A 57,053-nucleotide genomic window follows, 5' to 3' on the forward strand; every position below is an offset into this window, starting at 1 on the left:
TCGCAAGCAGCCCCCGCGAGATCACGGCGCGCGCGTTACGTGCATACAATCCGCTGAAGGGGCGGTTTCCCAGCGTCACCCGGTAGTCCTCCGCTGACAACTGGTCGGTCATTTCCCCAGCCTCCGCGCATAGGTCTTCTGTGCCAGGCGCCATCCGAGGAACGCCAGCACCATCAGGTAGAGCACATGGACCAGAACGAGTCCCAGCGGCTGGGCATACCCATAGGTCAGGGTCCGCCCCAGCTCCGTGCCGTGCCACAGCGGGGAGATCCAGCCGATCCACCGGAGGAATACCGGAAGCGTGTCAAGCGGGAAGAAGGTTCCCGAGAAGAGGAACAGCGGCATCACGATGAACCGCATCACCAGGGCGAACTGCCCCTTGTCCTCCTCGACGCTCGCCGCGTAGGCCATGAGCGGCAGGCCGAAGGACAGCCCGCACAGCACGGCCACCGGAATGGCTACCCAGCCCCAGGGCGACGGCGAGGCGCCGAAGGCCGCGACGATCGCGAAGTAGATGGCGGTGGTCAGCAGCAGCCGCAGGCCGACGGCGAGAATATGTCCGTTGACGATCTGGTGCGTGCCGAGCGGCGAGGCATGCGGCCCGTAGTACACACGGCGCCACTTGAAACCGTCCATGACGGGGTAGGTGAACTCGGTGGCCGCGGTCATGATCGTTGCCGAGGCCAGCAGTGCCGGGGCGAGGAACACGAGATACCCCACGCCGCCGAAGGCCTCCCCGGCCTGTCGGTCGACCAGGGTCGCGAGGCCCACACCCATGGCGAACAGATACATCACCGGAGTGCCGACGCTCGAGGCGAGCAGAGTCCAGCGGTAGCTGTTCATCGACCGCAGCACATGTTCGGCGTAGTACCAGGAGCCGAACTTCCGGGCACGCACGGCGGAAACAGCGGGCGCATGGGCTCGGAGGGCCGGTACGCCCGGGGAAGTTGTCGCCGTCGTCGAACCGGCCGATCCCTCCCGCAGCCGGTTCCTACTCATTGCATTCCTACTCGAAGGCACCCTACTCAACGAGACTCCTGCCCGTCAGCCGGAGGAACACGTCCTCGAGGGAGGAGCGCCGAACCAGGGAGGTCACAGGGTGCAGCCTCCGGGAGGTGACCTCCTCGAGAGCGGCTTCGCCGTCGTGCGCATAGATCAGGATGCGGTCCGGCAGCACCTCGAGCCGCTCCCCGATGCCCTCGAGCTCCGCTGCCATCGTGGTATTGCGCTCGGAGCCGAAGCGCAGTTCGAGCACCTCACGCGTCGAGTGCTCCTTGATGAGCCTCGCCGGGGAGCCCTCAGCCATGATGCGACCCTTGTCCACCACCACGAGGCGGTCACACAGCTGTTCCGCCTCGTCCATGTAGTGGGTGGTCAGGATAAGCGTGACACCTGATTCCTTGAGTCGGAACAGCCGGTCCCACAGGATGTGCCGTGCCTGCGGATCAAGCCCGGTGGTCGGTTCATCGAGCAGCAGGATCTTCGGCTCGTTGATCAGCGAACGGGCGATCGTGAGCCGGCGCTTCATGCCACCGGAGAGCGAATCCACCTTGGCGGAGGCCTTGTCGGTCAGCTGGGCGAATTCGAGGAGCTCGTCCACCTTCGGCTTGAGGTAGCTCAACGGGAGGCCGAAGTAGCGGCCGTAGACGATCAGGTTGTCACGGACCCGCAGTTCCTCGTCGAGGTTGTCCTGCTGCGGCACGACTCCGAGGTGCGCACGCACTTCGGGTCCGTGCTGCTCGGGGTCCAGCCCCAGAATCGCCAGGCTCCCCGAGGTCCGCTGGGAGACGCCGCCGATCATGCGCATCGTGGTGGACTTCCCCGCGCCGTTGGGGCCGAGGAGCCCGAACGACTCCCCCGCGGGAACCTCGAAGGAGATCCCGTCCACCGCCCGGAATTCGCCGTAGTGCTTGCTGAGGTTCCGGGCGGAGATGACCGGTTGTTCGAGGATGTGGTGTGGCACCCGCCCAGCCTAGGCCACTCGTGCGATTGGGACTAGCCAATGGGACCATCCTCCGGTCATGTCGCTGCGCAGCCTGCAGGGATGCTACTGGCGCTCGGCCGCCTCCACCACATTGGCCAGGAGCATCGCCCTCGTCATGGGCCCTACGCCGCCGGGATTCGGGGACAGCCAGGCGGCCACCTCCCCGGCAGCAGGTTCGACGTCACCCGTCAGCGCAGCTTTGCCCGTGGCCGGATCCTCGACCCGGCTGACGCCGACGTCGAGCACGATCGCGCCCGGCTTCAGCTGGGCTGCCTTGATCATGTGCGGAATACCCGCGGCCGCGATCACGACGTCGGCCCGACCGAGATGGTCGGCGAGGTCCGCCGTTCCGGTGTGGGCGAGCGTCACCGTGGCATTGATGGCCTTCCGCGTGAGCAACAGGCCGAGCGGGCGCCCCACCGTCACTCCCCGGCCCACCACGAGGACGTTCAGGCCCTTGACTGCGACGTCGTGGCGCAGCAGCAGTTCAACGATTCCGTGCGGGGTGCAGGGCAACGGCGAATCCATCGGTGCGTTGACATTGAGCACGAGCTTGCCGAGGTTGGTGGGGTGGAGGCCGTCGGCGTCCTTGTCAGGGTCGATGCGCCCCAGGATCGCGTTGGTGTCGAGGTGCGCGGGCAGGGGGAGCTGCACGATGTAGCCGGTGGTGGCGGGGTCGGCGTTCAGCTCGTCGATGACCGCTTCGAGCTCTTCCTGCGAGATGGTGGCGGGCAGGTCCCGCCGTACCGAGGTGATGCCCACCTGGGCACAGTCGCGGTGCTTTCCTGCCACGTACGAGTGGCTTCCGGGATCGTCCCCCACCAGGACCGTTCCGAGTCCCGGCGTGATGCCTCGCGCCTTGAGTGCACCAACCCTCTCGGCAAGCTCTTCCCGGATTCGGCTTGCTGTGGCTTTACCGTCGAGGATGCGTGCGGTGGTGCTCATAGGTGGTCTCCGGTTTCAAGTTGTTCGAGAAGGAAGGCTTTCCCGCGCTCGCAGCAGCCGGTGAAGCAACACTCCGAGGCGGGGATGTCATACGCAGCCGATGCCGCCGCCCGCGAGGCCGACGCGCCTGCCGGAACGTCGTCTACCATTCCTCCTGGCCCGGGTACAGCGGGAAGTCCGCCGTGAGGGCGGTCACCCTTGCGCGGAGTGCTTCGACGTCGGCCGCCGGAGTGAGGGCGCCGGCGATGATGTCGCCGACCTCTGTGAACTCAGCCGCTCCGAAACCGCGGGTCGCCAGTGCCGGCGTTCCGATGCGCAGCCCCGAGGTGACCATCGGCGGTCGTGGATCGAACGGGACGGCGTTGCGGTTGACGGTGATTCCGACCGAGTGGAGGAGATCCTCTGCCTGCTGGCCGTCGAGGACCGAGTTCCGCAGGTCGACAAGCACGAGGTGCACGTCGGTGCCGCCGGTCAGCACCGAGACACCGTGCTCTGCGACGTCGGACGCGGTAAGGCGCTCGGCGATGATTCTGGCGCCCTCGAGGACGCGGTCCTGGCGCTCCTTGAATCCAGCCGAACCGGCGATCTTGAACGCTGTCGCCTTGCCTGCGATCACGTGCATGAGCGGGCCGCCCTGCTGGCCGGGGAACACATTGGAATTGATCTTCCGAGCCCACTCCTTCTTCGCCAGGATGACGCCGGACCGCGGACCGGCGAGGGTCTTGTGCACGGTCGAGGTGACGACATCGGAGTACGGAACCGGGTTGGGGTGCACGCCGGCAGCGACCAGGCCCGCGAAGTGGGCCATGTCGGTCCACAGGAGTGCGCCCACCTCATCGGCGATGGACCGGAATGCAGCGAAGTCCAGCTGACGCGGATAGGCGGACCAGCCGGCGATGAGAACCTGCGGCTTTTCCCTCAGCGCCTGCTCGCGCACGCGCTCCATCTCGAGCCGGTGGGTGTCCTCCTCGACACCGTAAGCAGCAACTTCGTAGAGCTTGCCGGAGAAATTCAGCTTCATGCCGTGCGTCAGGTGGCCGCCGTGAGCCAGCGAGAGGCCCATGATCTTGTCGCCGGGCTGGATCATCGCGGAGAGCGCCGCGGCGTTGGCCTGCGCACCGGAATGGGGCTGGACGTTGGCGAACTCAGCGCCGAAAAGGGACTTCACGCGCTCGATCGCGAGGTTCTCCGCGACATCGACATGCTCGCAGCCGCCGTAGTAGCGGCGTCCCGGGTAGCCCTCCGCGTATTTATTGGTGAGCACCGACCCCTGGGCCTCGAGGACCGCGCGGGGTGCGAAGTTCTCCGAGGCGATCATCTCGAGGGTGTCGCGCTGGCGTGCCAGCTCATCGCGGAGCACTGCCGCGATCTCGGGATCTACCTCGGCCAGTGGCGCGTTGGTCACTGAATCGGTCGCCCGGTTCAGCGCGGGTGTCGATAAGGGCGAAGTGGTCACGTATTGATCCTTCTGTGGGAGTCGCGAGCGTCGGTCGGCCGTCCGCAATACCGAGCACATCCGGCGTCGGCTGTCCGCCTCGAGCCGGATCCGGCGCCTCCCATGCTAGCCGCAGGGCCACCCCTGCCGCCACCGGGAACCCCGGCATTACGGGCGATGGCGCGGTGTGCGTCGGAATAGCGCGGCGACCGAGGGGGTTGAATCGGAAACGGCAGAACGCCGGGCACGGAGCCGGAAGCACACGTCAGGAAATGGAAGAAGAACCGCGGTGGAGGAACAACGAAAGACACGGGTAGTCGTGATCGGCGCAGGCCAGGCCGGCCTGAGCAGCGCCTACTCCCTGCTGCGGAAGAACCTCGTACCGCACCAGGACTTCGTGGTGCTCGACTCCAATGAGGGCCCGGGCGGTGCCTGGCGCCACCGTTGGCCCTCGCTCACTTTCGACGCCGCACACGCCCTGCACGACCTCCCGGGCATGCCGCTCGGCACGCCGGACCCGGAGGAGCCCGCCTCCAGCGTGGTGAGCCGCTACTACGCCCGATTCGAGGAACACTTCGATGTTCCGGTCCTTCGGCCGGCACAGGCCTCGGGCGTGCGGCGGGTGGACGGCGGGCTGGAGGTCACGGTCCGGGACGGCCGTTCCTGGCAGGCGGATGCCGTCATCAATGCAACCGGCACGTGGACGCGCCCCTACTGGCCGTCCTACCCCGGGCGGGAGACGTTCGCCGGGCAACAACTCCATACGGGAGACTTCCGTTCGGCCGGGAACTTCTCGGGGCGTCGAGTCCTCGTGGTGGGCGGTGGCACCTCGGCGGTCCAGTTCCTGCTCCAGTTGGCGGCGGCCGGAGCGGACACCCTGTGGTCGACCAGAACTCCGCCCCGCTTCACGCGGCGCGCGTTCGACCCCGAGTGGGGCCGCACCGTCGAGGCGGAAGTGAATGCGCGCACGAGAGCCGGCCTTCCGCCGTCGAGCGTCGTCTCGGCGACCGGCCTCCCGCTGACGCCCCAGTACCAGGCGGGGATCGACGTCGGCGTCCTCGCCTCGCGCGGCCCACTGCAGCGTCTTACCGAGCGGGGCGTGATGTTTGCGGACGGCAGCGCCGAGGAGGCCGACGTCGTGCTGTGGGCTACCGGATTCCGTGCGGCGCTCGACCACCTTGCCCCACTCCGGCTGCGGGAGTCCGGCGGCGGCATCCGCATGGACGGAGTGAAAGTGCTGCGGGAGCCGCGCCTGTTCCTGGTCGGGTACGGCGCCTCGGCGTCGACCCTCGGGGCCACGCGCGCGGGCCGGGCCGCGGCGCTCGCTGCCGTGGGCGGAATCGCCGGATCCCGGCTGCCGGTCGGCGCGGGTAATCTTGCGCTGTGACATCTCCCGTTGAAACCTGCTCGTATTCGCTCACCCTCTCATGCCCCGACCGGCCGGGAATCGTCCACGGCGTATCAGGGGCCCTCGTGGCGGCCGGCGCCAACATCACCGAATCGCAGCAGTACGGAAGCCCGGATACCGGCACCTTCTTTCTGAGGGTCGCCTTCACGACGAACGCCGACGAAGCGGTGCTGCGCGGCTACCTCACGGCCGTGGCGGAGGAATTCGGAATGGAGTTCTCGCTTGCTGCCGAGGGAGCCCGAACCCGCACCCTGATCCTGGTGTCGAAGGCCGCGCACTGCCTCAATGACCTCCTGTTCCAGCACAGGTCGGGCACCCTGCCGATCGATATCCCCGTCATCGTGTCCAACCATCCGGACCTCGCCGGACTCGCTGCCTTCTACGGAATCGAGTTCCACCACATCCCGGTCACCGCCTCCACCAAGGACGCCGCCGAGGAAGCCCTGAGGGCGCTCATCCGGAAGCACTCCATCGAGCTCGTGGTCCTTGCGCGGTACATGCAGATTCTCAGCGACGAACTGTGCAGCGAGCTCCGGGGCCGTGCCATCAACATCCACCACTCCTTCCTTCCCTCCTTCAAGGGCGCCCGTCCGTACCACCAAGCCCACACCCGGGGGGTCAAGCTGATCGGCGCCACGGCGCACTACGTGACCGGCGCCCTTGACGAGGGGCCCATCATCGAGCAGGAAGTCACCCGCGTGGACCACGGCCGCACGGCCGGCCAGCTCGCGGACATCGGGCGGGAGCTCGAGGGCCGCGCCCTTGTGCAGGCCGTGCAATGGCATGCGGAGCACCGCGTGCTGCTCGACGGGACCAGGACCATCGTTTTCAACTAGGCTGGCGCCATGGCATACGTGATTCCGATCAATGGCAAGACACCGCGCATCTCCGACTCAGCATTCGTGGCTCCCACTGCCTCCATCATTGGCGATGTCGTCCTTGAGCCCGGCTCGAGCGCCTTCTACGGAGTGAGTGTCCGGGCGGACACCTCCCCCATCCGCATCGGCGAAGGCAGCAATCTCCAGGACAACGTGGTGGTGCACGCCGACCCCGGTTTTCCTGCAACGATCGGCCGCGGCGTGAGCGTGGGGCATACGGCGGTGGTGCACGGCTGCACCATCGAGGACGAGTGCCTGATCGGCATGAGTGCCACCGTCATGAACGGGGCCGTGATCGGGAAGAACTCGCTGGTTGCAGCGGGAGCGCTCGTCCTCGAGGGGACGATCGTGCCTCCGCGCTCACTGGTGGCCGGAGTGCCGGCGAAGGTCCGCCGCGAACTCACGGACGACGAGGTCGCCGGGGTGAAGGACAACGCCGCGAGGTACCTCATCACCGGGGGGAAGCACCGGGATGCGTTAACTTCTTGACTACAACGGTGGCTTGGGGCACCCTTTAGTACATGCCCGTAGATGCCACCTCGCCGGCTAGGCACCCCTTTGGCGCCCTGCCGTCAAGGCCGGGTTCGCAACCGGCACTTCGCGAACAGAACCAGCAGCGAATCATCCGGGCACTCGTCAGCAGCGGACCCCAGACCCAGGCGGAACTCGCCCGTCAGACGGGCCTCTCCACCGCAACGGTCTCCAACATCGTGAAGATCATGGCCCTCGGCGGAATGGTCAGTACGATGCCGACCACGAGTTCGGGGCGCCGCGCCCTGTCGGTCATCCTCAACGACAACGGCTCGGTGGCAGCCGGCGTCGACATCGGACGTCGTCACATCCGCGTGGTACTCGCCGGACTGGACTACCGGGTGCTCCAGGAGGAATCGACGCCGCTGCCCCTCGGCCATAGCGCCGCCCAGGGCGTCGAGGCCGCAGCGGATCTGCTGGGAAAACTCCTGGACCGGGGACGGCTCGACCGCGCGGCGCTACTCGGTGCCGGCATCGGGATCCCCGGCCCGATCGACCGTCGGACCGGAACCGTGGTGCAGGGTGCCATTCTGCCCGAGTGGGTGGGCATCAATATCCGGGAAACGTTCGGAGAGCGGCTTCAAGTTCCCGTGTTCGTGGATAACGACGCCAACCTCGGAGCCCTGGCCCAGGTGGCGTGGGGCCCCCACAGCTCGGTGGACAACCTCGTGTTCATGAAAATCGGTTCCGGAATCGGCGCCGGCCTCGTTCTCAACGGAGCGTTGTTCTACGGCAACGTGGGCATCACGGGCGAGCTCGGCCACACCACCATCAGTGAGCACGGCCTCGTGTGCCGCTGCGGGAACCGGGGCTGCCTCGAAACCGTCGCGTCGACGTCCACCATGATCGAGCTGCTCAGCCGCGGCACCACCGACACGGTGAGCACCCAGGACATCGTCACCAGAGCCCTCACCGGCGACACCGCGACCCTGCGTGTGATCGACGACGCCGGCCTCGCCATCGGCCGGGCAGTCGCCCACGTGGCGAACCTCATCAATCCCGAACTGGTGGTGGTGGGCGGGCCGCTGACCGAGCTCGGCGAGATTCTGCTCCAGCCGATCCGCCGCGGGCTCACCCGCCATGCGGTTCCGATTATCGGCGAGACCACAACGGTGCGCATGTCGTCCCTCGGGGACCGCGCGGAGGCGCTCGGAGGTGCCGCCGTCGTGCTCTCCCAACCCGGCCTGACCACGCGGGCTTTCGCTCCCCTGTAACTTTTCCGTCTCGTTTGACGCGCCTTGCGTTCAAGCCTTGACGCCAAGACAATTAGTAGTGTTCAATTCTTTCGGGTCGAAGTTGGCCTGCACCAAGACGATGCTGTCACCGCGGAAGGCTGCCATGGAACACCACACTATCCTTGAGATGCGATCGATCACCAAGGAATTCCCAGGAGTCAAAGCCCTCTCCGAGGTGTCCCTGGAGGTGACCTCCGGCGAGATCCACGCGATCTGCGGCGAGAACGGCGCCGGAAAATCGACCCTCATGAAGGTCCTCTCAGGGCTATACCCCTACGGGGACTACCAGGGGCAGATCGTCTTCCAGGGCAAGGAGATGCAGTTCCGAGACATCCGGTCCAGCGAGGCAGCCGGGATCGTCATCATCCACCAGGAACTCGCGCTGATCCCGGAGCTGTCGATTGCCGAGAACATCTTCCTCGGCAACGAACCCACCCGTTTCGGCGTGATCGACTGGGACAAGGTGAACCGCTCCGCCCTCGAGCTCCTGGCCCGCGTCGGCCTCAGCGAGGACCCCACCACCAAGATCAAGGACATCGGTGTCGGCAAGCAGCAGCTCGTCGAAATCGCCAAGGCGCTCAGCAAGTCAGTGAAGCTGCTCATCCTCGACGAGCCCACGGCCGCGCTCAACGAAGCCGATTCACAGCACCTGCTGGACCTCATGGCGGGCCTCCGCTCCAAGGGAATCTCCTGCATCATGATCTCCCACAAGCTCAACGAGATCGAGCAGATCGCCGATTCGATCACCATCATCCGCGACGGCAGGTCCATCGAAACGCTGCACGTGAAGAACGACGGCGTGGACGAGGACCGCATCATCCGCGGCATGGTGGGCCGGTCCCTGGAATCGCGTTTCCCCGACCACACACCCAAGATCGGGGAAACCTTCTTCGAAGTCCGCAACTGGACGGTGGGCCACCCCACCGTCGCGGACCGGATGGTGTGCAAGAACTCGAGCTTCAAGGTGAGGCGGGGCGAGATCGTCGGTTTCGCCGGCCTGATGGGCGCAGGGCGGACCGAGCTGGCGCGCTCCGTCTTCGGGCGCTCCTACGGCAACTTCAAGTCCGGTCAGATCTTCAAGGACGGTCACGAAGTATCCCTGAAGTCCGTGCCGCAGGCGATCGATGCCGGACTCGCCTATGTCACGGAGGACCGGAAGTCGCTTGGACTCAACCTCCTGGATGACATCAAGTCCACCACTGTCTCGGCGAATCTGCGGAAGATCACCCGCGGCCTGGTGGTGGACAAGGACGAGGAATTCAAGGTGGCCGAGGAATACCGGAAGTCACTGAGGACCAAGACACCCAGCGTGAACGAGGGGGTCTCGAAACTGTCCGGTGGGAACCAGCAGAAGGTAGTGCTGGCGAAATGGATGTTCACCGATCCCGATCTGCTGATCCTCGACGAACCCACCCGTGGAATCGACGTCGGCGCCAAGTACGAGATCTACGGCATCATCCAGAAACTCGCAGACCAGGGTAAGGGCGTCATCGTCATCTCCTCCGAGCTCCCAGAATTGCTTGGTCTCTCGGACCGCATCTACACCATCTTCGAGGGAGCGATCACCGGCGAGCTGACCCGTGGAGAAGCCGACCAGGAATCCCTCATGAAACTTATGACCGCCAGCAGAAAATCCGCCTGACCGAACTCCCCAAGGACAATCGACATGGACTCACTCAAGAAACTGTTCGGCGGTAACACGCGCCAGTTCGGGATGATCTTCGCCCTGATAGCGCTGGTCATCTTCTTCCAATGGCAGACCGGCGGAAAAACGCTGACGTCCGCGAACATGATGAACCTCTTCAACGGCAACTCCTACATCCTCATCCTTGCCATCGGCATGGTCCTGGTCATCATCGCCGGGCATATCGACCTGTCGGTCGGATCCATTGCGGCGTTCGCCGGCATCGTGGTCGCCATTGCCATCCGGGACTGGGGCATCCCCTGGTACCTGGGGATCCTCGTCGGGCTGGCCCTCGGTGTCGTCATCGGGGCCTGGCAGGGTTTCTGGGTCGCCTACGTGGGCATACCCGCGTTCATCGTGACCCTGGCCGGCATGCTGCTGTTCCGCGGCGCCAACCAGTTCGTCGGCAAATCGAACACCGTTCCGGTGCCGCCCGAGTTCCAGTACATCGGGTCGGGGTACCTCCCCGAGGTCGGGCCGGTCACCGGCTACAACAACCTGACACTGCTGATCGGTTTCGTCCTGGTGGCGTTCGTCATCTACAACGAGCTGAAGACCCGCCGCCGCCTCGAGCGGGTGGGAGCGGAAGTTCCGCCGATGGGCGTGTCCGTCCTCAAGATCGTGCTGGTCTCCGCCGCGATCCTGTACGCCACCTACCTCTTCGCCACCGGCCGCCCGGGCACCTCCTTTCCGGTACCGGGCCTCATCCTGGGCGTCCTCGTGATCGTCTACGGGTTCATCTCCAACAAGACCATCGCAGGCCGCCATGTCTACGCAGTGGGCGGGAACCGCCATGCGGCCGAGCTGTCAGGAGTGAAGAGCCGGCGCATCAACTTCCTGGTCATGATGAACATGTCCATCCTGGCCTCGCTCGCCGGAATGATCTTTGTCGGCCGCTCCACCGCCTCGGGCCCCTTCGACGGTGTGGGCTGGGAACTCGACGCGATCGCCGCTGTCTTCATCGGCGGCGCCGCGGTCACCGGCGGAGTCGGAACAGTGGTGGGGTCCATCATCGGCGGCCTCGTGATGGCCGTGCTCAACAACGGCCTGCAGCTACTGGGAATCGGCGCCGATATGACACAAATCATCAAGGGCCTCGTGCTGCTGATCGCCGTTGCCTTCGATGTCTACAACAAGAGCCAGGGGAAGCCGTCCATCACCGGTCTCCTCACTCGAAACTTCGGCGGCCGGCCGAAGCCGGAGCAGCCCACCCGGACCCAAGAGCCCGAGCCCGCCGAACAAGGCGTCGGAACCAAGGAAGTCATCACCCACAATTCCTGACCGGATGGGGCCCTCGTGCCCCCTCAACGCGGCGTCGCCGATGCCCGTCCTCCATCAGCAAGAATGCTAAAGAAAGAGAAATGGAATGCGTAACTTCGCAAAATCCTTTGCAACCATCGCCGCAATTTCAGCGCTGGCGCTGACCTCCTGCGGTCGTGAAGACCCGGGCACCGGAACCGAGGGCGGCGGCGAAGCGGCCGCCGGGTTCGAGGAAGGTACCGCCATCGGCGTCGCGCTTCCCCAGAAGACCTCCGAGAACTGGGTACTCGCCGAGACCCTGTTCAACGACGGCCTGACCGAGGCCGGCTACGAGCCCTCCGTGCAGTTCGCCAATGGTGGTGTCTCGGAGCAGCAGAACCAGATCAGCTCCATGATCACCAACGGCGTGGAGGTCCTCGTGGTCGGCGCGATCGACGGCGCCCAGCTCGGGACCCAGCTGCAGCAGGCAGCAGATGCCGGCATCACCGTCATCGCCTATGACCGCCTGCTGACCAACACCGAGAACGTCGACTACTACGTGGCCTACGACAACTTCCAGGTCGGCGAGCTCCAGGGCCAGGCCCTGCTCGACGGAATGGCAGCAAAGGGTGAGGGACCGTACAACATCGAGCTGTTCGCCGGCTCCCCGGATGACGCGAACGCCCAGGTCTTCTTCGACGGTGCCATGAGCATCCTCCAGCCCAAGATCGACGACGGCACACTGAATGTCGTTTCAGGGCAGACCGAGTTCAACCAGGCCGTCACCCAGGGCTGGGAAGCCGGCAATGCGCAGACCCGCATGGACACACTCCTCACCGGTAACTACACCTCCGAGGACCTGCACGGCGTGCTCTCGCCCAATGACACGCTTGCCCGTGCCATCCTCACGTCGGTCAAGGCGAGCGGGAAGGAACTTCCCGTGGTCACCGGACAGGACTCCGAGGTCGAATCGGTGAAGTCGATCATGGCGGACGAACAGTACTCCACCATCAACAAGGACACCCGCGACCTCGTGGCGCACGCCATCACCATGGTCGAAGGGCTGGCGGCCGGTGAGGAACTCGAGATCAACGACAACGAGTCCTACGACAACGGCGTGAAGGTTGTCCCGGCGTACCTGCTCGAGCCCCAGATCGTCACGAAGGAAAACGCCGCCGAGGCCTACGCCGACGACCCCACGCTCGCCGAGCTGGTCAAGTAACCGCGAAATGACGGGGCCCTCCCAAGGGGCGTCCAGCCAGGAAGCTCCGGGCCGCACCTGCGGCCCGGAGCTTCCTGCATTTCTGCCGTCGCCGGGTGGACGGCCCGGAGCCGAGCGGCAAGGATGGAGGCATGTCGACTCCCCGCCTCGTACGTCCCCCATGCGTTGAACCAGGTGCCCCGGGCCCCGCTGCAGCGACGGGGAGGCCTTTGCGTTGGGGCGTGGTCTCGACCGGCGGCATCGCCGCCAAGGTCACCGCCGATATCGCCCTGCTCGAGGACGCCGTCCTCCACGGGGTCAGCTCACGGAATGCCGACAGCGCCGCGGAGTTCGCCGCACGCTTCGGATTCGAGACGAGCCACTCCGACCAGGACGGGATACCCGGCTACCAGCACCTCTTCAACGATCCCCTCGTCGACGTCGTCTACGTCGCCACCCCTCACGGTCAGCACTACGAGGTGACGAAAGCGGCGCTGAACAGCGGCAAGCACGTTCTGTGCGAAAAGACCTTCACGATCAACGCGCGGGAAGCCGAAGAGCTCATCACCCTCGCCGGGGAGAAGAACCGATTCCTCATGGAGGCGGTGTGGACGCGGTTCCTGCCGAGCATCAACCGCGCGTGGGACATCATTCACTCCAGCGAGCTGGGCCGGATCGGATGGGTGCAGGCCGACCTCGGTTTCCCTGCCCCGGCCGACCCCTCGAGCAGGCTGTGGGATCCGCGAGCCGGCGGCGGTGCGCTGCTGGACCTTACCGTCTACCCCCTGACGTGGGCACTGGGATCCCTCGGCTTTCCCTCGTCGGTGGCAGCCAGCGGAAACCTCAACGACGACGGCATCGATACCCAGAACGCCCTGACCCTCGGCTACGAGGGCGGCGCGCACGCGCAGCTGACGTCGTCGCTGGTGGCCTCCTGCCCGGGAACCGCGACGGTCTCCGGAAGCGGGGGGTGGCTCCGCACCGGCGGCGGGAACCTCCACAGCCCGAGCGAGCTCATCATCGGGCTGAATCGGGAGGAGCCGCGCGTCGAGACGTTCGAGGTGGTCGGCGGCGGCTACACCTACGAGCTGCGCGAGACCACGCGGTGTATCCAGTCCGGCCTGCTGGAGAGCCCGACCATGCCGCTGGCGGACACGCTCCAGACACTTCGGCTGCTCGACGGCGTGCGGGCGCAGCTCGGCCTGCGGTACGCGAACGATGCGGCGTAGCGCACCCTCTTCACCGGCCGACGAGGATCACTGATCACCCCTCGGCTGTTGCAGAGCACGTGGACTGCCGGCGAGACCGGCCAGGTCCTGGTTCATCGGGGCTGTGCCGCAAACGCGCGGACTGTGAGAATGGCGATCTCGCGGCCCTGGGCGATGGGGTCTTCGGGGCTCCCGCGGAGAAAGCTGGCGAGAGTTCCGTTATAGATGAGCAGGACAGCCGCAGCTAGCCGTTCAGCTTCAGCTCCGGCCAATGGTTCGGCGAGGGTCAGTAGACGTTGATTCAGCAAAGTGGTGTCGGCTCTCGTGAGGGCGGCCACCGCGTGCTCCGCGCCGGGGATTTCAACGGCGGCGGAGAGGAATGCGCACCATCGGGCGTCAGGCCGGCGCCCACGGTAGAGCTTCAACGCATCGAAGATGGCCAGCAGCCGTTCCTGGTCCGATTCCGCGGACCTGATGGCTTCATCCCAGTACTCCTGCCAAGTCTCGAGCCGCCGCGAGAGGCTTGCGGAGAGCAGTCCGTCCTTGTTGCCGAACTGCGCGTAGAGGGTGGCAACAGAAACCCCCGCCCTGGCCAACACATCATCGACTCCAGTGTTGGTGATGCCGTTGAGGTAGAACAGTTCGTCGGCGGCATCGAGCAGCCGCTGCCTCGCCGATGGTGTTCCGGGTTGTCTTTCCACACCTCCAACTATAACGTTGGTTATACTATAACGTTGGTTCTAGCAAGGAGGGTAGGTGGGAATTCGACTGCCTTTCGTCATCAGTGCCACTGCCCTCATCGCCTCAACCTACGGTCTGACCCGTTTCGGTTACGGACTCTTCGTTCCAGCGTTCAGCGCTTCCTTCGACCTGACTCCTGCCGCTACCGGAACCATCTCCAGCGGTAGCTTCCTCACCTACTGTATTGCGGCAGCCACTGCGTATCGGATGGCTGGTGCGCCGCGGTCGACTGTGCTTCTGGCCGGAGGAATCGCGGCCGCAGGGAGCATCAGTGTGGCGCTCTCCGGCTCAGCGATGGTGCTGGCGGTCGGCATGCTCATCGCCGGTGCCGGCGCCGGATTCGCCTCACCCGCTCTGGTCGTTCTAGTTCAGGAAAAAATTCCTTCCGCGGCTGCTGTGCGGGCTCAGGCAGTAGTCAACTCGGGAACAGGATTCGGGGTTGTCATCGCCGGCCCTCTTGCCCTGGTCCTGACCGACCAATGGCGAACGGCCTGGTGGATCATCGCCGCCTTCAATATCGCCGCCACCACTGCCGTACTGATCACCGGTCAGCAATTCACAGCAGCACCAACACGTGCCGTAGGACACGCGGCCTGTCGGCTCACCGACCTGAAACCGTTGTGCCTAACCGCAGTCGCTGCCTTGCTCGCGGGGATTTCCAGCGCCGCAGTGTGGACCTTCGGCCGGTCGCTGGTTATTGCGGAAGGGCAGATGGGCAACGTTCAAGCGACCGTTTTCTGGATCTGTCTGGGGGCGGCGGGCATCGCCGGCGCCTTCTCCGGTGATCTCGTCACCAGGTGGGGCTTGCGTACAGGATGGATCACCACCGCAGCACTGATGGGCCTGGCTACTCTTCTCATCGGCGCCTGGCCTTCCAACGTCCTCGCTGTATTCATCGGCGGCGCCGTGTTCGGTGGCAGCTACGTCGCGCTCAGCGGCGTTCTTATCGCTTGGGCTACTGAGGCAATCCCGGGGCATGGCGCCGCGGCGACCGCAGCCCTGTTCATCACGCTGGCCCTCGGCCAGGCAATGGGGGCACTGCTGATCGGCGCACTGCTGGAGTTGACCAGCCCCCTGTCGGCCTTCGCTATCGCCGCCGCAAGCTTTCCCCCGGTCATCCACAGCACAAGACCCAGGCGACGGGACCTCCAGGAGGTTCATTGAGAATCCGGGCGACGGGAGAAAACAACCTCCGCGCGAACTTGCGATCGATCGGCAGATCCACCGAGGCCGCCCCCGCCGGTGCGGGAGCGGCCTCGGAGCCGGTAAGGGCGGGACCTCAGCCGAGGATCGCCAGCACTTCCTGCAGCTTGACCGAGGGACGCATGGCCGAGGCCACCTTGGCCACGTCCGGGTGGTAGTAGCCGGTGATGTCCACCGGAGAACCCTGCACGGCGAGGAGCTCCGCGACGATGGTTTCCTCGTTCGATACCAGCGCCTCAGCCACCACGGAGAAGGCCTGGGCCAGGTCGGTGTCCTCGCTCTGCTGCGCGAGCTCCTGCGCCCAGTACTGGGCGAGGTAGAAATGACTGCCGCGGTTGTCGATCTCGCCGACCCGACGGCTGGGCGATTTGTTCTCCAGCAGGAACGTGCCGGTGGCGCGGTCCAAGGTGTCGGCGAGGATCTGTGCACGGGCGTTGTCCGTCGTCGTCGCCAGGTGCTCGAAGCTCACGGCCAGCGCAAGGAACTCCCCGAGGCTGTCCCAGCGGAGGTGGTTCTCCTTCACGAACTGCTGGACATGCTTCGGCGCTGAACCGCCGGCGCCGGTCTCGAAGAGGCCTCCACCGTTCATGAGGGGTACCACCGAGAGCATCTTGGCGCTGGTGCCCAGCTCGAGGATCGGGAACAGGTCGGTGAGATAGTCGCGCAGCACGTTGCCTGACACCGAGATGGTGTCCTCTCCCCTGCGGATCCGCTCCAGGGTGAAGGCCGTGGCCTTCTCCGGCGTTCGGATGTCGATCTGCAGTCCCTCGGTATCGTGCTCCCCCAGGTACTCCCGGACCTTGGCGATCAGGTTGGCGTCGTGCGCACGGCTTTCGTCGAGCCAGAACACGGCGGGCATACCGGACGCCCGGGCACGCGTGACGGCGAGCTTGACCCAGTCGCGGATGGGCAGGTCCTTGGTCTGGCAGGCCCGCCAGATGTCATTCGGCTGGACCTCGTGCTCGATGAGGACGGTTCCCGATCCGTCGAGCACCTGCACGGTGCCGGCGGCCTTGATTTCGAAGGTCTTGTCGTGGCTGCCGTATTCCTCGGCGGCCTGGGCCATCAGTCCGACGTTGGGGACGGTCCCCATGGTGGTCGGGTCGAAGGCCCCGTTGGCGCGGCAGTCGTCGAGAACGGTCTGGTAGACACCGGCGTAGCTGCTGTCGGGAATGACGGCGAGGGTGTCCGCTTCCTCACCGTCCGGACCCCACATGTGTCCGGAGCTGCGGATCATCGCGGGCATGGAGGCGTCCACGATGACGTCACTGGGGACATGGAGGTTGGTGATGCCCTTGTCGGAATCGACCATGGCCAGCTTCGGGCCATCCGCCATGCCCTTCTCGATGGCGGCCTTGACGCCGTCGCGCACCTCGGCGGGCAGCGTGTCGAGACCATTGAGGATGGACGCGAGCCCGTTGGTCGGGCTGAGGTTGGCAGCGGCCAACTGGTCGCCGTAGGCAGCGAACAGTTCGGGCAGGAAAGCCTTCACCACGTGGCCGAAGATGATCGGATCGGACACTTTCATCATGGTGGCCTTCAGGTGGGCGGAGAACAGCACGCCCTCCTGCTTGGCACGGGCCACCTGCGCCGTCAGGAACTCATCGAGGGCGGCCGCGCGCAGCACTGTGCCGTCCACGACCTCGCCGGCAAGCACGTTGAAGGAATCCTTCAGGACGGAGATGTTGCCGTCGCCGTCGGTGAACTGGATCCGAAGGACGTCGTCGGCCTCGAGAACCACTGACTTCTCGTTCGAGCGGAAGTCATCGGCGCCCATGGTGGCTACACGAGTCTTCGAATCCGGTGTCCACGCCCCCATGCTGTGCGGGTTCTGGCGGGCGAAGTTCTTCACCGACGCGGGAGCACGGCGGTCCGAGTTGCCCTCACGCAGCACAGGGTTGACGGCACTGCCCTTGACCTTGTCGTAACGCGCCCGGGCTTCCTTCTCCTCATCGGAGGAGGGTGCATCGGGGTAGTCCGGCAGCGCGTAGCCCTGGCCCTGGAGCTCGGCGATCGCGGCCTTGAGCTGCGGAATCGACGCGCTGATATTGGGAAGCTTGATGATGTTCGCTTCCGGGGTCTTCGCGAGGGCTCCGAGCTCGGCGAGCGCGTCGTCCATCTGCTGCTCTTCGGTGAGGTGGTCACCGAAGAGGGAGATGATGCGCCCGGAGAGTGAGATGTCGCGGATTTCCACTTCCACGCCGGCGGTCGAGGCGAACGCCTCGACGATCGGCAGGAACGAATAGGTCGCCAGCATGGGCGCTTCGTCGGTGTGGGTATAGATGATCTTGGCCATTGGGCGTCTCCCTGGGTCTTCGAATGCTGTGGATTTCGGGGTGTCCCGTCGGCTCTAACCTACCCGAGGGGACCGGTGGGACTAATGGAAGAAGTGCCGGGCGCCGGTGAAATACATGGTCACTCCCGCTGCGTTCGCGGCGTCGACGACCTCGGAGTCACGGACCGACCCGCCCGGCTGGACGACCGCGCGCACTCCGGCGTCGAGCAGGATCTGCAGGCCGTCCGCGAACGGGAAGAAGGCGTCCGACGCCGCGACGGCACCGCGTGCGCGCTCACCGCTGCCGAGCGTGTTGGCCCGCTCGACGGCGAGGCGGCACGAGTCGAGCCGGTTGACCTGACCCATGCCGACACCGACCGACGCACCGTCGCTGGCGAGGAGGATCGCGTTCGATTTCGCCGCGCGGCACGCTTTCCAGGCAAAGGCGAGGTCGGCAAGGGTGGCCTCGTCGGCCGCAGCACCTGCGGCGAGAGTCCAGTTGGCGGGGTCGTCGCCGTCGGCGTCGAGCGTATCCACCATCTGCAGCAGGACGCCGCCGGACACCTGGCGCATTTCAGCGGGGTCACGGCGGTAGCCCTCGGGAAGGACGAGCAGCCGGATGTTCTTCTTCGTGCTGAGGATCTCGAGGGCGGCCGGCGCGAACGACGGCGCGATAACCACCTCGGTGAAGATGTCCTTCACCGCGTTGGCCATGCCCACGGTGACCTCACGGTTGGCCGCGATGACTCCGCCGAACGCTGACACCGGATCGCAGGCATGGGCTTTGGCGTGGGCGTCGGTGATCGCATCCACGGCGTCGTGCGAGGCGACGGCGACGCCACACGGGTTGGCGTGCTTGACCACGGCGACGGCCGGTTCCTCGAAATCGAACGCCGCGCGGAGGGCGGCGTCGGCGTCCACGAAGTTGTTGTAACTCATGGCCTTGCCGTGCAGCTGGTCCGCCTGGGCGATCCCCGGCGTCGCTGCTTTCTCGACATACAGGGCTGCCTGCTGGTGGGGGTTCTCGCCGTAGCGCAGCACCTCCGAGCGCTCCAGCGCCAGGCCTGCGTAGGCGGGCCATGCGTTGCCGTCGTCGGTGCCGTCCCCGAACTGGGCTGCGGTCCAGGAGGCGACGGCGGTGTCGTACGCGGCGGTGTGGGCGAAGGCGAGCGCGGCAAGCCGGCGTCGGGCGTCGAGGTCGAACCCGCCCTCGGCTGCGGCGGCCACGACGTCGTCGTAGCGTGCCGGATCGACGACGACGGCGACCGATGGGTGGTTCTTCGCTGCCGAGCGGACCATCGCGGGGCCGCCGATGTCGATCTGCTCGACGACGTCGTCCTGCCCGGCCCCCGACTGCACGGTCTGCACGAACGGGTAGAGATTGACGACAACCAGGTCGAAGGGCTCGACGCCCAGCTCGGTGAGTTGGTCGATGTGCTCCTGCCGGCGTCGGTCCGCGAGGATTCCTGCGTGCACCTTCGGGTGCAGGGTCTTGACGCGCCCGTCGAGGCACTCCTGGAAACCCGTGACCTCGGCGACCTCGGTGACCGGCACCCCGACGGCGGCGATGCGCTGCGCGGTGGATCCGGTGGAAACGATCGCCACTCCGGCACGGTTCAGTCCCAGCGCCAGCTCCTCCAGTCCCGTCTTGTCGAACACCGAGATCAGTGCTCGGCGAATAGGAACGCGGTCAAGGTGGGTCAGGGACACGCAAATCTCCGTCTGGTCTTCGGGATGGGGCCGTGCCAAGTCTATAGCGGCCCGAATCGAGTGTGCACGAAAAGCCGGTTCCGGGCCGGATAACCGTTCCTGCTGCGCACTGGATGACACTGCGGCCGTAAAGAACACTGCCGGTAAAATCAGGGAACGGTAAGGTGTTCCAGGCATCGAGCCCGTCCAGGAAGGCACCGTGAGCACGCACACCGAATTACCCACCGGCGATCAGGTGGTCCAGGACCTTCCGTGGCGCTGGCGCGTCCAGGGCAGGATCTTCCTCATCGGCGGCCTCGGCTTCATGTTCGACGCCTGGGACGTCACCCTCAACGGGTACCTGATCCCGCTGCTGTCGGACCACTGGGATCTGACCCGGGGCGAAGCCGCCTGGGTAGGAACTGCGAACCTCATCGGCATGGCGGTGGGGGCGTTCGCCTGGGGGTCCATCGCCGACATCATCGGCCGGAAGACGGCGTTCACCGCCACCCTGCTGATCTTCTCGATCTTCACCGTGCTCGGCGCGTTCTCTCCTGACTTCCTCTGGTTCTGCGCCTTCCGGTTCCTGGCCGGCTTCGGCCTGGGCGGCTGCATTCCGGTCGACTACGCACTGGTGGGTGAGTTCACGCCCCGGAAGCAACGGGGCCGGGTGCTGACGGCGATGGACGCGTGGTGGCCCATCGGAGCCTTCCTCTGCGGCATCGTGACCACGCTGCTGGTGGCCCGGTTCGACTGGCGCGCGGCGATGCTGGTGATGGTGATTCCCGCCCTGCTCGTGTTCTGGGTACGGCGCTCGGTACCTGAATCGCCCCTGTACCTCGTGCAGCGCGGGCGCACCCGGGAGGCCGAGGCCGTCATCAACGACCTCATCGACCGGACCGGCGGAACCCGGACCGCCTGGCGGTTGCCGGAGCCCGGCGAGGCGCCGAAGCTCTCCATCGGCAGCATGTCCGGGCAGTTGACCGGGTTGTGGCGGTTCAACTGGCGCATCACCCTGACCGCCTGGAGCCTCTTCTTCACCATCCTGCTCGTTTACTACGGAGCCCTGACCTGGATGCCGAAGATCCTCATCGATTCGGGCTACCCCCAGTCCGTGGCTTTCCTCACCACGGCGGTCACCACCGGTATGGGCCTCTTCGGCGTCATCGCCGCGGCCCTGCTGGTGGAGCGGGTAGGACGTAAATGGATCCTCGCGGTCTCCGGCCCGCTGTCCGCCGTCGTGCTGGTGATCTTTGCCCTCACCCTCGACCTGCCGGTGGTGGCGACGGCATGGCTGCTCGTCTTCAACTTCACCATCCAGGTGGCCATCCCCGTGCTGTACACCTACGTCTCCGAGCTGTATCCCACCGAGCTGCGGGGCAGCGGTTTCGGCTGGGCGTCTACGGTGTCCCGGGTGGGGGCGGGTTTCGTGCCGCTGATCTTCGGCGCACTGCTGTGGCCCCACCTGGGACTGCCGCTGACCTTCGCGATCACGGGTTCCCTGGTCCTCGGAGCGGTCCTGTTCATGGCAAGGAACGCACCGGAAACCAAGGGAGCCGAACTGCCCTAGTCGTACTGACCTGCGCTGTAGAAACGACTCCCGCGCCGGGTCGGACCGGCGCGAAAGTCGCTTCCAGCGCAGCGCTTGTTCGGACCGGCGCGGCCGAAGTCGCCCCGGAGCCGCTCCGGAACGATTTCCTAGGCCTGCGGCAGCTCGGCGTCGGGTGTCTCCTCGAGCGAGGTGACAGTCCACCCTCCATCGGCATGGACGACGACGGCGGTGTACGTGGTGCCCCCGGGCGTGAAGGGCCGCTGTTCCTGAACGGCGCCGCCCTCCGAGAACTCGGTGTAGGCGCCGGGATTGACGGTGACCAGGGCCGTGACATCGGCGCCGTCCACCACCTCGTCGTCGGGCGTGGTGACGTAGACGTCAGTGACCTTCGGCTGGCCTCCGAGCACCCACCCGCCGTCGGCGTAGATCGCTTCAAGGTCCTTTGCGGCGTCGAGCTCTGCATCGGCCCCGTCCAGGTTCTCGAGCATCGGAGCAGTGTCTCCCGTCTGCAGCGCGTAGGACTTGAGGTCGAAATAGTGGAACAGGAAAGCCCGCGCGCCCTCTGCAGTGCCTTTTCCGGAGAGTTCATTGGTTTCGGGCTGCACGATATTTGCTGCAGCAGCGCTTGAACTCGCCGGCGAGGGAGTGGCCTCGGGCGCTGATTCCGGCTCCGCAGCAGTACCGCACGCAGACAGCGCCAAGAGTGAAAGCGCGGCGATTGCCGCGGTCCTGGTGAGATTCATTGATCTTCCCAACAACTGGATAGGGGCGGCGCCTTCGAAGATGGACGCTGATAAGCCCGGGCGATGTTCGCCTCGCCAAGCCTAACCGTAGCCTTAAGCAACTTCCTTCACTTGCTGTGTGAACTGGAACACCCTACAGCCAATGGTTCCGCCGGAACGTCCAGTAGAGACCGCCCCCCATCGCCGCCATGAGCAGCAGCGCAAAGGGATACCCGAGAGCCCAGTGCAGCTCGGGCATGACGTCGAAGTTCATGCCGTACACGGAAGCGATCAGGGTGGGCGCGAATAGGATCGCGGCCCACGACGAGATGCGCTTCACCTCCTCGTTCTGGGCAAGTGAGGTTTCGGTGAGGCGAGTCATCTCCTCGTTCTGGCGCTGGGCCACGAGCGTCGAGTGGACGGTCAACGCGTTCTGCAGCAGCGCCCGGAAAGTATCGACCCGCTCAACGACACGGATCACGTGGTCCCGCACGTCCCCCATCCGGCTGACCAGTCCGGGATCGAGCCGGTACTTCTCGGACCCCCGCTGGAGGGACTCGACCATGGACTGCAGCGGGTGCGTGGCGCGCTGGAATTCAATGACCTCCCGGTGCAGCTCGTAGATGCGGCGCGACACGTCCGGGTCTCCGCCGAACAGTTCGTTCTCGATCTCATCGATGTCATTCTCGAGACCCTGCACCACGGGCTCGTACTCATCCACCACTTCATCGAGGATCGCGTACAGGACGGCCTGCGGTCCCAGTGCCAGCAGCTCGGGGCTTTCCTCCATACGCCGCCGCACGTTGCCGAGATTCGGTGATTCTGCGTGCCGGACCGTCACCACGAAGTCGGAACCGATGAAAACGTGGAGCTCACCGAATTCCACCTTCTCCTCTGCGTCGAGATAGCGCGCCGGGCGGAGCACCACGAAGAGCGTGTCCTCGTAGCGCTCGAGCTTGGCGCGCTGGTGTCCGTTGGTGGCGTCCTCGACGGCCAGCTCATGAAGGTCGAGTTCCTGCGCAACCGCCGCGATCTCCCCCGCCAGGGGCCGGTACAGGCCGATCCAACCCATCCCTCCCCGATCCCGCATGAGCTCGAAGGTCTGGTCGAGGTTCTTCGGCTCCAGGCGCCGCCTGCCGTCCACGTAGACGGCGTTGGCCACTAGTGCCATGTCAACGGTCCTTCGCAGCGAGTTGCCGGAGCGTGTCGATCAGTAGCAGGCGCTCCTCGACCTTGATGCGTTCGTGGAGGGTTTCCTCGGTGTCGTCCGGCAGCACGGGCACCGCCGCCTGGGCGAGGATGGGCCCGGTGTCCACTCCCGCGTCGGCAATCATGACGGTGCAGCCCGAGATCTTCACTCCGTAGGCGAGTGCATCGCGCACCCCGTGGGCGCCCGGGAAGCTCGGGAGGAGCGCCGGGTGCGTGTTGAGGTAGCGGTTGGGGAAGGAATCGAGGAATTCCTGGCCGACGATCCGCATGAAGCCCGAGGACACCACGTAGTCGGGCTTGTGGGCCAAGACAGCGGTTGTCAGCGCGTCATTCCAGTCCGCGCGGTCGGGGTAGGACCTGAAGTCGACGACGAAGGTGCTGATCCCCGCGTCAGCCGCACGCTGCACTCCAGGGGTGCCGGGCCGGTCGGCACCGACCGCCGCAATGTCGACGTCGAGCGTTCCCGAGGAAACGGCGTCGATCACGGCCTGAAGATTGGATCCGGTGCCCGATACCAGGACGACTATACGCATGGCACCACCTTAGGTGCGCCGTCGCCTAGGGTTAAACCCATGAAAGACGTCGAACACCCAGAGCGCCCTGCACCGCCGCCGCAGGATCCGGACCAGCGTGACGTTCCCCACCCGGGCAGCGCGATGGGCCCGACGAAATCCGGCAAGGGCGGCGGAAAGCGGCCGGACGGCGGCCCGGAACGGTCGGGTGGCGGCGGCCCGACGAAAGCCGATGATGGTGGCCCGCAGCGCCCCGGCGACCCGCCGAAAGGGACCCACTCGCTCCTGACCTGGTTCATGGCCGCACTGCTCGCGGCGCTCATAGGGAGCAGCCTGATGCTGCCGTGGAAGGTGCTCGGTCTGGTCTTCGGGATTGCGGCCCTTGTCCTCGGAATCGTCGCGCTGGTCCGGACCGGCAGGACGAAGCTGCCCGGGCTCGTCCGGGTGAGCACCATAGCCGGCCTTGCTGCTGCCCTTTTCCTGGTGATCGGCACCGGTGCCTCGGTGCTGCTGTGGCCCATCACGGAGACCTACGAGGACTGCATGGGCACTGCCCTGACCATCCAGGCGGAGCGGACGTGCGAGGACGGACTGCGGAACCTCGACGGACTGCTGACCCCGAACTGATACCCGACGGGCCTGGACCAGCGCCGATCCGGCCCCTGTTAACTTCCTGACTGCCGGGCCACCGGCCGCCGCGACTCCCGCTCCAGCAGGGGACTGAACGCGTACCCCGCAATCGCCCCGACGCCGACTTCCGCAGCAAGCAGCAGGCCCACCAGCAGCGGATCCGGTCCGAGGTCGGTGAGGCGGCCGAGGCCGAGCGAAGCACGCGACAGCAGGGCGAGCATCGCTCCCCCGATGCCGGCGATGAGGCCCATCAGGAGTCCCATCACCAGCGTCGACACCGCCGCCGTCAGCCAGCGGCGGCTGGACTGCAGCAGGAGCCATTCGTCGAGATGGTTCTCGCCCTCCCGGAAGAACCACCAGCCCGCGAGCAGCCCGGCCACCACGGGAATGGCGAGGGCGGCATACCCGTACTCGAGTTCACCGGCGGGCAGCGCACCCAACACCGGGAACGCCGGCAGTGGGCCCACCGATGTCGCGAAGGGGGTGAGGGAGCTCCCGGTACCGAGGGCGAAGCCTGCTCCCGAGGACCACGAAAGGGCCCACAACACCAGGTTGGGAAGAAAGCCCACCTGGAGGATCGTGAGCATCGAGGAACCGGCGATACCGGCGTCGAGCCGCTCGTAGATGGCTGCGATTTCCGCCCAGTGGATTCCCAGGGTGACCGCGAGGAGCAGGGCGGACAGGCCTGCGGCAGCAACCAGGGCGAGGAACGCCGACCGGAGAACGCAGAGCGCATAGGACCCGGCCCACCGCGAGTGCTGGCTGCTGCGTGAGATCCAGGATGCAAGGTCCACCCCCACGAGCCTGCTCCACGCGCCTGCTTCCTTGTATGCGCCGGTCACGATGCCGAGGCCCGCCGACAGTGGTGGGATCAGTGCACCCGCGATGAGCGACGCCGTGGCCTCCTCGTTACTCGCGAAATACGCGGTGGCCATGCCCGCCACGGCGTACATGCCGAGGCCCCCCAGCAGCGCCTGCCACAGCTGGTCCGTGTACGACGCCCGTGCGAGCCGCCGCCCGGCGCGCCACGCCAGCAGGAAGGGGAGAAGAATGAGCCCGAGAGGCACGACGGAGAAGAGCCCCGACGTCGGATCGCCCTCCCCTGCCCCCGAGGGAAAGGAGAGCACCAGCGGCACCCCGTGCATCACGAGCCAGCCCTGCCCAGCGAGTTGGGCTGCTGATTCCGCGGACCGCTCGGCGAAGCCACCGGTCAGCCACACGGCGAGGACGGGAACCAGGACCAGCACGGCTGAAAGAACGGCGGCCTGGCCAAGCTCGAGCACCCCCTGCAGCCACAGTGGCATGGGAAGTGCGCCTGGTTTTCGGGGAGGGAGTTTCATCCCTTCAATGGTGCCACCGGAAAACGCCGTGCGCGTTGTGCGACGCGGCGCGGGAGCCTACGCCGTGAGGTCGATGATGCCGCGAACGGTCGCCAGGCCGGCCCCGATGAACGCGATCACCACGACGGCGAACCGTGCGTGGTGGTCGTGGACGAACCGCGACAGCTTCTCACCGGCGAAGATCCCCACCACGATGACAGCTCCGATCGCCCCCCACATCCAGGGCTCGAGGGCGGGTGCCTGGGAGGGATCGAGGCTCAGCTTGGTGACCAGGGTCACGACGCCGATCACCGCGAAGAAGGGCTGCAGTGTGGCGGCGAAGGGCCGCTGTGGCCAGCGGGACAGCAGCGCATAGGCACTCACCGCGGGACCCCCCACGCCCGCCATGGAGTTGGTGAGCCCCGCAGCGAACCCTGCAACGGCCTTCGGCGCATTGCCACTGACCACGATGTCGGATCGCTGCAGGACAAGCGACACGGTCAGCGCCACGAGCACGATACCGCCGACGGTCACCGACAGCGGCGCCGAGGGAACCACGACGGCAAGGTAGGAGCCCGGCAGCGACCCGAGAAGGGAGGGAAAGACCAGCCAGCGGAACATGTTCCAGTCGATATCGCGCCACACCCGCCCGATGATCAGCGTGGAGGAGACGACTCCGCAGATATTCACCATCAGGACTCCGGTGTGGGGTCCGAGGATCAGCACCAGGAACGGAGCCACCAGCAAAGCGAATCCCAGCCCTGCTATCCGCTGGGCGATGGCTCCGAGAAGGATGGCGGCCAGCACGATGAAGAAGACTCCGAGTGTCACCCTAGACACAGTACGCCGGGGCAACGGTTCCGGGGCCGGGTAGCCTGACGGTATGACTGGAATCACCACCGCCCTGGCCATCGCGGACTGGCGCGCCCGGATCTTCGGGCTCTACGCGGACGTCCGCTCCTGCTCCGACGCGGAATCGCCCGAGACCGCGCACCGGTTGTGGCAGGACGGCCGCAACCGGCTGTTCCGCGAGCACCCTGCCTCGCCGCTCGATGCAGCCGCGCAGGGCCGGTTCACCTCCCTCAAGGTGGCGCCCTACCAGCCGGCGTACCGCTTCGAGGCGACGATCAGCGACGAGGGTTCCGGTCAGCGCATGGACGTACCGACCGGCACCGACGGCATCGTCCCGTTCGAGCGGCTGGGCACCCTGTCGCTCCCGGGGCTGGGGCACCTTGCCCTGTGGCGGCTCACCTCCTATGCTGGAGGGCTCTTCCTGCCCCTGCGGGATGCCACAGCGGGCGCGGAGGGCGGCTCCTACGGCGGAGGCAGGTACTTGCTGGACACCGTGAAGGGCGCGTACCTAGGTGAGGGACGGCTGCCGGGCAGCCTCGTCCTCGATCTCAACTTCTCCTACAATCCGTCCTGCGCCTACGACGAAGCGTGGGCCTGCCCCCTGCCGGGCACCGACAACCGCCTCGACGCCGAGCTCGCCGTGGGCGAGTTGCACGCGCGGTACTAGGAGCCCCCCATCAAATCCCACAGCATCCGTTCCGCCATCCGAGGAGAGGTGTCCCGATGACGCAGGGCACCTGGCGGAAGTACACCGACTGGCCCCTCATTGCCGCGGCTTTCATCTTCCTCGCCGCCTACACCATCCAGGTAACCAGCCGCGTCACCCCGGCACAGCATCTCCTGCTGGAGACCGTGCTGTGGCTCGTCTGGGCGGTCTTCCTGATCGATTACGCAGCCAATCTGCTGCTTGCCGAACGGCGGGGACGCTGGTTTTTCCGCCACCTCCACGAGCTGGTGGTCATCCTCCTGCCCATCCTGCGGCCGCTGCGCCTCCTGCGGCTGATCCCCCTGCTGCGCGTACTCAACCGTTCGGGCGGCGATGCACTTCGCGGCCATATCGTCCTGTACGTGGTGGTCTCGATGACGGTGCTGGGATATGCAGGGGCGCTGGCAGTGCTCGACGCCGAGCAGGACGCCCCGGGTGCCAATATCCTGACGCTGGGTGACGCCCTGTGGTGGGCCATGACCACCATCACCTCGGTGGGCTACGGCGACTACTATCCTGTGACCCTGGCCGGCCGACTGGTGGCAGCGGGACTGATGATTGCGGGAATCGGCGTACTCAGCGCGGTGACGGCGGCGTTCGCCTCGTGGCTGGTCGAAAATGTCACGGCACCGGTCGCCGCCAGGGACCACGCGCAGGAGCGTGCGGTCGATGACGAGCTGCGGAACGTCTCCCTCCAGCTCGACTCCCTGACTGCGCAGCTGTCCGGTTCACACAGGGCTTCGAGCGCATCGAACGCACCCGGCGCAACCGGTGCTCCGGGTGCGCTCAACACCCCGGGGACGGCGGATCCATCAGATCCGGCACACGGATAGGGCTTCCCAGCGGCCGGCGTTTTCTGCGCGACAATCGCTTTCGCTTCGAGGCTTTATCCTGTAATCGACGACTCATCCACCCTTGCGGAGGTTCCGATTACAGACACGGCTGCTCAACACGACATCTATTTCGGCGCCCCCGAGCCCGAAAATGAAGCCGAGATACTCGAGTCCGCGTCCCGCGCGGCGGTGGCCCGCTTCACCGACCGCTCGGACATCACCACTGTCAAGCGCCGCTTCACCCTGATCAACTCGGACCGGACGCCGCACCAGGCGATGGTGGAGGACCTCCTGTTCATCAGAGCGGCACTCGACGAGGCGGGCATCGGATATCTGCTGGTGCGTGGGAACGACGAGCGCCCGGTGATTGCGATCGACCTCGACGACCGCGAGAGGCTCCGGCTCGCCCTGGTGGAGGCCTGCCGGAACGAGCCGTTCTACTCCCGGACGGTGGACACCAAGCGGCGAACGACCCTCCTGGTTTCGGACGGCGCCCTTTCACACAGCGAGAAGGCGCGGATTTTCCGCCTCTTCCGCCCGCGCATCGAGCCCCTGGGCGGGCTCGCCTTCGGCCCGTCGGCGGGCGTCCAGCTTGAACTGTGGGCACTGAATCCCGACGTGATCGAGCTGCCCGTGGAGAACTCGCTGACCCGGCGGACCCTCCCGGCGTCCGAGGCGGTCAGGGGTTCCGTGATACGCCACGGCCTGACCTGGCCCACCATCGACAACATGTTCGCCGATCATGCGACGGACATCGACTTCGACGTCGACCTGGTGTTCTCCTGGGTCGATGGGAGCAGCCCCGAGTACCAGGCCGCCCGCGCGGCACGGATGCAGAACGTGGTGGTGGGTGAGGGCGATGACAACGAAGCCCGCTACCGGCAGATCGACGAGCTCAAGTACGCGCTGCGCTCGGTCTACATGTTCGCTCCGTGGGTTCGAAGGGTTTTCGTGGCCACGGATTCCGACCGCCCGCAATGGCTCGCCGAGCACCCGTCCGTGACATTCGTCCGCTCGGAGGACCACTTCCGGGACCCGTCGGTCCTGCCCACGCACAATTCCCAGGCGGTGGAGAGCCAGCTGCAGCACATTCCGGGGTTGTCCGAGTACTTCCTGTACTCCAACGACGACATGTTCTTCGGCCGTCCCGTGGGCCCCGACATGTTCTTCTCCCCCGGCGGCATCACCAAGTTCATCCAGGCGGACACCCGGATCGGCCTCGGCGACAACGACGCCGAGCGCAGCGGCTTCGAGAACGCCGCCCGGGTGAATCGCCGCCTGCTGCATGAGCGCTTCGGTCGCATCACCACGCGCCACCTCGAACACACCGCCGCACCGCTGCGCAAGAGCGTCCTGCTGGAGATGGAGGAGGAATTCGCGGCCGAGTTCACGGCGACAGCCGCGTCCAGGTTCCGAGCGAAGGACAACATCTCGGTGACCAATTCGCTGTACCACTACTACTCACTCCTCACCGGGCGGGCGGTCACGCAGGAGATGGCGAAGGTCAAATACGTCGACACCACCTCCCGTTCAGGGCTGGAAAGCCTCAACAAGATGCTCGACAAACGCAACCAGGATTTCTTCTGCCTCAATGACGGCAGCTTTCCCGAGGTACCCGCGGAGGAGCGGGCGCGACTCGTCACCGAGTTCCTGGAAAAGTATTTCCCGGTCAAGGCTCCCTGGGAAAAGTGATCGGCTGAATCCATGCAAACCTTCCTGCCGTACGCCGACTTCGCCTCGAGCGCCGCTGTGCTCGACCAGGCGCGGCTGGGCAAGCAGCGGGTGGAGACCCTGCAGACCCTGCGGGCGCTCGTCATCCCGGATTACGGCTGGCGGAGCCACCCTGCAATCCGCATGTGGATGGGGTACGTCCCTGCCCTGACGCTGTATGGTCTCGCCATGGTGGACGAGTGGGTGTCCCGGGGACACCAAGATTCGACAGGGCGCCAGATCCTCGAGTTCGCCCCGGAGGTGCTCGACGAGCCCGACGTCGCTCTGCCGCCCTGGCTCGGCGATCTGGCCTTCCACCTGAGTCACCAGTCGAACCTCGTGCAGAAAGCCCCCGGAATCTACCGGGACCGCTTCCCGGGCGTCCCGGAAGACCTGCCGTATGTGTGGCCGGAGCCGGCGAAGGAACTGCTGCCCATCGACCCCGAAGGGAGCCGCCTCTGGATCTGGCGGGCCCCGGCGCACCCTCCCGAGGGGCAGACGCGTCTGCTGATGCCGCCCGGACCGCCCGGGGGGCGCATCGGCGGGAAGTGGGACCGCCAGCTCCAGGCTTTCGAGGAATCCGTGACCGACGGCGACTCGATAGCAATCGCCGATCCCGACGGCGAACGGTTCAGGACAGGGACAGTGGGACCGGTCCTGATGCACGAGGACGGGCTCCTGCGGGATGCCGCCCTCACCGGATGGCTGACGCGGACGGACTTCGATCCGCCCGCGCTGCTGCAGGACCCGCGGACGCTGTTCAGCGTCGCGCTCCCGACCGCGCTACGAGCTTCCCCCTAGGCCTCGCGCACTCCGATCAGGGTTGCTCGGGCCGCACCGGGTGCAGCCTCCTAGACCCGAGAGAGCCGCCGCACAGGGGGCGCCTCGGCGATCCACACTCCGGCCTCGGTAAGCCGACGGTGGGTCTCCTCGCGCGGCACGACCTCCCCCACCGGGGCGTGCCGACCCACCGGCACCACGGAGTGCACGATCGTCTCCTCGTACACGTGGACCAGGTTGTAGGCCTGGGCGCCGTCGCGCCCGCGGCTTCCGCCGTCGTACAGGAGGTCCTGCGTGTAGCAGGTGGCGGAGGCCACCGAGACGGGGATGCCCGCGAAGGTCGCGGTGGTCGAGTAGTGGAGGTGGCCCGCGAGGATGGTCCGGATGTCGCTGCCGCGGACCACCTCGGCGAGCGAACGCTGGTCCCGCAGCTCAACGAGGACGGCGAGATCCTGCACGCTCGGAACCGGCGGATGATGCAGGGCAAGGATGGTGCCGTTCGGGGCCGGGACGAGTAGTTCGTCGGCCAGCCACCTCAGCTGCTCGCGGGTGAACTCACCGTAGTGGTGTCCGGGGACGCTCGAGTCCATCGTGATGATCCGCAGCCCGTCGACGTCGTACACCGCATCGACGGGAGCCGTGCCCGCGGGCTGATCCAGCAGGGCGGAGCGGAAGGCCGCGCGGTCGTCGTGGTTGCCCATGGCCCAGATCACCTGGGCACCCAACCGACGGGCCGCCGGGTCGACGATTGCGCGAAGCTTCGCATAGGCTCCCGCTTCGCCCTTGTCCGCGAGGTCACCGGTGAAGACGATCGCCTGGGGGCGGGCTCCGGAGGTATGAAGGTCCGCGAAAATCCGGGAGAGGCGTTCCTCGCTGTCCACCGCCCCATACAACGGCTCAGGACCGTCCACGAGGTGGGTGTCGCTCATATGAAGGATGAATTGCTGCGGCCGGGGATGCTCGGCCGTGCGGTACTCCATGGGAAACCCTTTGGATCGCTGGTAGGTACGAACCGATTCCACTCCATCGAAACATAGCCCGGGGGAAAGGAAGGTGAACCCGCTGCGGCTAGTCGCTGAACATTGCGGGAACTCTCCTCAGGGCTGGGAGATGAAGCCCTTCTCCACCAGAAAGTCGAACGCTACGTCGCCGGGTTCCTCGCCCTCCACGTCCACGAGGAGGTTCATCTTCCGGAGCGCATCATCCGTCAGCTCGGGAGCAATGCGCTCGAACACGTCCTCGAGCCCCGGGTACTCCTCGAGGGTCTCGGAGTAGTACACGGGAGCGGCGTTGTAGGCAGGGAAGAATCCGAGATCATCCTCGAGCAGCGTCAGGTCGAGTGCCTGGATCCGGCCGTCGGTCGCGAACACCTCGCCGAAATTGCAGGAACCGTTGTCGGTGGCGGTGTAGACCGCGCCCGTGTCGTAGATTCCCACATTCCCGTCGGGTACGCCGTCGGGCGCGCCGCGCTCCAGTCCATAGTGGGCCAGCATCGGATTCAGTCCGTCCGCACGCGAATTGAACTCGGCCTCGACGCAGAAAGTGCGTTCCTCGACGGGCAGTTCCGCGAGCTGGGACATCTTCGTGATGCCCCCCAGTTCCTCGATGGCCTCGGTGCGCACGGCCATGGCGTAGGTGTTGTTCAGCGGCGCCGGTTCGCCCCAGATGAGGCCGTTCTCGACGTCGGCGGCCCGTACCGCCTCCCACTGTTCCTCCTGGTCGGCGATGCCCTCCTCCTTCCCGAGGAAGGCGAGCCACGCGGTGCCCGTGTACTCCCAGGTGAACTCGGCGTCTCCGGAAAGCATCAGGTCGCGGACCGGCTGGCTGCCCGGGGCGTTCGTCAGGTCCGTGACGTCGAAGCCTGCCGCCTGGGCGGCGAGAACTGAAATCTTCCCCAGAATGAGCTGTTCCGTGAAGTTCTTCGACGTGACGGTCAGCGGTGCGCCGTCCACGCCGTCGAGGGGCTGGATGGAGCCGGGCCCCGCGGCGGGAACAAAGGACGTGGCCGGCTGCAGGCCGCAACCGGTGAGGAGGAGGCCTGCGGTCGCCAACACGACAACGGCCCTGCAGCGCGGCCCGGAGGCGGGCCTCATGAAAGTCCTTTCGGGCGCGCGACATGTTCGACGACGCGGCCGATCCAGTCGATCAGCAGCGCGAGGAGCGCCACCAGGAGCGCACCGGCGATGAGCACGCGCGGCAGGTTGAGGTTGACGCCAGTGGTGATGAGGATGCCGAGCCCACCGCCGTTGATGAAGGTGGCCAGTGCCGCAGTCCCGACCAGGAGTACGAGCGCCGTGCGGATACCAGCGAGCATGATCGGCACAGCGAGCGGGAGTTCAACCCGCATCAGCACCGACAGCGAGCTCATTCCCATTCCGCGGCCCGCTTCGACGAGGCGACCGTCCACCTGGGTGATGCCCACCATGGTGTTGCGGAGGACCGGCAGCAGGGCATAGAGCACCAGGGCGGTGACCGCCGCGGGGAAGCCGAACCCCAACCAGAACGCCAGCAGCACCACGAGGCCGATGGCCGGTGCGGCCTGGCCGATGTTCGCCACGGCCAGTACGGGGCCGGTAAGCGGACGGAACGGCTTGCGGGTGAGGAGTATTCCGAGCGGCACGGCGATCAGCAGCACGATTCCGGCGGACACGGCAGTGAGCGCAAGGTGCTCGCGGGTGTAGCCGAGGATCGCGTCGGGGCTGAGGGTTGTCCGTTCAGTGTCGGTGAGGTCCGCGTTCAACAGCCAGAAGAGCAGGACGAGCCCGGCCACGACGATCCCTGCGAGCTGGAACAGCAGCGGTTTCCAGGACAGGCGTGCCGCTTCTGCCTCGACCGCGGCGTTACTGGCTGCCGCTGCGGAGGTTCCGGGAATGATCTCGGCGCTACTCACCGGCCTGCCGTCCGTCGATGCCGGCGTCGCGCAGGTCGATGGTGCCCGTGTTCACGCCGACGGGACGGCCGCTGGCGTGGGCAGTTCGAGCATTGCTGTGTGCCCGCCCGATCGCGTCCATGATCGTGTCGACGTCGATCACTCCGAGGAACACGTCGCGCCGGCCGGTGACCAGCGCCGCACCGACGCTGGAGACCAGCATGGTGTCCAGCGCATCGTTGAGGGTCGCCCTGTCCCCCACGAGGGGGAGTTTGGCGTCGCGGTCGCCGCTGATGGTGTCGATCCTGCCGAGCTGCCGCCGGGACAGCCACTGGATGGCCCGTCCCCGCGAGTCCACGATCACCGCGTGGTCGTGCTGCGCCTCATCGAGCCGGGACAGGACGTCGCTCGCAAGCTGTCCCTCTTCGGCGGTGACAGCCGAGGCGAGTTCCACTTCGTTGACGCGGGTCAGGGTGAGCTGCTTGAGCCCTGCTCCCGCCCCGATGAAGTTCTCGACGAACTCGTTGGCCGGTTCGGCGAGTATCCGCTCCGGGGTGTCGTACTGCACGAGCTGCGCCCCCTCGGTGAAGATCGCGATCCAGTCGCCCAGCTTCACGGCCTCGTCGAAGTCATGGGTGACGCACACGATGGTTTTCTGCAGCTCGTTCTGGATGTTGATGAGCTCGTCCTGCAACCGGAGCCGGGTGATCGGGTCCACCGCACCGAACGGCTCATCCATGAGCAGCACGGGAGGATCTGCGGCGAGTGCGCGCGCAACGCCGACCCGCTGCTGCTGGCCCCCGGAAAGCTCCTTGGGGTACCGGTCGCGGTAGAGGTCCGGGTCGAGGGACACCAGTTCGAGGAGCTCGTCGACACGTGCCGCGATGCGTTCCTTCGTCCAGCCGAGCATCTTGGGGACGATGCTGATGTTGGTCGCGACCGTCATGTGGGGAAACAGTCCACCGGCCTGGATGACGTAGCCGATGCGCCGTCGGAGGGCGTCGCCGTCCATCTTGGTGACGTCGTCGCCGTCGAGCACGATGCGGCCCTCGGTCGGTTCGATCAGCCGGTTGATCATCTTCAGGGTGGTGGTCTTGCCGCAGCCGGAAGGGCCCACGAGCATCACGATCTTCCCTGCCGGTATCTCCATGGTGAGGCCGTCCACTGCGGCTTTGCGCTGACCGGGGTACCGCTTGGTGACCGTATCGAGCAGGATGCTGGCGCCGGTGATGCCGCCGGTTCCGGGGCCGGCAGGATCCCGGGAGTCAGACGTTTCGGTTGATGGAATGGTGTCAGACACGGATACCTCGCGGGATAGTGAGCCGGCCGAGGCCGACAAGGAGCAGATCAAGGACAAGGGCAAGGATGATGACCGCGACGATCCCGGTCACCACCGATTCGAAGGAATTCGCGCCGCCGAGCCTGGACAGCCCGGAGAAGATGAAGCCGCCGAGCCCGGGGCCGAGGACGTAGGCGGTAATGGCGGCGATTCCCATGACCATCTGGGCCGACACGCGGATCCCGGCCAGGATGACCGGCCACGCTATCGGGAGCTCGACGCGCGTCAAGGTCCGAAACCGCCCCATGCCGATACCGCGCGCGGCCTCGATCACCGAGCGGTCGATGCCGGTGAGACCGACGACGGCATTGCGGAGGATCGGCAGGACGGCGAAGAACACCACCACGATCACCGCCGGCACCACGCCGAACCCGAAGGGGGCGATCAGCAGTCCCACCAGTGCGAAGGCGGGGATGGTCAGGCCGATCGCCGACACACTGTTGGCGATCGAAGTCAGTGCGCTGCTGCGGTAGACGAGCGCGGCCGTGACGACGGCGACGATGGTGGCGAGGATGAGGCATTGCACCACGAGGGAAAAATGTTGCCAGCTCGAGAACAGGATTTGGTCGAACCTGTCCCCTACGAAATCAAACACATTCATACCCACTTCACATCGGTTACGTAGCCCGCGGACGCTGCAGGCCGCATTTCGGCGACGCTGCAAAGCACGGACTCCCACCATAAGCCTGCTGATGTTGCGGAATGGTCACGAACCGGCCACGGTTGCTCACCCGTCCGTGTCGGATGCGCTCGACTGGCGGCACCGCGCGTGCCCCCGTAGGCTTTTGGAGCGGACACTCCCGCATTGCTGCTCCGCCAGAGACTAAGGACCGATCATGGGTATTCGACTCAGCCACATTCCCCTCCGGCTCACCACCGGCGCCTTCATCCTCAACTCCGGGCTCGGCAAGAGAGGGTTGGACAAGGACAGCGCAGCAGGCATGCAGGGCATGGCGTCGACGGCGTTCCCGCAGGTCGCGCAGCTTGAGCCCGAAAAATTCGGCAAAATCATCTCGATGGTCGAAATCGGCCTGGGAGCCGCACTCCTGGCGCCGTTCGTCCCCAGCCGGCTCGCAGGACTCGCCCTCACAGCGTTCTCCTCCGGAATGATGGCCATGTACTTCAAGATGCCCGGCATGACGCAGGAGGACGGCGTCCGGCCCACGCAGGACGGAACGGCCATTGCCAAGGACATCTGGATGCTCGGCATCGGACTGGGCTTGCTGCTGGACCGGAAGAGCTAGCAGGCGTCCATCCCGGCCAGCCGTGGCTTTTCGGCCCTCACCTGCGGCACAATCAACGCATGTGCGGACGATTTGTCATAGCCGGTTCGAAAGCCGATGTTCTCGCCACTTTCGATATCGATGAAGCGCCCGACGACGACATCCGGGCTTCCTGGAACGTGGCCCCCACGGATGCGGTCTCCGTGGTGGTCGAGCGTCTCGATCCGGACACGGGTGAACTGACCCGCCGGCTCGAGACGGCACGCTGGGGCCTGGTGCCGTCCTGGGCGAAGTCACCCGCCGTCGGGTCGCGCATGATCAACGCCCGCAGCGAGACCGTCCTCGAGAAGCCGTCATTCCGCTCCGCGGCACTGAGGCGACGAGGCCTGGTACCGGCCAACGGTTACTACGAGTGGCGGAAGAATCAGAACGGGTCGAAAACCCCCGTGTACCTCCATGCCGAGTCCGCGCAGCTTGCGTTCGCCGGACTCTACGAGTTCTGGAGGGATCCGGCAGCCCCCTCCGGCGGGGACTCGTCCTGGTTGATGACGTGCACCATCATCACGCGCCCGGCGAGCGACGCGCTCGGCTCCATCCACGACCGCACGCCGGTGATCGTGCCCCCGAACCTCTTCGGGGAGTGGCTCGATCCCAAGAACGCCTCCAAACCGAAGATCCAGCACCTGCTGGACAGCATTCCGGACCCCACGCTCGTACCGCGCGTCGTGGGAAGCCGGGTGGGGTCCGTCCGGAACAACGGCCCCGACCTGATCGAGCCTGTTGAGCCGGAGCCGGGAAACCCGGAATCGATGGGAACTGCCGCCTCCCTGTTATAGGAATCCACTTGACAAATCAGTGGAGAAGTAAGGCCGCTTAGCTTTTTGAGAAAGAAGTGCATCGGGCTTTTTCCGCATCGTCTTCCACCCGCCCAAGATGACACCCCCGTGGCCATCGGCATCCTCGTCCTGCTTCTCTTCAACGGGCAGAACGGCCTGGTCAACGAGGTTCTCGGGTTCCTCGGGCAGCGGCACTTCGTCGAAGGTATCGCGACCACGGGCAACAAGGGCTGACCATCCTTATTTCTTGCACGCCAACCCTGGGCCTGCTTTGCTTTGCAGAGGATTCCATCGAGGGGAGAACCATGTTCCGGCAGGACGTTGCGACCGGCATCCACAGCATCGAGCATGCGAACACCAACTGTTATCTGGTGCAGGACGACGCCGGGCTCACCCTCGTCGACGCGGGGCTCCCGCGGGCGCGTTCGGAGATCTTCAGCGCCCTCGGCAAGCTCGGAAAAAGTGTCCTCGACATCCGCGCCGTGGTTCTGACCCACGGCCACTTCGACCACGTGGGAACGGCCGAATATTTCCGGCAGCGCCACGGCATCCCGGTGTTCGGCCATCCGGACGATGCCTACATCGCCGCCCACCCGTACCGCTACCAGCGGGAGAAAACACCATTCCTCTACCCGCTGCGTTATCCGCGGGCCATTCCCGGGCTCGCCCGCATGACGGCGGCCGGAGCGCTCACCGTTCGGGGCGTCCGGGAACTGCAACCCCTCACGGCCGAGGCAGCGGCCTCGCTTCCCGGCCACCCGGTACTCATCCCCACCCCCGGCCATACCAGGGGTCACTGCGCACTGTACTTTCCGGACCGCGATGCGGTGATCAGCGGTGACGCACTGGTCACCCTGGACCCCTACACCGGACGCGCAGGTCCACAGATCATCGCCAGTGCGGCGACCGCCGACACGCCCACCGCCCTGAGCTCGCTCCAGGCACTCGAGGAGACGTCGGCAGGCACAGTCCTTCCCGGTCACGGTGCGGTATGGACCCAGGGTGTCGGCGCCGCCGTCGCTGCAGCCAGGGCTGTGGGCGGGCACTGACGTCGTCGAGGGGACGCTAGGCTCGTCTCATGCAGATCCCCAGCCGCCAGCAGGCCCTTGGACTAGCCCGTACCGCAGTGGGCCGCGCCGCGCTGACGCTTTTCGCCGCGCAGACGCTGGTCATCGGTGGTCTGATCGGGATCGACATCTACGAGAAGCGCCTCCGCACCCGGCGCGACGGCTTCCCGCAGCCCGGCACGTTCGAGACCACCATCGCCGATACCTCCACCACGGTATACACCTTCGGGGCGGACCTCTACGACGCGATGATCGAGGCGATCGACAAGGCCGAACAGCAGGTGCTGCTCGAAACCTACATCTGGAAGGGTGATGAGACGGGAGCCCGGTTCCGGGATGCGGTGAACCGTGCCGCGGAGCGGGGCGTGGACGTCTACGTGATCTATGACGGCTTCGCCAACCTCGTCGTCAATCCGTTCTTCTACAAGTTCCATCCCCTCGTGCACGTCTACCGGTTTCCCGTAGTCCGCCCGTCGATCCTCTTCACCAACATCCGCGGCACCGGATTCGACCACCGGAAGCTCCTCGTCGTCGACGACGCCGTGGGATTCGTCGGTGGCTACAACATCGGGCAGCTGTATGCGACCAAGTGGCGCGACACCCACCTGGCGATCCGGGGTCCCTCGGTGTGGGAGCTGCGCGAGGCTTTCGTGGGCTTCTGGAACCTGCGCGCCCATCCGGCGCGGCCGGAGCTTCCCGACATCAGCGCCGACTTCTGGGAACCGCGCATCCGCGCGGTGAACAACATTCCTGCCAACCTCGTGTTCCCCATCCGCGGCGTGTACCTCGACGCCATCAACCGGGCCAAGCACCACATCTACATCACCACGGCGTACTTCATTCCGGATCAGCAGATCCTCGGCGCGCTCCTTCGGGCGAGCCGGCGGGGAGTGGACGTGCGCGTCCTCCTGCCGGAGGATTCCAACCACGTGGTGTCGGACTGGCTGTCCCGGGGTTTCTACTCCGCACTGCTGAACGCGAAGGTACGCGTGCTGCTGTACCAGAACTCCATGATCCACGCGAAGACCGCGACCATCGACGGCGAATGGTCCACCGTGGGCACGGCGAACATCGACCGGCTGAGCCTCACCGGCAACTACGAGATCAACCTCGAGATCTTCGACCGCAACCTCGCGCAAACCATGGAGCGCATCTTCGAGACCGACACCTCCAACACCCGTACCCTGACGCTCGAGGAATGGAACAGCCGCCACCTGGTCGCCCGGGTCAGCGAGGCCGTCCTGGCTCCGCTGCGGCCCTTCCTCTAGCCCCTCCGGCCTATCCCCCCGGAGTCAGCCCGTCTCCTGGACCTCGTCACCGGGCACCTCGCTACCCGCGAAGCGGCCCCGGTAACCGGTCCGCGAGCGGCTCACATGACGCGCCATGAGCCGCTCGGCCTCCGCGGCGTCGCCGGCGTCGATCGCGGCCAGGACGAGCCGGTGCTCGGACCAGGACTGCTTGCCCCGATTGTCGACGTCAGTGGCGTAGAGCCACTCGATCTTGCCGGAGATCTGGCGGAGCAGCGCCATCAGGGATGCGCTTCCGCTGAGCTCGGCGATGCCGAGGTGGAAGCGGATGTTCAGTTCAGGCAGCGGCAGCAGGTCATCTCCCGCCACCACGGTGTCGCCCTCGTCGAGCAGGAGGGCGAGGTCCTTGCGCACCCTCCTCCACTCGACGCCCTGCTCATCCTCGGCGAACTGGCGGGAGGAACGGCGTGCGGCGCGCCGGGCCAGCGCCGACTCGAGCGCCTCACGGACGAGGAACAGGTCATCGGCCTCATCGGCAGGGATGTCGCTCACCGTCGATCCGGCATAGGGCTTGGATTCGACGAACCCCTCCGCCTCGAGCGCGCGCAGGGCTTCCCTCACCGGCACCCTGGATACTGAGTACTTCCGGGCAAGCGCAGCCTCCGTCACCCGTGTCCCCGGGAGCAGACTGCCGAAGATGATGTCCCTGCGGATTTCATCCTTGACGCGGTGCGGTGCGGCCGGGAGCTCGTCCGGGCGGGGCCTAGCGTCCGGCGGCATAACCCTGGGCTCCCCGGGGATTTGCCGCAGCGGTGAGGAGCCCGGACGAGGGCTCCCGGGTCACCGAGGACAGCCGCCCGAGCGACCAGTCCCCCGAGCGTGTCACCACGTGCCCGCGGCGGACGAGTTCCTCGATGACGTCTTCGCCCAGCCGGTCCTCGACCACCGCTCCGCCCGGTTCCCAGGTCCGGGGGAAGAAGGATCCGGGGATGGACGTCGTATGCAGGGACGGAGCATCGATGGCCTCCTGGGGCGTGTAGCCGCCCACGATGGTGCGCAGGAGGTACAGCAGCTGCCACTGGTCCTGCTGGTCACCGCCCGGGGATCCGACGGCCACCACGGCCTGGCCGTCCTTGAGGACGAGGGTGGGGGTCAGCGTGGTGCGGGGCCGCTTGCCGGGGCGAAGGGTGGAGGGTGCACCGTCCTCGAGCCAGGTCATCTGCAGGCGGGATCCGAGGCAGAACCCGAGTTCGGGGATAGCGGGCGACGACTGCAGCCAGCCGCCGCTCGGGGTTGCCGAGACCATGTTCCCCCACCGGTCGACGACGTCGATGTGGCAGGTGTCCCCTCGGGTTTCCCCACTCTTGGCGACAGTGGGCTCCCCTACTCCGGCAAAGCCGGCGCCGCCGGCGAGCGCGGGCGGTGTGTACTTGAGGCGGAGCGGTGGGACGAAGGGTTCCCTTCCCGGGACGGTTCCCGGACGGAACTCGGTGGAGGCGGAATCGGTGATCAGTGCACGGCGCTCGGCGGCGTACTCCGGCGACAACAGGTAGTCCATCGGCACGTCGGCATCGCCGTAGTAGGCTTCCCGGTCCGCGATGGCGAGCTTCTGGGCTTCGAGGATGGTGTGCGCGCCCAGCGCCGTCGAGGGATCGAGGTGGTCGTCGTCGAACCCGTCCAGGATCGCGAGGGTCTGCAGCAGTGCGGGTCCCTGGCCCCAGGGACCCGTCTTGGCGATGGTGTACCCGCGGAATTCGAAGGTGGTGGCGGCGTCATAACCCGCCTCGAAACCGGCGAAATCCTCGAGGGACATCACCCCGGCGTGGTCGGTGCCGGACGAGTGCCGGTGCGGGGTCTGCAGGAAGTCGACCGCGGCCTTCGCCACCCGGCCGGTGCGCCACTCGAGGCGCGCGGCATCGATGCGGGCCTCACGGGTGGGCGCGTCCTTGCCGGCGTCGACGAGCGAGTCCAGCACTCCGGCGTAGGCTTCGTTGCGGATCAGCTCGTTCTCGCGCGGCGGCCTGCCCTCGGGCATCCACAGCGCGGCCGAGGTGGGCCAGTGTTCGGTGAAGAGTTCGGCCACGGTGGCGATCGTGGCTCCCACCCTCGCGAGCACCGGATGCCCTTCACGGGCATAGCCGATGGCGAAGGCGAGGACGTCGTCCAGATCCCAGGTACCGTGGTCGCGCAGCAGGAGCAGCCAGGCGTCGACGGCGGCGGGCACCGCTGCGGCGAGCGCTCCCGCACCCGGTACCAGTTCGAGTCCCTCCGCGAGGTAGTGCTCCCGGGTCGCCCCGGCCGGGGCCGGGCCCTGCCCCATCAGGACCACCGGCTGCCCGGGGTTCTCCGCTGTCGCGAAGACCCCCGTCATATCGCCTCCCGGCCCGTTCAGGTGCGGCTCGACCACATGGAGGACGAAGGCGCTGGCGACGGCGGCGTCGAACGCGTTGCCGCCGCGCTCCAGCACGGCCTGGGCCGAGGCCGTTGCGAGCCAGTGCGTCGAGGCACTCATGCCGAAGGTTCCCTGAAGGGTGGGACGGGTGGTGAAGGGTGCCGGGGGCGTATACGTCATGGGAGCCACTTTCGCAGTAGGAACTGTGTCAAGATTGAATACAATCAGACGCTTAACACTATGCTTTGTATACGATGCATTCAATACTGTTACCGAAGGAACCATTGTGAAGAGGTCATCCGTTTCCACCGACCGCCTGCATCTATGGCTCATGCTAGCGCTGACCTTTTCCACCGGCGTGATCGACGCCGTGGGCTTCCTGGGGCTGGACCGCGTCTTCACGGGCAACATGACCGGCAACGTGGTCCTCCTCGGCATGGGCTTCGCCGGCGCTGCCGATCTTCCCATCCTGCGACCGGCCCTCGCCCTGGTCTTCTTCATGATCGGGGCGGCCCTGGCCGGGCGGGTGTTGCGGCGCGCACCGGAAGGGTGGACCGGACGCACCTCCGCCACCCTCCTCGTCGTCGCACTCGGCACCGCGGGCCTCGCTGTCCTGACGGTGCTCGTCGATGTGACCGCCGAGGAGATGCTGGGAAGCATTACGACGTCGGGCCTTGCGCTTGTCATGGGCGCGCAGGCCGCCACGGCCAAGCGGCTCAAGGTCGCCGAGATCACCACGGTCGTCGTTACATCCACGATTACCGGCCTTGCGTCCGATTCCTGGCTCGCCGGCGGAAAGAGCCCGTTCTGGGCGCGCCGGGCCGCGGCCATCGTCCTGATCCTCGCGGGAGCGTTCGCGGGAGCGGCCTCCCTGAACCTCGGACTGTGGGTGGGAATCGCCCTGTCAGCCCTACTGGCATCCCTCGTCACGATCATCGGCCACACGCGCCACCGGAAGGAAAAGAAGGCGCTTCACGCCTCCGCCGCCGACCCGGTATCCGCGACCTGAACAGGCGCACTACGGTTGGGGGATGGAGCCCGGAACTGACACCTTCGACTACCATCGCCTGTACCGCTCGTGGAGCGGCTACCGGTGGTGGAAACCACTGCTGACCGGACTCCTCGGTCTCACGTTCTACATTCTCCTGATCGTCGTGCTTTTCCTCGCCGCAGTGGTCGTCGCACTGCAGAGCGATGAAGGGTTGGCCTTCTATGGCGACCGGCTGGCAACCGTCGACCTCACCGACCCCCTGGTCTTCGCGTTCTCGATGGTCCTGCTCATCCTGATGATCCCGGCGCTCGCTTCGGCGGCGCTCATCACCGGTCCACGTCCGATCGGGCTGTTGTCGTCGGTGCAGGGGCGCATCCGCTGGGGTTGGCTGGGCCGTTGCCTCGGAGCCGCCATCGCCGTATACGCGCTCAGCTTCGCGATCTCCTTCCTCCTTCCACCGGTCCTGCCTGGAGGGTCGGGAGGGTCGGGGGGTTCCGGCTTCTCCGTCGGTGACAGCACCGCCCTGCTGGCGGGAATGACCCTGCTCCTGGTGCCGTTCCAGGCTGCGGCCGAGGAATATGTGTTCCGTGGTTACCTGGTGCAGACGATCGGCAGTTGGCTTCGGCACCCTGCCTTCGCGATCCTCATCCCCGTGCCGTTCTTCGTGCTGGGGCATGGGTACGATCCGCTGGGCCAGACCGATGTGGCGTTCTTCGCCATCTTCGCCGGCTGGATCACCTGGCGGACGGGCGGGCTGGAAGCGGCCATCGCGGCGCACGCCGTCAACAACTGCCTCATATTCCTGTTCGGCGCATACGGGCTGGTGGACGTCAATGCCCAGGAGGGCTCAGTGGCCGCACTCGTTCTCTCGATCGCGACCATGGCCACATTCGCCGCGGTGGTGCTGCGGATGTCGGGAAACATCGAGCGGACGAGGGCCGTGGCCCCCGTACCCCCGGAGCCGTTGCCTGCGGGTTATCTCCCCTAGTCCTCGACCGAGATGCCGAGGGTTTCCGCGAGGTAGGGAGCGAGCAGTCCCAGCTGGTACTCGTCGATCGTGACGCCCCGAAGGCCTTCCATTCCGTTGATGGTGCGGAAATCGCTGGTGCGGAGGTCGACGTCGCGCAGCCGGCTGTTCGACAGCGTCAATGTGCCGATCCGGCAGCGAACGAAAGCGATCCTGCTACCGGTGACGTCGGTCAGGTCAAGCTCCCCGATGATGCAGTCGGATACCACCACGTCGCTGAGCTTCGAGCTGCGGAAGTTGACGAAGTCCAGCTTCCCGCCCTTGATGCGCACCGACTCGAAGACGCCGTCGTACAGTTCGGCCGACCCCCACCGTGTTCCTTCGAGCACCACATCGCGCCAGGTGCTCCGGGAAGCTCGAAAGACCGGTGCGAACAGCTCGGTGAAGGTGCACTCAAGGAACCGCGCGCCGCGAAGTTCGGCGTTGTTCATCGACACCGTCTCGAGCGAACACTCAAGGAACGTGGTGCCGGTGAGGTCGCGGTCGTCGAGGTCCGCCCGCACATACAGCTCGCCTTCGCAGTGGTCGCCGGTTCGCAGCGCGCCGGTGTCGCCCGGTGTGAGGTTCGCCGGCTCCACCCGGTCGAGCCGGGGAGCATTGGTCTTCCTGTGCGCCATGGGCTGATCTTTTCCGGGGTCGGTTGGAGGGTCTTCTGCACGTCCCTGCACGGCGTGGGTGACGCACTGCGGTTCGCCAGTCTAGCCGAGCGCGACGGCGGCATGGCCTCTCCCGGTTGATATGCTCGGGGACCTGTCCATCAAGCAGTTCACCAGGTGCTTCGAGCGCCCCGGAAGCGAAGGCACCGCAATGACCGCAACTCCTCACCAGGAACACCCGGAGGAAACCTCCCTGCTCAAGGTTCTCGGGAACTGGGATGCACTGGCCCTCGGGTTCGGGGCCATGATCGGATTCGGGTGGGTAGTCCTCACCGGAGGCTGGATCGCCAGTGCGGGCACTATGGGCGCGGTCCTGGCCATGCTGACCGGCGGGGTGATCATGGGCGTCGTGGGGCTCACCTACGCCGAACTGACGGCCGCCATGCCGAAGGCCGGCGGCGAGCACAACTTCCTGCTCCGCGGCATGGGACCGCGGTGGTCCTTCATCGGATCCTGGGCGATCACGGGTGGGTACGTGACCATCGTGGCCTTCGAGGCAGTCGCCCTCCCGCGCACCGCCGAGTACCTCTTCCCGAACCTCAGCCAGATCCCCCTGTGGACGGTCGGCGAGGATCAGGTGCACCTCACGTGGGCCCTCGTGGGGGCGGTCGCCGCCGTCGTCATCACCGCCGTCAATATCCGCGGCGTCAAGGCCGCAGGCGCGGCGCAGACCTTCGTCGTGGTCTTCCTCCTGCTCATCGGCCTGCTCCTGGTCCTCGGCTCGTTCACGGGTGGATCGACGGTGAACATGGAGCCGTTCTTCACCGGAGGGCTGGGCGGCTACTTCGCGGTGCTCGTGGTGGTGCCGTTCCTCTTCGTCGGTTTCGACGTCATCCCCCAGTCGGCCGAGGAAGTGAACATCCCCGCCCGCCAGATCGGGCGGCTCGTGGTGGTCGCCGTGGTGCTCGCGACCATCTGGTACGTCATGACCATCCTCACGACGTCCTCCGCCATGCAGGCCGACGGCTTCAGCGAGGACGGCATCGCGACCGCGGACGCCATGGGGGTCCTCTTCGGTTCCGACATCATGGCCAAGGTCCTCATCGCCGGCGGGATCGCGGGCATCCTGACGTCGTGGAACTCCCTCCTACTCGGCGCATCGCGCCTGATGTACTCGATGGCGCGCTCGGGCATGCTTCCCCGGTGGTTCGGCGTACTGCATCCCCGGTTCCGCACTCCGGTGAACGCCCTGCTCTTCATCGGGGCGCTGTCCTTCATCGCGCCGTTCTTCGGCACACAGATGCTGGGCTGGCTCGTCGACTCCGGAGCACCGAGCATCGTGCTCGCCTACATTCTCGTGGCCCTCGTGTTCGTCATCCTCCGCCGACGCGAACCCGGCATGGAACGGCCCCTGCGGATAGGCGGCGCCGGCAACAGCGGCACGGTGATCGGGTGGATCGCCGTCGTCCTCTGTGTTGCACTGCTCAGCCTGTACCTGCCGTTCATGCCGGCCGCCCTGACGCCCCCGCCGTGGATACTCTTCGGCCTGTGGTGGGTCCTCGGGCTGTTCTTCCTGTTCCGCATCCCCACCGGTATCGCCCCCGGAGCGGACGCCGAGGAGGAGTTGCTCGCCAGGCTCGCACGGGGCTGATGGTTCGCCACGTGCGGGCCAGCGGTACGCCCCGCGTGCGGGCAGCGTTCGGGAAGAGCCGGTGTCGACATCCTCTAGGGTGGAAAGCATGGAATCCCCGATCGAAAGCTATCTGAAACGCATTCACGAGGAGATTTCGGAGCTGAAGGACGGCAAGCCCTATAGCACCATCCCGGCCATGGCCAACGTCAATCCCGACAATTTCGGCATCTGCCTCACCACGGTGGACGGGTACATCTACGAAATCGGTGACACCCGCGAAGAGTTCAGCATCCAGTCCATCTCGAAGCCGTTCACCTACGGCCTGGCGCTCTCCGACCTCGGCATGGACGCGGTGGACGAAAAGGTGGACGTGGAGCCGTCGGGTGATTCCTTCAACGAGATGTCCCTGGCCCAGGGCACGGGGCGGCCCTCGAACGCGATGATCAATGCCGGCGCGCTCACGGCGACGTCGCTGGTACAGTCCTCGCGCGGCAACACCCGGTTCAAGCGGATCCTCAACACCTACTCGGAGTTCGCCGGCCGCCAGCTGGGCGTCAATGAGGAGATTTTCACCTCGGAGCTCGAGCACGGCCACCGAAACCGGGCGCTCGCGTACCTCCTGCGCTCCTTCAATATCATCGAGGACGATCCCACTCCCGTGATCGAGGACTATTTCCGCCAGTGCTCGGTGCTGGTGAACTGCCTCGACCTCTCCGTCATGGCGGCGACCCTCGCCAACAGCGGCCGCAATCCACTCACCGGCAAGCCGGTGATGGACCTCCTGCCCGTCGAGCGCGTGCTCTCCGTGATGACGACGTGCGGCATGTACGATGACGCCGGCTGGTGGATCAGCACCGTCGGGATGCCGGCGAAGAGCGGCGTTGGAGGCGGAACGATCGCCGTGCTTCCCGGCCAGGTCGGCCTGGCGGTCTACTCGCCGCCCCTCGACGAGCACGGCAGCAGCGTCCGCGGCATGGCGACCAGCCAGCGCCTGTCCCAGGATATGGAGCTCCACTTCGTCCGCGCCGCACGCGCCGGCAAGTCCGCCATCCGCTCCACCTACGACATCACGGCCGCACCCTCCGGTATCCGCCGCAACGACGAAGCCATGGACATCCTGCGGGAGCATGGGCACCGCGCCAGGGTCATCGAGCTCAACGGTGACCTCCTGTTCGCCGGCACCGAGTCCATGGTGCGCGAACTCAGCAGCCTCGACGACGACGTCCGCCTCGTGATCCTCGACCTCCGGCGCGTGGACGAAGTGGCCGACGTGTCGCTGCGCCTGCTCGCGGAAGTCCGGGAGAACCTGGTCCGCGAGGACCGCGAGCTGGTGCTGATCGACGGCGAAGGCACCCTCGCCGAGACGTTCAAGGACGTGGATCGGGACGTCCCGACCTTCGACTCCCGCACGGCTGCTGTCGAATGGTGCGAGAACGAGTTGATTTCCGAGTTCGGCGATGAGCTGTGCCTGCCGTCGGAGGTGGAGGTGAGCCAGTGTCCCGCGTTGTCGCCGCTCAGCGAAAGCGACGTGGAGCAGTTGGCCGAGCGCATGGAGGACCGCGTGTACGACGACGGCCACGTGGTGCGCCGGGTCGGCCAACGGTTCGGCGGGGTGTTCTTCATCCTGTCCGGCAAGATCGTCACCTCGGTGCCGGGCCCTACCGGCGGACGGGTGAAGCTGACCACGTTGAGTGCGGGGATGACCTTCGGGGAGCTGGCGCTGGGAAGCGACGACCGTCAGGAGACCACGGTGAAGACGCTCGGGAAGGTCCGCTTGAAGGTACTGACCGCCGACGCCATCAACGACATCGAGGACGAGAACCCGCGTCTCGCCGTAGAACTGTGGAAGGCACTGACCCGCGACGCCTACACCCGCGTGGATCTGTACCTCCGCGAAACAGCGGTGCGGATTCGCGACTAGGTGTTGCCGGCTCATCTCGCCCGATGACACGCAGTGACTCGACAGGACAGGGGACGAGAACATGACGGTTCTGATTGCAGGGTGCGGAGACCTCGGTACCGAGGCGGGGCTGCGGTTCGCCTTCCGTGGACACCGCGTGGTGGGGTGGCGCCGCTCGCCGGATAAGCTTCCGCGCCAGATCGAGGGGGTCGAAGCCGACCTGGGTGGAACACTCCCCACCATTCCGGAGGACACCGCGGTGGTGGTGATCGCAACCGCTGCGGGAGAGCGCACTGAGGCCGCATACCGTGCCGCCTACGTCGATGGCACGGCTAATGTGCTGGATGCACTTGAGCGCGACGGCGTGGAGCCTGCCAGGATCCTGTTCGTTTCCTCGACCGCTGTCTACGGGGACGCACATGGCGGTAGCGTCGACGAGCAGACGCCGGCGGAACCGGCTTCGGCGACGGGACGGGTGGTGCGGGAGGCCGAGCAACTGCTGCTCGCGCGGTCCGCGGCCGGCGTGGTCCTGAGGCTGTCGGGCATCTACGGGCCGGGCCGCACCCGGCTGATCGACCAGGTCACCAGCGGAACGGCGGTCCGGCCGGCGGAACCGCAGTGGACCAACCGCATCCATCGCGATGACGCCGCAGCAGCGATCGTGCATCTGGCCTCGCTGGACGGGCCGGTGGCTCCCGTCTACCTCGGCAGCGACCTATTGCCCGTTGACCTCGGCGAAGTGCTGCTGTTCCTTGCGCAGGAACTCGACCTGCCGGAACCACCCAGCGGTGAAACCAGTACGACGCGCGGTGGGGACAAGCGCTGCGACAGCACCCTGTTGCGCTCCACCGGCTTCGACTTCACGTTTCCCACGTATCGCGAGGGGTACCGGTCGGTGTTGGCCGGCCGCGGCAGGCGGCACGGCTAGCAGGCGGCACGGCTAGCAGGCGGCACGGCTAGCAGGCGGCACGGCTAGCAGGCGGCACGGCTAGCAGGCGGCACGGCTCCGTGTACTGAGCCGCACCAGCTGCACCAGGGACCATCCGAAAATGCTGATGACCAGGAGGTTCCGGAGGGTGAGGACGAGCGCGATGGCGGGGCTCAGGTCGTAGCGGAGCGCGTCGTAGAAGAGGGGATAGACGAGCGTGGTCAGTCCTGCCGTGACCAGCATCGCGACGGCGGGGAACTTCCAGTCGGCGGAGGCGTCGAGCACCAGGCCGGCGGCGATCACTGCGGTGATCCACAACATGAACTGGGGTGAGCCTACCTTGTTGAAGACCACGAGCGTGGTGACGAGGGCGAGGGAACCGGTGGCGAGGACCCTTTCCGGTGGGGCACCGCGGCGGAGCGCGAAGGCCACGAGCAGTGCGGTGAGCACGAGGGTAACCGCCAGGAGCGGACTCATCAGTGTTGCCACCTGGGCACTCAGGGCGCCCCGCACCTCCATGGTGTTGATTTCGTCATCCTCGAAGAGGACCGCACCCGAACTGCCGGTGATTGCCTGCCACATGCCGGGCGTGCTGAGCGGAGCCTCGAGCTGCATCCCGCGGGCGCCCTGCGCTCCCAGGAAGCTCGTGAGGTTCCGGAGGTCGCCGAAGAGCACCACTCCCGCAGCGATGACTGCGGACAACGCCGCGCCGGCGAGCACGATCCGCACCCGGCTCCGGAGGGCCACGACGGCTGCGAGGATCACGGCAGCCGGCCACACCTTCACCCATGTTGCCGCGCTGAGGATCAGTGACGCCGTTCCCGGCCGGGCTCCGAGGAGCAGGATGCCCGCGATCACCAGTGGGGCGGTGAGGCCGTCCAGCCGTCCGACGGCCACTGGTCCCAGCAGCGCCGTTGCCGCCAGCCACCAGTAGGCCGCCGTGAAGCGGTGCTCCGAGCGGGTGCGGACGAGCGCTCCCACACCCACTGCGTTGAGCACTGCGAAGAGAAGGAACCAGGCCAGCTGGTAGAGCTGCGGCCCGAAGACCGTGGCGAGGAGCATCGGCACCAGCGCGCCCACCGGGTAGACCCAGGCGGTGTCGATGCCCTGCCACACGCCGTCGTTGAGGGCCTGATACGCCCACTCCCGGTACAGCCGGATGTCGCTGAGGACTCCTCCGTTGCTGATGAACGGAAGGAGCCGCGCGAGGAAGCCGACGTGGATGACTGCGAAGAAGATCCAGACCGTGGATTCGCGGTTCCGGATCTCCGGTCTGGGCAGACGGGTGGCCACAAAACGCTCCTGCTATTGGTGGGTGAAGGCAGCGCTCAGTCTGTCAGGTCGGGTCGCCCAGCGCGAACGGCACGTACCCGAGGTCCTTGTCCACCACGCCGGTGAGTGGTTCGCCGGCGTGCCAGGCCAGGAAATTCCTCTCGAACTGAGCCGCGAGGTCCGCCAGCCAGGAGCCGGCGTCGCTCGCCATGTGCGGGGAGATCAGCACCTGTTGCATCCCCCAGAGCGGGCTGTCGGCGGGAAGCGGTTCGGCGCTGAAAGTGTCCAGCACCGCCCCGGCGATTCCGCCGCGCATCAGTTCGCGGACAAGGGCGTCCTCATCGACCAGCCGTCCCCGGCCTACGTTGATGAGTACGCTCGAGGGTTTCATCGCCCCGAGCACCCGGGCACTGACCATCCCGTCGGTGGAGGGAGTCAGCGGGGCCACGAGCACCACGTAGTCGAAGCGCCCGACGACGGCGGCGAGGTCACCGCTGGCGTGGACGGTGCCGAAATCCGGGTCGCCGGCCCGTGCCACGCGGCCCACGCCTTCGACGTCGGCCCCGGCTGCGCGGAGGAGCCGGGCCGTGCTTCGCCCGATGCTTCCGGTTCCGACGACCAGCACGCCGGCGCCGCCGATATTGCGGACGGTCCGCCTGCACCAGACCCGTTGCGCCTGGTGGTCGCGGGTGACTCCCATATCCTTGGCCGAGAACAGCAGGGCGGCGAGTACGTATTCCGCCATGGTCCGATCGAAGACTCCGGAGGCGTTGGTTACTTCGACGTCAGAGGCCACCAGCTCGGGGAAGAGGAGCTTGTCCACCCCCGCTGCGGCCACGTGGATCCACTTGAGGGAGTCTGCGGCATGCCAGGCACCGGGAAGCGCTCCGGAGAAGAAATCCCACAGGTACAGCACGTCGGAGCCGGGAAGGGCCGAGGCGAGTCCGGCGGCGTCGGTCTCGCGGATGTCGGCTAGAGCGGCCACGCGGTCGAGGCCCTCCACCGGACGGTTCCCCACCAGGACGGTGACCACAGGCCTCCGCGAACTGTTCATATCCCTCCGCCCACTTTCAGGTCCCACTCATTCTGTGTCCGCTCATTCTGTGTCCGCTCATTCTGCGGCCGCTCATTCGGGCACAGGCTCCGGTGCCAGGTTCTCATGGGGAAGATCGGGGCGCCGTTCCAGGGACATGTCCCTCAGATAGCGCAGCACCACAATGCCCACCGCAGTGGCAGGCACGGCGAGGAAGGCCCCGACGATGCCGAAGAGGGTTCCACCGGCCGTCACTGAAGCGAGGATCACGGTGGGGTGGATTTCGAGTGTTCTGCCCACCAGGAGCGGCTGGATGAAATTGCTCTCCAACTGTTGAACCACCACAACGATTGCCAGGACGATCAGCGCCGTCACCCAGCCGTGGGCGAGGAAGGCGATGACAGTCGCCAGGAGCCCGGACGCGATGGCGCCGACCACCGGGATGAAAGCCGCGAAGAAAATGAGGACGGCCAGCGGAATGGCCAGTGGGATGTCGAGCACCACGAGGCCGATTCCGATGAAGATCGCATCCACCAGCGCTACCGCGGCCTGCGCCATGATGTAGGAGGACAGCGCCTGCCAGGACCGTTCGGCCACGCGGGCGGCGTGCCCGAAGGCATCCGAGGTGGTCCACCGGCTGGTCCAGGGCAGGAAGCGGTCGCCGTCCTTGAGGCAGAAAAAAGCGAAGACGAGGGTGAGAAGGAGCACGATCGTGCCCGAGGTGAGCGTGCCGAGCCCCGCGGTGATGCCGCTGACGATGTCTCCCGTGTGGACGCGTGCCTGCTCGAGCATGGTGTCGAACACGGTGTTGAGGTCGGCATCCACCAGATTGAACGGCGGGCCGGTGATGAACACGGTGAGTTCGGCAAGGTTGTCCCGCGCCAGCGCAGTGAGATCACGCACACCGGAAGCGATGGTGGGAACGGTGAGCGCCCCGATCCCGCCGACGACGGCGAGAAAGGCCAGTAGTGTCATGAATGCGGCGAGCACCCGCGGCAGTGCCTTCCGGACTATCCGGTTGAGTGGCCAGAGGACCGAGGCGAGCAGCAGTGCGAAAAGCGCTGGAAGCACGATGGACCACAGCGCACGGATCACGAGCCAGAGGATCACCAGGCCGGCCAGAACCACGATGCCCCGTGCGGTCCATGCGGCGGCGTTGGTCAGTCCGGAGGCGAAGGCGTGCCGGCGGAACCGCCGGGCCGCCGTGGCGCCGTGCGGCGTGGCCGGCTCCTCGCCGGGGACCCTATTGGCCGCGCCTCGGCCGCCGTCGTCGTTCATCGAATCGGTTGTCACCGATTCATCCTGCCCTAGATGGCACGGCATGCACAGTCAGGGTGCCGTGCTTCCCGCCAGCATGTCCGCCGCCTCCGTGTCGTCCCGGATCTGGCGTACGAACCAGTCCACCAGCAGTCGCCCCGCTCCCGGGTGCATGGCCCGCGCGTCGTGCTGCTGGGCGTGCCAGCGCTCGACGTCGGCGGGCGGACTCATCCGCGAGAGGAAGGCGGTGAGCGGACAATCCCCGACCGTGCGCGGATGGGGTGAGCCGAGGCGGGCGAACTGCCAGTGATACGCAAGGGCGCCGAGGTGGGTGCGGAAGTGGTGTGCTCGAAGTGGATACCCGAAGTGCGCGACCCAGGCGGCGGCGTCCGCCGCGGGCATCGGCCTGCTGAAGTAGTAACCCTGCCCGAGCGTGGCACCGAGGATCGCAGCGGCTTCCGCCACGCCCTCATCCTCAAGGCCTTCGACAACAACGGCCATCCGGAAGTCCCTGCCCATCTGGATCAGCGTTGCGATGAGGCTCAGGGTTTCCGGAGGCTTGTGCCGGATCCCCGCCAGCAGGTCGCGGTCCAGCTTGATCGCCTTGAAGGGCAGGGACGAGAGCCTCTTGAGGCTGCTGTACCCGGCCCCGAGGTCATCCATCGAGATACCCACACCCAGCCTGGTGAGCTCCTGCAGCGCATGCCGCTGGCACTCCCACTCCAGTGTTTCGGACTCGAGCAACTCCAGGCCGAGCCGTTGGGGTGCGATTCCGGAACGATTGAGCGCCTGCTCGATCAACAGGGCAAGGCCCGGTTCGAGCAGTGTTGTAGGTGGCAGGTTGACCGAGATATCAAGGGAAAGCCCCTGCACGTCCCACATCGCGAGTTGAGAGAGCGCCTTCTCGAGCATTGCAGTGAAAAGGTGGTCCAGATCGGTGCGATCGAGGTGCGCCAGGAACTCGTCGGGAGACGTGAGGCGGCCGTCCGGGAGCCGCAGGCGTGCCAGCGCTTCGACCAACCGCACGGAACCGTCGCGGAGGTCGATCACCGGTTGCACATGCATTTCAAGGCCGTCGTCGAACAGCGCCAGCCGGTACTCGTCCAATGGCACCACCGACGTCCGGAGGCATTCGTTCAACCGATTGTGCAGCATCAGATCCACGACAGCACCTTCGACTACAGGGACTTCCCCTGCCATTTCCCACCAGAGGTTCCGCTTCCGCTTGCGGATTTTCACGTCGGACAGAGCCGCATCGGCACTCTTCAGCAGTGATGCCGCATCCAGGCCGTCCTCGGGGAAGAGTGCAACGCCCAGACTCATCCCGATTCGGACACTCTCGCCGTTGACCAGGAATGGAGACTCCACCGCCTCGTGGAGGCGGTCCAGGATCCGCGGAAGGTCGTGGTGCGCGGTTTCCCGCACCACGTCCTTGAGGATGAGGACGAACTCGTCGCCCCCCATCCGGCCCAGGAAGTCTTCGTCCCTCAGGCGCCCCTGAAGCCGGGCCGCCCACTCCTTGAGCAGGGCGTCCCCCGTGGCGTGGCCATGGGTGTTGTTCACGGTCCGGAAATCGTCGAGGTCGATGACACCGACCGCCGAGGTCACCTCGGGATGGGCGCCAGCGCTGAAGAGCTCATCGAGACGGGTGCTCATGGCGATTCGATTGGGCAGTCCGGTCACCGAATCGTGAAGGGCCTGGAAACGCAGCTGCTCGAGCAGCGCCATCCGCGTGTTGATGTCCCGCTGGATGCTGACGAAGTGCGTGATGACGCCGTTCCCCGAGCGCAGCGGTGTGATCCGCAGGGCATTCCAGAAGGCTGAGCCGTCCTTGCGGTAGTTGAGGATCTCGCCGCTGAAATCCTCGCCCGCCGCCAGCGCCCCGCGAATGGCCGCCGTGGTTTCGGGATTGGTCCCTGGGCCCTGCAGCATCCGGCAGTTCCTGCCCAGCGCCTCGTCACGCCCGTACCCGGTGATGGCGATGAACGAATCGGAGACGTGGAGGATGTTCTGCCGGGCGTCGGCGATGAGGGAGATTTCCGACGTTGCAGCCATGGCCTGGATGAGGAGGTCATCGGGCAATGCGGCATCGGCGAAGTGCGGTGCTGAGCGCAGCTGCATGGAGGAATCCCCTTCGAGAACACCAGGCCACCAGGGGAAGCCCCCCCGCAGGCAGCCGTGGATCTACTGGAATGCTAACCGCTAATCGCGCGGTCGGATCGTTAACGCGTAGGTCGACCGGCATCCGCCGCGAAGGTGGCAGCCTTCCATGGCGCAGTAGGTAGGAATAGCGCACGGAACCCGCTTCGGAAGGAAGAGGTATGAGTATTTCCACCGCTGTGCCGGTATCGAACGGTCCCAGCCAGGAGGACCTCGCCGACGGTCGCCGAGCCTACGAACTGGACCGGCAGCATGTGTTCCACTCCTGGTCCGCCCGGGAACTCATCCAGCCGTGGCTACGATCAACGCCATGCGCGGGGAGAAGATGGTCGAGCACGCCGCGCGACTGGGACGCGAGGTCTTCGGTCCGGGTCTGGTGGAGCTTGCGGCAAAGCATCCGTCAGTCGGTGAGGTGCGGTGCGGGGACTCAACCGCATCCACCTTGCACCGCCGCTGAACCTCCCGGTCGAGGACGCGCGCACCGGGCTCGCTATTCTCGACGATGCGCTGACGGTAGCCGACAAGTACGGGAAGGACCAACCCCCACCCCTGCTCATTAAGCACCTATGGCGGCTACTCCGGCGCGGAAGGAGCCTTAAGTGCTTAATCAGCGGGGGTTATAGGGTTCGATCATGAACTACGGAAAACTCGGCTCCACCGGCCTCGACGTCTCCCCACTGGCCCTCGGCTGCATGACCTACGGCGAACCGGACCGTGGCTCCCACCCCTGGACGCTGCCGGAGGCCGAAAGCCGACCGCTCATCAAGCTCGCCGTCGACGCCGGCATCAACTTCTTCGACACCGCCAACGTCTACTCGGACGGCACCAGCGAAGAGATCGTCGGACGGGCGCTCGCCGACTACACCCGGCGCGACGACGTCGTGATCGCCACGAAGGTGCACGGCCGCATGCACGACGGCCCCAATGGCGCGGGCCTCTCCCGCAAGGCGATCTTCGCCGAGCTCGACAACAGCCTCCGGCGCCTCGGCACCGACTACGTGGACCTCTACCAGATCCACCGCTTCGATCCCTCGACACCCCTCGAGGAAACCCTCGAAGCCCTGCACGACACCGTCAGGGCCGGCAAGGTGCGCTACCTGGGGGCGTCCTCGATGTATGCGTGGCAGTTCTCGAAGGCCCTGTACGTCCAGCAGCTCAACGGCTTCTCCCGCTTCGTCACCATGCAGGACCATTACAACCTCATCAACCGCGAGGAGGAGCGCGAGATGTACGGGTTGTGCGCCGACCAGGGCATCGGTGTGCTCCCGTGGAGCCCGCTGGCCCGTGGCAAGCTCGCGCGCGCGTGGGACGAAACGACGTCGCGCTCGGAAAGCGATGCCTTCGGCAAGACCCTGTACGGCACGTACGACGCCGACCGCCGGGTGTCCGACGCCGTCGGCGAGGTGGCAGCGAATCGCGGCGTGTCCCGGGCGCAGATCGCCCTCGCCTGGGTCTCACGTAACCCGGTGGTGTCGGCGCCGATCGTGGGCGTCGGGAAGCCCGGCCACCTCGAGGATGCGCTGGCGTCGCTGGCGATCGAGTTGACCGCTGATGAGGTCGAGGCGCTCGAAAGCCACTACGTTCCCCACCCCGTGGTCGGTTTCTAGTGCGGCACGGGCTTCTCTGATGGCGATGGCCCTCCGACCGATGACGGCCGGTGACGCCGACGGGATAGTCCACTTCCTGACCTCCAACTCGTTTCCCTTCCACGTGGTTGCGGATCATACCGACTACTCCGCGCGGGCGGCAGTCGCGTCCGGGCGGTTCTGGAGCGAGGAGTCGCAGGGCTACTGGGTGGAGGCGGATTCCGGGCGCCTCGGGCTCGTTGTGCTGGAGGACCTGCAGGACGACACACCGATGTTCGACCTCCGCCTCGCCGAAAGGCACCGCGGGCGGGGCCACGGCGAGCTCGTGGTGCGGGCCGCGTGCGACCTCGTCTTCACCACGCTGCCGCATGTCCGAAGATTCGAGGGCCAGACCCGGGAAGACAACCGGGCCATGCGCCGGGTCTTCCTGCGCTCCGGTTTCCTCAAGGAGGCCCACTACCGGCTCGGCTGGCCCGTCGGCGACAACCGCTTCGCGGCGTCCGTGGCGTACGCGATCCTGCGGGTGGACTGGGCGAGTGGTACGGTCACGCCCCTGGAATGGGACGACGAACTGGCACTACCGGATGGTACGACTACGCCGCGGAGCGCGCGTGAGCGCTGACTGGGTCTTCCACTCGGGCCGGATCTTCGACGGGCATCGGATCCTGCCGGGGGCGACGGCAGTAGCCATCTCCGGGGGACGGATCACCGCGGTCGGGACCGATGCCGAGGTGAGGGCCGCCGTCGGTGCTGCGCGGCAGAGCGTCGATCTTGCCGGACGCCTCCTCACACCCGGCTTCACCGACGCACACAATCACGCGGCCATGGGCGGAGTGGAGCGGATGGCGTGTGACCTGACACCGGCCGCGAGCGCCGCTGAGACGCTGGCCCTGATAGCCGACTACGCCCGCAACTCCCCCACCCCATCCGGTGCTGCCCCTGCCCATGCGCGCCCGGACCATACCGGCCCGGCCTGGATCACCGGCGGCGGCTGGTACAAGGGCCACTATCCCGGAGGTTTCCCGCAGGCGGACCTGCTCGACGCCGTCGTGCCACACCGCCCGGTGTACCTCCTCAACCGTGACCACCACAGTGCCTGGGTGAACACCCCTGCGCTGAAGTTCGCCGGGATCGGCGCCGGAACTCCCGATCCCCCTGACGGGCGGATCGAACGCTTCGCGGACGGCACGCCGACCGGCATCCTCCACGAGGGCGC

54 protein-coding genes (2 of these 54 cut by a window edge) are annotated in these 57,053 nt (G+C 66.4%); 29 read left to right on the plus strand and 25 right to left on the minus strand.

Annotation, left to right across the window (positions count from 1 at the left end):
* The 5 genes from IWX65_RS04115 to glyA form a co-directional block, all read right to left on the minus strand.
* On the minus strand, positions 1-112 hold the 5' portion of the coding sequence (locus IWX65_RS04115) for an ABC transporter permease (RefSeq protein WP_196881167.1). 722 nt of this gene lie to the left of the window's left edge; only the first 112 of its 834 coding nucleotides appear in the window; the start codon lies at positions 110-112; its stop codon lies off the left edge, out of view.
* The gene (locus IWX65_RS04120; protein ID WP_196881168.1) at positions 109-999 is read right to left on the minus strand and encodes an ABC transporter permease; all 891 of its coding nucleotides are present in this window, start codon (positions 997-999) and stop codon (positions 109-111) included. Before IWX65_RS04120 ends, IWX65_RS04115 begins: the two co-directional genes overlap by 4 nt.
* Positions 1,000-1,021: 22 nt before the next feature.
* Positions 1,022-1,963, minus strand: a complete 942-nt coding sequence (locus tag IWX65_RS04125) for an ABC transporter ATP-binding protein (RefSeq protein WP_334683641.1) — start codon at positions 1,961-1,963, stop codon at positions 1,022-1,024.
* An 84-nt stretch (positions 1,964-2,047) separates the two neighbouring features.
* Complete coding sequence (locus IWX65_RS04130; protein ID WP_196881169.1) at positions 2,048-2,929, minus strand: bifunctional methylenetetrahydrofolate dehydrogenase/methenyltetrahydrofolate cyclohydrolase; 882 nt, start codon at positions 2,927-2,929, stop codon at positions 2,048-2,050.
* Between the two features lie 142 nt (positions 2,930-3,071).
* Entirely contained in the window at positions 3,072-4,385 is a 1,314-nt protein-coding gene (gene glyA / locus IWX65_RS04135) for a serine hydroxymethyltransferase (protein WP_334683642.1), read from the minus strand.
* A gap of 268 nt (positions 4,386-4,653) precedes the next feature.
* Here glyA and IWX65_RS04140 point away from each other — a divergent pair, with 268 nt between their 5' ends.
* The 8 genes from IWX65_RS04140 to IWX65_RS04175 all read left to right on the plus strand — a co-directional run bounded on the left by IWX65_RS04140 (position 4,654) and on the right by IWX65_RS04175 (position 13,769).
* On the plus strand, positions 4,654-5,751 hold the full coding sequence (locus IWX65_RS04140) for an NAD(P)-binding domain-containing protein (RefSeq protein WP_334683643.1): 1,098 nt from the start codon (positions 4,654-4,656) through the stop codon (positions 5,749-5,751).
* Positions 5,748-6,608 (plus strand): formyltetrahydrofolate deformylase, encoded by an 861-nt coding sequence (purU, locus tag IWX65_RS04145; RefSeq protein ID WP_196881171.1) that lies wholly within the window; start codon positions 5,748-5,750, stop codon positions 6,606-6,608. The genes IWX65_RS04140 and purU overlap by 4 nt, the downstream gene beginning before the upstream one ends.
* Before the next feature lie 9 nt (positions 6,609-6,617).
* Positions 6,618-7,139: a gamma carbonic anhydrase family protein gene (locus IWX65_RS04150; RefSeq protein WP_196881172.1), complete on the plus strand. Its 522-nt coding sequence runs from the start codon at positions 6,618-6,620 to the stop codon at positions 7,137-7,139.
* 32 nt (positions 7,140-7,171) lie between these two features.
* Complete coding sequence (locus IWX65_RS04155; protein ID WP_196881173.1) at positions 7,172-8,395, plus strand: ROK family transcriptional regulator; 1,224 nt, start codon at positions 7,172-7,174, stop codon at positions 8,393-8,395.
* Between the two features lie 124 nt (positions 8,396-8,519).
* Positions 8,520-10,058, plus strand: a complete 1,539-nt coding sequence (gene mmsA / locus IWX65_RS04160; protein WP_196881174.1) for a multiple monosaccharide ABC transporter ATP-binding protein — start codon at positions 8,520-8,522, stop codon at positions 10,056-10,058.
* 24 nt (positions 10,059-10,082) lie between these two features.
* Positions 10,083-11,381: a multiple monosaccharide ABC transporter permease gene (mmsB, locus tag IWX65_RS04165; RefSeq protein ID WP_196881175.1), complete on the plus strand. Its 1,299-nt coding sequence runs from the start codon at positions 10,083-10,085 to the stop codon at positions 11,379-11,381.
* Positions 11,382-11,466: 85 nt separating this feature from the next.
* Entirely contained in the window at positions 11,467-12,561 is a 1,095-nt protein-coding gene (locus IWX65_RS04170) for a substrate-binding domain-containing protein (RefSeq protein ID WP_196881176.1), read from the plus strand.
* A 131-nt stretch (positions 12,562-12,692) separates the two neighbouring features.
* Positions 12,693-13,769, plus strand: coding sequence for a Gfo/Idh/MocA family protein (locus IWX65_RS04175; protein ID WP_196881177.1), 1,077 nt, complete (start codon positions 12,693-12,695; stop codon positions 13,767-13,769).
* Positions 13,770-13,861: 92 nt separating this feature from the next.
* Here the strand turns inward: IWX65_RS04175 and IWX65_RS04180 are convergent, their stop codons facing one another.
* Positions 13,862-14,449 (minus strand): TetR/AcrR family transcriptional regulator, encoded by a 588-nt coding sequence (locus IWX65_RS04180; RefSeq protein ID WP_196881178.1) that lies wholly within the window; start codon positions 14,447-14,449, stop codon positions 13,862-13,864.
* Between the two features lie 55 nt (positions 14,450-14,504).
* Between IWX65_RS04180 and IWX65_RS04185 the strand changes: the two genes are divergently transcribed.
* Positions 14,505-15,653, plus strand: coding sequence for an MFS transporter (locus IWX65_RS04185; RefSeq protein WP_196881179.1), 1,149 nt, complete (start codon positions 14,505-14,507; stop codon positions 15,651-15,653).
* A 115-nt stretch (positions 15,654-15,768) separates the two neighbouring features.
* Here IWX65_RS04185 and IWX65_RS04190 read toward each other — a convergent pair whose 3' ends face one another.
* Together IWX65_RS04190 and purH are read right to left on the minus strand one after the other, a co-directional pair.
* Positions 15,769-17,988, minus strand: a complete 2,220-nt coding sequence (locus IWX65_RS04190) for an NADP-dependent isocitrate dehydrogenase (RefSeq protein ID WP_196881180.1) — start codon at positions 17,986-17,988, stop codon at positions 15,769-15,771.
* 81 nt (positions 17,989-18,069) lie between these two features.
* Positions 18,070-19,677 (minus strand): bifunctional phosphoribosylaminoimidazolecarboxamide formyltransferase/IMP cyclohydrolase, encoded by a 1,608-nt coding sequence (gene purH / locus IWX65_RS04195; RefSeq protein WP_196881181.1) that lies wholly within the window; start codon positions 19,675-19,677, stop codon positions 18,070-18,072.
* A 199-nt stretch (positions 19,678-19,876) separates the two neighbouring features.
* Between purH and IWX65_RS04200 the strand changes: the two genes are divergently transcribed.
* Entirely contained in the window at positions 19,877-21,226 is a 1,350-nt protein-coding gene (locus tag IWX65_RS04200) for an MFS transporter (protein ID WP_196881182.1), read from the plus strand.
* 128 nt (positions 21,227-21,354) lie between these two features.
* Here the strand turns inward: IWX65_RS04200 and IWX65_RS04205 are convergent, their stop codons facing one another.
* The 3 genes from IWX65_RS04205 to purN all read right to left on the minus strand — a co-directional run bounded on the left by IWX65_RS04205 (position 21,355) and on the right by purN (position 23,672).
* Positions 21,355-21,951, minus strand: coding sequence for a DUF6318 family protein (locus IWX65_RS04205; protein ID WP_196881183.1), 597 nt, complete (start codon positions 21,949-21,951; stop codon positions 21,355-21,357).
* A 133-nt stretch (positions 21,952-22,084) separates the two neighbouring features.
* Positions 22,085-23,101, minus strand: coding sequence for a magnesium and cobalt transport protein CorA (locus IWX65_RS04210; protein ID WP_196881184.1), 1,017 nt, complete (start codon positions 23,099-23,101; stop codon positions 22,085-22,087).
* Between the two features lies 1 nt (position 23,102).
* Positions 23,103-23,672 carry a phosphoribosylglycinamide formyltransferase gene (gene purN / locus IWX65_RS04215; protein ID WP_196881185.1) on the minus strand — a complete coding sequence of 190 codons (570 nt, stop codon included), beginning with the start codon at positions 23,670-23,672 and terminating at the stop codon, positions 23,103-23,105.
* A 39-nt stretch (positions 23,673-23,711) separates the two neighbouring features.
* Between purN and IWX65_RS04220 the strand changes: the two genes are divergently transcribed.
* On the plus strand, positions 23,712-24,278 hold the full coding sequence (locus IWX65_RS04220) for a hypothetical protein (RefSeq protein ID WP_196881186.1): 567 nt from the start codon (positions 23,712-23,714) through the stop codon (positions 24,276-24,278).
* 38 nt (positions 24,279-24,316) lie between these two features.
* Here the strand turns inward: IWX65_RS04220 and IWX65_RS04225 are convergent, their stop codons facing one another.
* The gene (locus tag IWX65_RS04225; RefSeq protein ID WP_196881187.1) at positions 24,317-25,621 is read right to left on the minus strand and encodes a cell division protein PerM; all 1,305 of its coding nucleotides are present in this window, start codon (positions 25,619-25,621) and stop codon (positions 24,317-24,319) included.
* A 57-nt stretch (positions 25,622-25,678) separates the two neighbouring features.
* Entirely contained in the window at positions 25,679-26,431 is a 753-nt protein-coding gene (locus tag IWX65_RS04230) for a sulfite exporter TauE/SafE family protein (protein WP_334683644.1), read from the minus strand.
* Positions 26,432-26,483: 52 nt separating this feature from the next.
* Here IWX65_RS04230 and IWX65_RS04235 point away from each other — a divergent pair, with 52 nt between their 5' ends.
* The 4 genes from IWX65_RS04235 (at position 26,484) to IWX65_RS04250 (ending at position 30,502) form a co-directional block, all read left to right on the plus strand.
* The gene (locus tag IWX65_RS04235) at positions 26,484-27,119 is read left to right on the plus strand and encodes a DUF1684 domain-containing protein (RefSeq protein WP_196881189.1); all 636 of its coding nucleotides are present in this window, start codon (positions 26,484-26,486) and stop codon (positions 27,117-27,119) included.
* Positions 27,120-27,175: 56 nt separating this feature from the next.
* A complete protein-coding gene (locus tag IWX65_RS04240) occupies positions 27,176-27,991 on the plus strand; it encodes a potassium channel family protein (RefSeq protein ID WP_196881190.1) in 816 nt (271 codons plus the stop codon).
* A 276-nt stretch (positions 27,992-28,267) separates the two neighbouring features.
* Entirely contained in the window at positions 28,268-29,683 is a 1,416-nt protein-coding gene (locus IWX65_RS04245) for a stealth family protein (RefSeq protein WP_334683671.1), read from the plus strand.
* Positions 29,684-29,695: 12 nt separating this feature from the next.
* Positions 29,696-30,502, plus strand: a complete 807-nt coding sequence (locus IWX65_RS04250) for an MSMEG_6728 family protein (RefSeq protein ID WP_196881191.1) — start codon at positions 29,696-29,698, stop codon at positions 30,500-30,502.
* 50 nt (positions 30,503-30,552) lie between these two features.
* Here IWX65_RS04250 and IWX65_RS04255 read toward each other — a convergent pair whose 3' ends face one another.
* From IWX65_RS04255 to IWX65_RS04275, 5 genes are all read right to left on the minus strand, one after another.
* Positions 30,553-31,461 (minus strand): phosphodiesterase, encoded by a 909-nt coding sequence (locus IWX65_RS04255; RefSeq protein WP_196881192.1) that lies wholly within the window; start codon positions 31,459-31,461, stop codon positions 30,553-30,555.
* A 117-nt stretch (positions 31,462-31,578) separates the two neighbouring features.
* The gene (locus IWX65_RS04260) at positions 31,579-32,574 is read right to left on the minus strand and encodes a glycine betaine ABC transporter substrate-binding protein (protein ID WP_196881193.1); all 996 of its coding nucleotides are present in this window, start codon (positions 32,572-32,574) and stop codon (positions 31,579-31,581) included.
* The gene (locus IWX65_RS04265) at positions 32,571-33,257 is read right to left on the minus strand and encodes an ABC transporter permease (RefSeq protein ID WP_442859162.1); all 687 of its coding nucleotides are present in this window, start codon (positions 33,255-33,257) and stop codon (positions 32,571-32,573) included. Before IWX65_RS04265 ends, IWX65_RS04260 begins: the two co-directional genes overlap by 4 nt.
* Before the next feature lie 106 nt (positions 33,258-33,363).
* On the minus strand, positions 33,364-34,650 hold the full coding sequence (locus IWX65_RS04270) for an ATP-binding cassette domain-containing protein (protein WP_196881194.1): 1,287 nt from the start codon (positions 34,648-34,650) through the stop codon (positions 33,364-33,366).
* Entirely contained in the window at positions 34,643-35,284 is a 642-nt protein-coding gene (locus IWX65_RS04275; protein WP_196881195.1) for an ABC transporter permease, read from the minus strand. Before IWX65_RS04275 ends, IWX65_RS04270 begins: the two co-directional genes overlap by 8 nt.
* Before the next feature lie 241 nt (positions 35,285-35,525).
* Between IWX65_RS04275 and IWX65_RS04280 the strand changes: the two genes are divergently transcribed.
* The 5 genes from IWX65_RS04280 (at position 35,526) to IWX65_RS04300 (ending at position 39,083) form a co-directional block, all read left to right on the plus strand.
* A complete protein-coding gene (locus IWX65_RS04280; RefSeq protein WP_196881196.1) occupies positions 35,526-35,933 on the plus strand; it encodes a hypothetical protein in 408 nt (135 codons plus the stop codon).
* 59 nt (positions 35,934-35,992) lie between these two features.
* A complete protein-coding gene (locus IWX65_RS04285) occupies positions 35,993-36,748 on the plus strand; it encodes an SOS response-associated peptidase (RefSeq protein WP_196881197.1) in 756 nt (251 codons plus the stop codon).
* Between the two features lie 108 nt (positions 36,749-36,856).
* Entirely contained in the window at positions 36,857-36,982 is a 126-nt protein-coding gene (locus tag IWX65_RS17685; protein WP_334683645.1) for a hypothetical protein, read from the plus strand.
* Between the two features lie 71 nt (positions 36,983-37,053).
* On the plus strand, positions 37,054-37,797 hold the full coding sequence (locus IWX65_RS04295) for an MBL fold metallo-hydrolase (RefSeq protein WP_196881198.1): 744 nt from the start codon (positions 37,054-37,056) through the stop codon (positions 37,795-37,797).
* A 29-nt stretch (positions 37,798-37,826) separates the two neighbouring features.
* Positions 37,827-39,083, plus strand: a complete 1,257-nt coding sequence (locus IWX65_RS04300; RefSeq protein ID WP_196881199.1) for a phospholipase D-like domain-containing protein — start codon at positions 37,827-37,829, stop codon at positions 39,081-39,083.
* A 24-nt stretch (positions 39,084-39,107) separates the two neighbouring features.
* Here IWX65_RS04300 and IWX65_RS04305 read toward each other — a convergent pair whose 3' ends face one another.
* On the minus strand, positions 39,108-39,842 hold the full coding sequence (locus tag IWX65_RS04305; RefSeq protein ID WP_196881200.1) for a GntR family transcriptional regulator: 735 nt from the start codon (positions 39,840-39,842) through the stop codon (positions 39,108-39,110).
* Entirely contained in the window at positions 39,826-41,634 is a 1,809-nt protein-coding gene (locus IWX65_RS04310; protein ID WP_196881201.1) for a gamma-glutamyltransferase family protein, read from the minus strand. The genes IWX65_RS04305 and IWX65_RS04310 overlap by 17 nt, the downstream gene beginning before the upstream one ends.
* A gap of 106 nt (positions 41,635-41,740) precedes the next feature.
* Between IWX65_RS04310 and IWX65_RS04315 the strand changes: the two genes are divergently transcribed.
* Together IWX65_RS04315 and IWX65_RS04320 are read left to right on the plus strand one after the other, a co-directional pair.
* On the plus strand, positions 41,741-42,463 hold the full coding sequence (locus IWX65_RS04315; RefSeq protein WP_334683646.1) for a YoaK family protein: 723 nt from the start codon (positions 41,741-41,743) through the stop codon (positions 42,461-42,463).
* A gap of 22 nt (positions 42,464-42,485) precedes the next feature.
* Positions 42,486-43,433 (plus strand): CPBP family intramembrane glutamic endopeptidase, encoded by a 948-nt coding sequence (locus IWX65_RS04320; RefSeq protein WP_196881203.1) that lies wholly within the window; start codon positions 42,486-42,488, stop codon positions 43,431-43,433.
* On the opposite strand, the gene IWX65_RS04325 is transcribed toward IWX65_RS04320, so the two are convergent.
* Positions 43,430-44,089: a pentapeptide repeat-containing protein gene (locus tag IWX65_RS04325; RefSeq protein ID WP_196881204.1), complete on the minus strand. Its 660-nt coding sequence runs from the start codon at positions 44,087-44,089 to the stop codon at positions 43,430-43,432. The two genes, IWX65_RS04320 and IWX65_RS04325, sit on opposite strands and share 4 nt — an antisense overlap.
* A 190-nt stretch (positions 44,090-44,279) precedes the next feature.
* Here IWX65_RS04325 and IWX65_RS04330 point away from each other — a divergent pair, with 190 nt between their 5' ends.
* The 3 genes from IWX65_RS04330 to IWX65_RS04340 all read left to right on the plus strand — a co-directional run bounded on the left by IWX65_RS04330 (position 44,280) and on the right by IWX65_RS04340 (position 48,529).
* Positions 44,280-45,719: an APC family permease gene (locus IWX65_RS04330; RefSeq protein WP_196881205.1), complete on the plus strand. Its 1,440-nt coding sequence runs from the start codon at positions 44,280-44,282 to the stop codon at positions 45,717-45,719.
* 88 nt (positions 45,720-45,807) lie between these two features.
* Complete coding sequence (gene glsA, locus IWX65_RS04335) at positions 45,808-47,622, plus strand: glutaminase A (protein ID WP_196881206.1); 1,815 nt, start codon at positions 45,808-45,810, stop codon at positions 47,620-47,622.
* 61 nt (positions 47,623-47,683) lie between these two features.
* Positions 47,684-48,529 carry an NAD-dependent epimerase/dehydratase family protein gene (locus IWX65_RS04340; protein WP_196881207.1) on the plus strand — a complete coding sequence of 282 codons (846 nt, stop codon included), beginning with the start codon at positions 47,684-47,686 and terminating at the stop codon, positions 48,527-48,529.
* 60 nt (positions 48,530-48,589) lie between these two features.
* Here the strand turns inward: IWX65_RS04340 and IWX65_RS04345 are convergent, their stop codons facing one another.
* From IWX65_RS04345 to IWX65_RS04360, 4 genes are all read right to left on the minus strand, one after another.
* Positions 48,590-49,822 carry a glycosyltransferase 87 family protein gene (locus IWX65_RS04345; RefSeq protein WP_196881208.1) on the minus strand — a complete coding sequence of 411 codons (1,233 nt, stop codon included), beginning with the start codon at positions 49,820-49,822 and terminating at the stop codon, positions 48,590-48,592.
* A gap of 43 nt (positions 49,823-49,865) precedes the next feature.
* On the minus strand, positions 49,866-50,855 hold the full coding sequence (locus IWX65_RS04350; protein WP_196881209.1) for a D-2-hydroxyacid dehydrogenase: 990 nt from the start codon (positions 50,853-50,855) through the stop codon (positions 49,866-49,868).
* Positions 50,856-50,927: 72 nt separating this feature from the next.
* Positions 50,928-52,127, minus strand: a complete 1,200-nt coding sequence (locus IWX65_RS04355; protein ID WP_196881210.1) for an AI-2E family transporter — start codon at positions 52,125-52,127, stop codon at positions 50,928-50,930.
* 36 nt (positions 52,128-52,163) lie between these two features.
* Positions 52,164-54,212: a putative bifunctional diguanylate cyclase/phosphodiesterase gene (locus IWX65_RS04360; protein ID WP_196881211.1), complete on the minus strand. Its 2,049-nt coding sequence runs from the start codon at positions 54,210-54,212 to the stop codon at positions 52,164-52,166.
* 331 nt (positions 54,213-54,543) lie between these two features.
* On the opposite strand from IWX65_RS04360, the gene IWX65_RS18040 reads away from it, so the two are divergent.
* From IWX65_RS18040 to IWX65_RS04380, 4 genes are all read left to right on the plus strand, one after another.
* On the plus strand, positions 54,544-54,708 hold the full coding sequence (locus IWX65_RS18040; RefSeq protein WP_196881212.1) for a hypothetical protein: 165 nt from the start codon (positions 54,544-54,546) through the stop codon (positions 54,706-54,708).
* Positions 54,709-54,883: 175 nt separating this feature from the next.
* Complete coding sequence (locus IWX65_RS04370; RefSeq protein WP_196881213.1) at positions 54,884-55,858, plus strand: aldo/keto reductase; 975 nt, start codon at positions 54,884-54,886, stop codon at positions 55,856-55,858.
* Between the two features lie 19 nt (positions 55,859-55,877).
* Positions 55,878-56,459 carry a GNAT family N-acetyltransferase gene (locus tag IWX65_RS04375; RefSeq protein ID WP_196881214.1) on the plus strand — a complete coding sequence of 194 codons (582 nt, stop codon included), beginning with the start codon at positions 55,878-55,880 and terminating at the stop codon, positions 56,457-56,459.
* On the plus strand, positions 56,449-57,053 hold the beginning of the coding sequence (locus IWX65_RS04380; RefSeq protein WP_196881215.1) for an amidohydrolase. The gene runs 1,222 nt beyond the window's last position; 605 of the gene's 1,827 nt are visible here — the first part of the coding sequence; the start codon lies at positions 56,449-56,451; the stop codon falls past the right edge of the window. The genes IWX65_RS04375 and IWX65_RS04380 overlap by 11 nt, the downstream gene beginning before the upstream one ends.

Origin of the sequence: Arthrobacter sp. CAN_A214 (assembly GCF_015751955.1) — a bacterium.
Lineage (GTDB): Bacteria > Actinomycetota > Actinomycetes > Actinomycetales > Micrococcaceae > Arthrobacter_D.

What these genes read in the sequence shown, in the direction of transcription:
- IWX65_RS04240 (WP_196881190.1), top strand. Translation starts at nt 27,176, where the DNA reads ATGACGCAGGGCACCTGGCGGAAGTACACCGACTGGCCCCTCATTGCC.
- IWX65_RS04250 (WP_196881191.1), top strand. Translation starts at nt 29,696, where the DNA reads ATGCAAACCTTCCTGCCGTACGCCGACTTCGCCTCGAGCGCCGCTGTG.
- IWX65_RS04295 (WP_196881198.1), top strand. Translation starts at nt 37,054, where the DNA reads ATGTTCCGGCAGGACGTTGCGACCGGCATCCACAGCATCGAGCATGCG.
- IWX65_RS04260 (WP_196881193.1), bottom strand. Translation starts at nt 32,574, where the DNA reads ATGAGGCCCGCCTCCGGGCCGCGCTGCAGGGCCGTTGTCGTGTTGGCG.
- IWX65_RS04360 (WP_196881211.1), bottom strand. Translation starts at nt 54,212, where the DNA reads ATGCAGCTGCGCTCAGCACCGCACTTCGCCGATGCCGCATTGCCCGAT.
- IWX65_RS04120 (WP_196881168.1), bottom strand. Translation starts at nt 999, where the DNA reads ATGAGTAGGAACCGGCTGCGGGAGGGATCGGCCGGTTCGACGACGGCG.
- IWX65_RS04225 (WP_196881187.1), bottom strand. Translation starts at nt 25,621, where the DNA reads ATGAAACTCCCTCCCCGAAAACCAGGCGCACTTCCCATGCCACTGTGG.
- IWX65_RS04330 (WP_196881205.1), top strand. Translation starts at nt 44,280, where the DNA reads ATGACCGCAACTCCTCACCAGGAACACCCGGAGGAAACCTCCCTGCTC.
- IWX65_RS04305 (WP_196881200.1), bottom strand. Translation starts at nt 39,842, where the DNA reads ATGCCGCCGGACGCTAGGCCCCGCCCGGACGAGCTCCCGGCCGCACCG.
- IWX65_RS04325 (WP_196881204.1), bottom strand. Translation starts at nt 44,089, where the DNA reads ATGGCGCACAGGAAGACCAATGCTCCCCGGCTCGACCGGGTGGAGCCG.
- IWX65_RS04245 (WP_334683671.1), top strand. Translation starts at nt 28,268, where the DNA reads ATGGTGGAGGACCTCCTGTTCATCAGAGCGGCACTCGACGAGGCGGGC.
- IWX65_RS04300 (WP_196881199.1), top strand. Translation starts at nt 37,827, where the DNA reads ATGCAGATCCCCAGCCGCCAGCAGGCCCTTGGACTAGCCCGTACCGCA.
- IWX65_RS04370 (WP_196881213.1), top strand. Translation starts at nt 54,884, where the DNA reads ATGAACTACGGAAAACTCGGCTCCACCGGCCTCGACGTCTCCCCACTG.
- IWX65_RS04235 (WP_196881189.1), top strand. Translation starts at nt 26,484, where the DNA reads ATGACTGGAATCACCACCGCCCTGGCCATCGCGGACTGGCGCGCCCGG.
- IWX65_RS04130 (WP_196881169.1), bottom strand. Translation starts at nt 2,929, where the DNA reads ATGAGCACCACCGCACGCATCCTCGACGGTAAAGCCACAGCAAGCCGA.
- IWX65_RS04150 (WP_196881172.1), top strand. Translation starts at nt 6,618, where the DNA reads ATGGCATACGTGATTCCGATCAATGGCAAGACACCGCGCATCTCCGAC.
- IWX65_RS04375 (WP_196881214.1), top strand. Translation starts at nt 55,878, where the DNA reads ATGGCGATGGCCCTCCGACCGATGACGGCCGGTGACGCCGACGGGATA.
- mmsB (WP_196881175.1), top strand. Translation starts at nt 10,083, where the DNA reads ATGGACTCACTCAAGAAACTGTTCGGCGGTAACACGCGCCAGTTCGGG.
- mmsA (WP_196881174.1), top strand. Translation starts at nt 8,520, where the DNA reads ATGGAACACCACACTATCCTTGAGATGCGATCGATCACCAAGGAATTC.
- IWX65_RS04205 (WP_196881183.1), bottom strand. Translation starts at nt 21,951, where the DNA reads ATGAATCTCACCAGGACCGCGGCAATCGCCGCGCTTTCACTCTTGGCG.
- IWX65_RS04255 (WP_196881192.1), bottom strand. Translation starts at nt 31,461, where the DNA reads ATGGAGTACCGCACGGCCGAGCATCCCCGGCCGCAGCAATTCATCCTT.
- IWX65_RS04175 (WP_196881177.1), top strand. Translation starts at nt 12,693, where the DNA reads ATGTCGACTCCCCGCCTCGTACGTCCCCCATGCGTTGAACCAGGTGCC.
- IWX65_RS04155 (WP_196881173.1), top strand. Translation starts at nt 7,172, where the DNA reads ATGCCCGTAGATGCCACCTCGCCGGCTAGGCACCCCTTTGGCGCCCTG.
- IWX65_RS04210 (WP_196881184.1), bottom strand. Translation starts at nt 23,101, where the DNA reads ATGGCACTAGTGGCCAACGCCGTCTACGTGGACGGCAGGCGGCGCCTG.
- IWX65_RS04280 (WP_196881196.1), top strand. Translation starts at nt 35,526, where the DNA reads ATGGGTATTCGACTCAGCCACATTCCCCTCCGGCTCACCACCGGCGCC.
- IWX65_RS04340 (WP_196881207.1), top strand. Translation starts at nt 47,684, where the DNA reads ATGACGGTTCTGATTGCAGGGTGCGGAGACCTCGGTACCGAGGCGGGG.
- IWX65_RS04285 (WP_196881197.1), top strand. Translation starts at nt 35,993, where the DNA reads ATGTGCGGACGATTTGTCATAGCCGGTTCGAAAGCCGATGTTCTCGCC.
- IWX65_RS04350 (WP_196881209.1), bottom strand. Translation starts at nt 50,855, where the DNA reads ATGAACAGTTCGCGGAGGCCTGTGGTCACCGTCCTGGTGGGGAACCGT.
- IWX65_RS04310 (WP_196881201.1), bottom strand. Translation starts at nt 41,634, where the DNA reads ATGACGTATACGCCCCCGGCACCCTTCACCACCCGTCCCACCCTTCAG.
- IWX65_RS04220 (WP_196881186.1), top strand. Translation starts at nt 23,712, where the DNA reads ATGAAAGACGTCGAACACCCAGAGCGCCCTGCACCGCCGCCGCAGGAT.
- purN (WP_196881185.1), bottom strand. Translation starts at nt 23,672, where the DNA reads ATGCGTATAGTCGTCCTGGTATCGGGCACCGGATCCAATCTTCAGGCC.
- IWX65_RS04170 (WP_196881176.1), top strand. Translation starts at nt 11,467, where the DNA reads ATGCGTAACTTCGCAAAATCCTTTGCAACCATCGCCGCAATTTCAGCG.
- IWX65_RS04190 (WP_196881180.1), bottom strand. Translation starts at nt 17,988, where the DNA reads ATGGCCAAGATCATCTATACCCACACCGACGAAGCGCCCATGCTGGCG.
- glsA (WP_196881206.1), top strand. Translation starts at nt 45,808, where the DNA reads ATGGAATCCCCGATCGAAAGCTATCTGAAACGCATTCACGAGGAGATT.
- IWX65_RS04320 (WP_196881203.1), top strand. Translation starts at nt 42,486, where the DNA reads ATGGAGCCCGGAACTGACACCTTCGACTACCATCGCCTGTACCGCTCG.